Origin of the sequence: Pseudomonas benzopyrenica (assembly GCF_036884265.1) — a bacterium.
Lineage (GTDB): Bacteria > Pseudomonadota > Gammaproteobacteria > Pseudomonadales > Pseudomonadaceae > Chryseomonas > Chryseomonas benzopyrenica.
Window position 1 is genome coordinate 1,366,305 of the sequence record NZ_CP145723.1, and the last position, 56,077, is coordinate 1,422,381.

Annotated in this window: 51 protein-coding genes (1 of these 51 running past the window's edge); 29 read left to right on the forward strand and 22 right to left on the reverse strand. The window is 66.8% G+C overall.

The window, feature by feature from the left end; translation table 11 throughout:
* Positions 1-76: 76 nt before the first annotated feature.
* The 5 genes from V6W80_RS06270 to ispD all read left to right on the forward strand — a co-directional run bounded on the left by V6W80_RS06270 (position 77) and on the right by ispD (position 5,070).
* Positions 77-1,705, forward strand: coding sequence for a CTP synthase (locus V6W80_RS06270; RefSeq protein WP_133859808.1), 1,629 nt, complete (start codon positions 77-79; stop codon positions 1,703-1,705).
* A gap of 2 nt (positions 1,706-1,707) precedes the next feature.
* The gene (gene kdsA / locus V6W80_RS06275; RefSeq protein WP_042136053.1) at positions 1,708-2,556 is read left to right on the forward strand and encodes a 3-deoxy-8-phosphooctulonate synthase; all 849 of its coding nucleotides are present in this window, start codon (positions 1,708-1,710) and stop codon (positions 2,554-2,556) included.
* A gap of 79 nt (positions 2,557-2,635) precedes the next feature.
* Entirely contained in the window at positions 2,636-3,925 is a 1,290-nt protein-coding gene (gene eno / locus V6W80_RS06280) for a phosphopyruvate hydratase (protein WP_007159474.1), read from the forward strand.
* Positions 3,926-4,090: 165 nt separating this feature from the next.
* Positions 4,091-4,369, forward strand: coding sequence for a septum formation initiator family protein (locus V6W80_RS06285; RefSeq protein WP_007159473.1), 279 nt, complete (start codon positions 4,091-4,093; stop codon positions 4,367-4,369).
* Positions 4,369-5,070 (forward strand): 2-C-methyl-D-erythritol 4-phosphate cytidylyltransferase, encoded by a 702-nt coding sequence (gene ispD / locus V6W80_RS06290; RefSeq protein WP_160923744.1) that lies wholly within the window; start codon positions 4,369-4,371, stop codon positions 5,068-5,070. The genes V6W80_RS06285 and ispD overlap by 1 nt, the downstream gene beginning before the upstream one ends.
* Before the next feature lie 48 nt (positions 5,071-5,118).
* Here the strand turns inward: ispD and V6W80_RS06295 are convergent, their stop codons facing one another.
* Positions 5,119-6,018 (reverse strand): LysR substrate-binding domain-containing protein, encoded by a 900-nt coding sequence (locus V6W80_RS06295; RefSeq protein WP_178121690.1) that lies wholly within the window; start codon positions 6,016-6,018, stop codon positions 5,119-5,121.
* A gap of 104 nt (positions 6,019-6,122) precedes the next feature.
* On the opposite strand from V6W80_RS06295, the gene V6W80_RS06300 reads away from it, so the two are divergent.
* The 8 genes from V6W80_RS06300 (at position 6,123) to rpoS (ending at position 13,256) form a co-directional block, all read left to right on the forward strand.
* Positions 6,123-7,235: an S-(hydroxymethyl)glutathione dehydrogenase/class III alcohol dehydrogenase gene (locus tag V6W80_RS06300; RefSeq protein WP_017639036.1), complete on the forward strand. Its 1,113-nt coding sequence runs from the start codon at positions 6,123-6,125 to the stop codon at positions 7,233-7,235.
* Between the two features lie 41 nt (positions 7,236-7,276).
* Entirely contained in the window at positions 7,277-8,131 is an 855-nt protein-coding gene (gene fghA / locus V6W80_RS06305) for an S-formylglutathione hydrolase (protein WP_160923745.1), read from the forward strand.
* Between the two features lie 66 nt (positions 8,132-8,197).
* Entirely contained in the window at positions 8,198-8,671 is a 474-nt protein-coding gene (ispF, locus tag V6W80_RS06310; RefSeq protein WP_160923746.1) for a 2-C-methyl-D-erythritol 2,4-cyclodiphosphate synthase, read from the forward strand.
* Positions 8,668-9,726 (forward strand): tRNA pseudouridine(13) synthase TruD, encoded by a 1,059-nt coding sequence (gene truD, locus V6W80_RS06315; protein ID WP_338546235.1) that lies wholly within the window; start codon positions 8,668-8,670, stop codon positions 9,724-9,726. The genes ispF and truD overlap by 4 nt, the downstream gene beginning before the upstream one ends.
* On the forward strand, positions 9,714-10,469 hold the full coding sequence (gene surE / locus V6W80_RS06320; protein ID WP_017639032.1) for a 5'/3'-nucleotidase SurE: 756 nt from the start codon (positions 9,714-9,716) through the stop codon (positions 10,467-10,469). Before truD ends, surE begins: the two co-directional genes overlap by 13 nt.
* A 38-nt stretch (positions 10,470-10,507) precedes the next feature.
* Positions 10,508-11,146, forward strand: coding sequence for a protein-L-isoaspartate(D-aspartate) O-methyltransferase (locus V6W80_RS06325; protein ID WP_160923793.1), 639 nt, complete (start codon positions 10,508-10,510; stop codon positions 11,144-11,146).
* 170 nt (positions 11,147-11,316) lie between these two features.
* The gene (locus V6W80_RS06330; protein WP_064306749.1) at positions 11,317-12,153 is read left to right on the forward strand and encodes a peptidoglycan DD-metalloendopeptidase family protein; all 837 of its coding nucleotides are present in this window, start codon (positions 11,317-11,319) and stop codon (positions 12,151-12,153) included.
* Between the two features lie 110 nt (positions 12,154-12,263).
* Positions 12,264-13,256, forward strand: coding sequence for an RNA polymerase sigma factor RpoS (gene rpoS, locus V6W80_RS06335; RefSeq protein WP_017639029.1), 993 nt, complete (start codon positions 12,264-12,266; stop codon positions 13,254-13,256).
* A gap of 407 nt (positions 13,257-13,663) precedes the next feature.
* On the opposite strand, the gene fdxA is transcribed toward rpoS, so the two are convergent.
* The 9 genes from fdxA to V6W80_RS06380 form a co-directional block, all read right to left on the reverse strand.
* Positions 13,664-13,987, reverse strand: a complete 324-nt coding sequence (gene fdxA, locus V6W80_RS06340; protein ID WP_007159459.1) for a ferredoxin FdxA — start codon at positions 13,985-13,987, stop codon at positions 13,664-13,666.
* A gap of 68 nt (positions 13,988-14,055) precedes the next feature.
* Positions 14,056-16,632 (reverse strand): DNA mismatch repair protein MutS, encoded by a 2,577-nt coding sequence (gene mutS / locus V6W80_RS06345; RefSeq protein WP_338546238.1) that lies wholly within the window; start codon positions 16,630-16,632, stop codon positions 14,056-14,058.
* Positions 16,633-16,724: 92 nt separating this feature from the next.
* Positions 16,725-18,674, reverse strand: coding sequence for an ATP-binding protein (locus V6W80_RS06350; RefSeq protein ID WP_184291474.1), 1,950 nt, complete (start codon positions 18,672-18,674; stop codon positions 16,725-16,727).
* 76 nt (positions 18,675-18,750) lie between these two features.
* Positions 18,751-18,957: a hypothetical protein gene (locus V6W80_RS06355; protein ID WP_184291472.1), complete on the reverse strand. Its 207-nt coding sequence runs from the start codon at positions 18,955-18,957 to the stop codon at positions 18,751-18,753.
* Between the two features lie 53 nt (positions 18,958-19,010).
* A complete protein-coding gene (locus tag V6W80_RS06360; protein WP_184291470.1) occupies positions 19,011-19,994 on the reverse strand; it encodes an NAD(P)-dependent oxidoreductase in 984 nt (327 codons plus the stop codon).
* Between the two features lie 14 nt (positions 19,995-20,008).
* Entirely contained in the window at positions 20,009-21,292 is a 1,284-nt protein-coding gene (locus V6W80_RS06365; RefSeq protein ID WP_026083602.1) for an MFS transporter, read from the reverse strand.
* Between the two features lie 37 nt (positions 21,293-21,329).
* Positions 21,330-22,259, reverse strand: a complete 930-nt coding sequence (locus tag V6W80_RS06370; protein ID WP_338546240.1) for a sugar kinase — start codon at positions 22,257-22,259, stop codon at positions 21,330-21,332.
* On the reverse strand, positions 22,252-23,034 hold the full coding sequence (locus V6W80_RS06375; RefSeq protein WP_338546242.1) for a sugar phosphate isomerase/epimerase family protein: 783 nt from the start codon (positions 23,032-23,034) through the stop codon (positions 22,252-22,254). The genes V6W80_RS06370 and V6W80_RS06375 overlap by 8 nt, the downstream gene beginning before the upstream one ends.
* A gap of 57 nt (positions 23,035-23,091) precedes the next feature.
* Positions 23,092-24,129, reverse strand: a complete 1,038-nt coding sequence (locus V6W80_RS06380) for a LacI family DNA-binding transcriptional regulator (RefSeq protein ID WP_338546244.1) — start codon at positions 24,127-24,129, stop codon at positions 23,092-23,094.
* 165 nt (positions 24,130-24,294) lie between these two features.
* On the opposite strand from V6W80_RS06380, the gene V6W80_RS06385 reads away from it, so the two are divergent.
* The 3 genes from V6W80_RS06385 to recX all read left to right on the forward strand — a co-directional run bounded on the left by V6W80_RS06385 (position 24,295) and on the right by recX (position 26,442).
* On the forward strand, positions 24,295-24,795 hold the full coding sequence (locus V6W80_RS06385; protein ID WP_017639020.1) for a CinA family protein: 501 nt from the start codon (positions 24,295-24,297) through the stop codon (positions 24,793-24,795).
* A gap of 86 nt (positions 24,796-24,881) precedes the next feature.
* Positions 24,882-25,925 carry a recombinase RecA gene (gene recA / locus V6W80_RS06390; RefSeq protein WP_017639019.1) on the forward strand — a complete coding sequence of 348 codons (1,044 nt, stop codon included), beginning with the start codon at positions 24,882-24,884 and terminating at the stop codon, positions 25,923-25,925.
* Between the two features lie 109 nt (positions 25,926-26,034).
* Positions 26,035-26,442, forward strand: coding sequence for a recombination regulator RecX (gene recX / locus V6W80_RS06395; protein WP_064306781.1), 408 nt, complete (start codon positions 26,035-26,037; stop codon positions 26,440-26,442).
* Positions 26,443-26,580: 138 nt separating this feature from the next.
* Here the strand turns inward: recX and V6W80_RS06400 are convergent, their stop codons facing one another.
* Positions 26,581-27,660, reverse strand: a complete 1,080-nt coding sequence (locus tag V6W80_RS06400; protein ID WP_338546247.1) for a TIGR00730 family Rossman fold protein — start codon at positions 27,658-27,660, stop codon at positions 26,581-26,583.
* Between the two features lie 15 nt (positions 27,661-27,675).
* A complete protein-coding gene (locus tag V6W80_RS06405) occupies positions 27,676-28,083 on the reverse strand; it encodes a quorum-sensing-regulated virulence factor family protein (RefSeq protein WP_017639016.1) in 408 nt (135 codons plus the stop codon).
* Positions 28,084-28,224: 141 nt separating this feature from the next.
* On the opposite strand from V6W80_RS06405, the gene V6W80_RS06410 reads away from it, so the two are divergent.
* A complete protein-coding gene (locus V6W80_RS06410; protein WP_338546248.1) occupies positions 28,225-28,962 on the forward strand; it encodes a tRNA-uridine aminocarboxypropyltransferase in 738 nt (245 codons plus the stop codon).
* On the opposite strand, the gene V6W80_RS06415 is transcribed toward V6W80_RS06410, so the two are convergent.
* The gene (locus V6W80_RS06415; protein ID WP_338546250.1) at positions 28,955-29,851 is read right to left on the reverse strand and encodes a DMT family transporter; all 897 of its coding nucleotides are present in this window, start codon (positions 29,849-29,851) and stop codon (positions 28,955-28,957) included. The genes V6W80_RS06410 and V6W80_RS06415 overlap by 8 nt on opposite strands.
* A gap of 171 nt (positions 29,852-30,022) precedes the next feature.
* Here V6W80_RS06415 and erdR point away from each other — a divergent pair, with 171 nt between their 5' ends.
* Together erdR and V6W80_RS06425 are read left to right on the forward strand one after the other, a co-directional pair.
* Positions 30,023-30,673 (forward strand): response regulator transcription factor ErdR, encoded by a 651-nt coding sequence (erdR, locus tag V6W80_RS06420; RefSeq protein ID WP_017639013.1) that lies wholly within the window; start codon positions 30,023-30,025, stop codon positions 30,671-30,673.
* 107 nt (positions 30,674-30,780) lie between these two features.
* Complete coding sequence (locus V6W80_RS06425) at positions 30,781-31,149, forward strand: diacylglycerol kinase (RefSeq protein ID WP_338546251.1); 369 nt, start codon at positions 30,781-30,783, stop codon at positions 31,147-31,149.
* A 12-nt stretch (positions 31,150-31,161) separates the two neighbouring features.
* Here the strand turns inward: V6W80_RS06425 and V6W80_RS06430 are convergent, their stop codons facing one another.
* Positions 31,162-32,361: a zinc-binding metallopeptidase family protein gene (locus tag V6W80_RS06430; protein WP_338546252.1), complete on the reverse strand. Its 1,200-nt coding sequence runs from the start codon at positions 32,359-32,361 to the stop codon at positions 31,162-31,164.
* A 312-nt stretch (positions 32,362-32,673) separates the two neighbouring features.
* Here V6W80_RS06430 and V6W80_RS06435 point away from each other — a divergent pair, with 312 nt between their 5' ends.
* From V6W80_RS06435 to hutC, 8 genes are all read left to right on the forward strand, one after another.
* Positions 32,674-35,154, forward strand: coding sequence for a circularly permuted type 2 ATP-grasp protein (locus V6W80_RS06435; RefSeq protein ID WP_338546253.1), 2,481 nt, complete (start codon positions 32,674-32,676; stop codon positions 35,152-35,154).
* Entirely contained in the window at positions 35,154-36,035 is an 882-nt protein-coding gene (locus tag V6W80_RS06440; RefSeq protein WP_338546254.1) for a transglutaminase family protein, read from the forward strand. The genes V6W80_RS06435 and V6W80_RS06440 overlap by 1 nt, the downstream gene beginning before the upstream one ends.
* Positions 36,036-36,366: 331 nt before the next feature.
* Positions 36,367-37,581: an imidazolonepropionase gene (gene hutI / locus V6W80_RS06445; protein ID WP_338546255.1), complete on the forward strand. Its 1,215-nt coding sequence runs from the start codon at positions 36,367-36,369 to the stop codon at positions 37,579-37,581.
* A complete protein-coding gene (gene hutG, locus V6W80_RS06450) occupies positions 37,571-38,515 on the forward strand; it encodes a formimidoylglutamase (protein WP_338546257.1) in 945 nt (314 codons plus the stop codon). The genes hutI and hutG overlap by 11 nt, the downstream gene beginning before the upstream one ends.
* A gap of 33 nt (positions 38,516-38,548) precedes the next feature.
* Positions 38,549-40,234: a urocanate hydratase gene (gene hutU, locus V6W80_RS06455; RefSeq protein ID WP_338546258.1), complete on the forward strand. Its 1,686-nt coding sequence runs from the start codon at positions 38,549-38,551 to the stop codon at positions 40,232-40,234.
* Between the two features lie 3 nt (positions 40,235-40,237).
* Positions 40,238-41,770: a histidine ammonia-lyase gene (hutH, locus tag V6W80_RS06460; protein ID WP_338546259.1), complete on the forward strand. Its 1,533-nt coding sequence runs from the start codon at positions 40,238-40,240 to the stop codon at positions 41,768-41,770.
* A gap of 79 nt (positions 41,771-41,849) precedes the next feature.
* On the forward strand, positions 41,850-43,232 hold the full coding sequence (locus V6W80_RS06465) for an amino acid permease (protein ID WP_173150531.1): 1,383 nt from the start codon (positions 41,850-41,852) through the stop codon (positions 43,230-43,232).
* Positions 43,233-43,326: 94 nt separating this feature from the next.
* Positions 43,327-44,040 carry a histidine utilization repressor gene (gene hutC, locus V6W80_RS06470; RefSeq protein ID WP_338546261.1) on the forward strand — a complete coding sequence of 238 codons (714 nt, stop codon included), beginning with the start codon at positions 43,327-43,329 and terminating at the stop codon, positions 44,038-44,040.
* Positions 44,041-44,090: 50 nt separating this feature from the next.
* Here the strand turns inward: hutC and V6W80_RS06475 are convergent, their stop codons facing one another.
* The 4 genes from V6W80_RS06475 to V6W80_RS06490 form a co-directional block, all read right to left on the reverse strand.
* On the reverse strand, positions 44,091-44,714 hold the full coding sequence (locus V6W80_RS06475; RefSeq protein ID WP_338546262.1) for a HutD/Ves family protein: 624 nt from the start codon (positions 44,712-44,714) through the stop codon (positions 44,091-44,093).
* Between the two features lie 325 nt (positions 44,715-45,039).
* Entirely contained in the window at positions 45,040-45,648 is a 609-nt protein-coding gene (locus tag V6W80_RS06480; protein WP_173150535.1) for an FMN-dependent NADH-azoreductase, read from the reverse strand.
* A 399-nt stretch (positions 45,649-46,047) separates the two neighbouring features.
* A complete protein-coding gene (locus V6W80_RS06485) occupies positions 46,048-47,427 on the reverse strand; it encodes a PepSY-associated TM helix domain-containing protein (RefSeq protein WP_338546264.1) in 1,380 nt (459 codons plus the stop codon).
* An 89-nt stretch (positions 47,428-47,516) separates the two neighbouring features.
* Complete coding sequence (locus V6W80_RS06490) at positions 47,517-47,927, reverse strand: hypothetical protein (protein WP_338546266.1); 411 nt, start codon at positions 47,925-47,927, stop codon at positions 47,517-47,519.
* Between the two features lie 103 nt (positions 47,928-48,030).
* On the opposite strand from V6W80_RS06490, the gene V6W80_RS06495 reads away from it, so the two are divergent.
* Positions 48,031-48,576 carry a GNAT family N-acetyltransferase gene (locus V6W80_RS06495; RefSeq protein ID WP_338546268.1) on the forward strand — a complete coding sequence of 182 codons (546 nt, stop codon included), beginning with the start codon at positions 48,031-48,033 and terminating at the stop codon, positions 48,574-48,576.
* Here V6W80_RS06495 and cobF read toward each other — a convergent pair.
* Positions 48,543-49,304: a precorrin-6A synthase (deacetylating) gene (gene cobF / locus V6W80_RS06500; protein WP_338546269.1), complete on the reverse strand. Its 762-nt coding sequence runs from the start codon at positions 49,302-49,304 to the stop codon at positions 48,543-48,545. The two genes, V6W80_RS06495 and cobF, sit on opposite strands and share 34 nt — an antisense overlap.
* 113 nt (positions 49,305-49,417) lie before the next feature.
* Here cobF and V6W80_RS06505 point away from each other — a divergent pair, with 113 nt between their 5' ends.
* Complete coding sequence (locus V6W80_RS06505; protein WP_430707785.1) at positions 49,418-50,641, forward strand: MFS transporter; 1,224 nt, start codon at positions 49,418-49,420, stop codon at positions 50,639-50,641.
* On the opposite strand, the gene V6W80_RS06510 is transcribed toward V6W80_RS06505, so the two are convergent.
* The 3 genes from V6W80_RS06510 to V6W80_RS06520 form a co-directional block, all read right to left on the reverse strand.
* Positions 50,638-53,250: an excinuclease ABC subunit UvrA gene (locus tag V6W80_RS06510; protein WP_338546271.1), complete on the reverse strand. Its 2,613-nt coding sequence runs from the start codon at positions 53,248-53,250 to the stop codon at positions 50,638-50,640. The genes V6W80_RS06505 and V6W80_RS06510 overlap by 4 nt on opposite strands.
* Positions 53,251-53,364: 114 nt before the next feature.
* Positions 53,365-55,761 carry a TonB-dependent siderophore receptor gene (locus tag V6W80_RS06515; RefSeq protein ID WP_338546273.1) on the reverse strand — a complete coding sequence of 799 codons (2,397 nt, stop codon included), beginning with the start codon at positions 55,759-55,761 and terminating at the stop codon, positions 53,365-53,367.
* 136 nt (positions 55,762-55,897) lie between these two features.
* Positions 55,898-56,077: the end of a FecR domain-containing protein gene (locus V6W80_RS06520; RefSeq protein ID WP_338546275.1), read on the reverse strand. The gene runs 774 nt beyond the window's last position; 180 of the gene's 954 nt are visible here — the last part of the coding sequence; its start codon lies beyond the right edge, outside the window; the stop codon is at positions 55,898-55,900.

The window sequence follows — 56,077 nt, forward strand, 5'->3', positions numbered from 1 at the left end:
ATTGGTCCGGCGCCAGGCCGACCGCTCTCGCTTTCATCGGCGGCTCTCCGCCTCAACGCAGATTCTAGGAATTTTCATGACGCGCTTTATTTTCGTCACGGGCGGTGTTGTTTCTTCTTTGGGGAAAGGCATCGCCTCGGCCTCCCTGGGCGCCATTCTGGAAGCGAGAGGGCTGAAGGTCACCATGCTCAAGCTGGATCCCTACATCAACGTGGATCCCGGCACCATGAGCCCCTTCCAGCACGGCGAGGTGTTCGTCACCCATGACGGCGCCGAGACCGACCTGGATCTGGGTCACTACGAGCGATTCATCCGCACCACGGTGACCCAGAACAACAACTTCACCACCGGGCGCATCTACATGGACGTGCTGCGCAAGGAGCGCCGCGGCGATTACCTGGGCGCCACCGTGCAGGTGATTCCGCACATCACCGACGAGATCAAGCGGCGCATCATCAAGGGCGCCGGCGATGCCGACGTGGCCCTGGTGGAGATCGGCGGTACCGTCGGCGACATCGAGTCGCAGCCCTTCCTCGAGGCCATCCGCCAGTTGCGGGTGGAGATCGGGGCGCGCCGCGCCATGCTGATGCACCTGACCCTGGTGCCCTATATCGCCACCGCCGGCGAGACCAAGACCAAGCCGACCCAGCATTCGGTCAAGGAGCTGCGCTCCATCGGCCTGCAGCCCGATGTGCTGATCTGCCGTTCCGACCACACCGTCGACAGCTCCTCGCGTCGCAAGATCGCGCTCTTCACCAACGTCGAAGAGCGCGCGGTCATCTCCCTGGAAGACGTCGACACCATCTACCGCATTCCCTCCGTGCTGCACGCCCAGGGCCTGGACGAGTTCGTCGTCGAGCGCTTCGGACTGGAGTGCAAGCCGGCCGATCTGTCCGAGTGGGATCGCGTGGTGGACGCCAAGCTCAACCCCGCGCAGGAAGTCACTATCGCCATGGTCGGCAAGTACATGGAACTGCTCGACGCCTACAAGTCGCTGATCGAGGCCATGACCCACGCCGGCATCCAGAGCCGCACCAAGGTCAACCTGCGCTATATCGATTCCGAGCACATCGAGCAGCAGGGCACCCATCTGCTCAAGGGCGTGGACGCCATCCTGGTTCCCGGCGGCTTCGGCCTGCGCGGCGTGGAAGGCAAGATCGCCACCGTGCAGTACGCTCGCGAGAACAAGATTCCCTACCTGGGCATCTGCCTGGGCATGCAAGTGGCGGTCATCGAATTCGCCCGTAACGTGCTGGGCTGGAAAGACGCCAACTCCACCGAATTCGACAAGGCCAGCGGGCACCCGGTGGTCGGTCTGATCACCGAGTGGCAGGACGCCACTGGCGCCACCGAGATCCGCACCGAAGGCTCCGACTTGGGTGGCACCATGCGCCTGGGCGCCCAGGAGTGCCAGCTGAGCGAAGGCACCCTGGTGCACGACTGCTACGGCCAGGACGTCATCGTCGAGCGTCATCGTCACCGCTACGAGGTCAACAACAACCTGCTGCCGCAGATCCAGGCCGCCGGCCTGAAGATCTCCGGTCGCTCGGGCGACGGCGCCCTGGTGGAGGTGGTGGAAGCCCCGGACCATCCCTGGTTCGTCGCCTGCCAGTTCCACCCGGAGTTCACCTCCACCCCGCGTGACGGCCATCCGCTGTTCAGCGGCTTCGTCAACGCCGCCCTGCGTTACGCCAAGAAGGATTGAGCATGACCGTGCAGAAGATCGTCCGCGTCGGCAACATCGAGATCGCCAACGACAAGCCCTTCGTGCTGTTCGGCGGCATGAACGTGCTGGAATCCCGTGATCTGGCCATGCAGGTCTGCGAGCAATACGTCAAGGTGACCGAGAAGCTGGGCATCCCCTATGTCTTCAAGGCCAGTTTCGACAAGGCCAACCGTTCCTCGGTGACCAGCTATCGCGGCCCGGGCATGGAAGCCGGCCTGCGCATCTTCGAAGAGCTCAAGGCCACCTTCGGCATGCCGGTGATCACCGACGTCCACGAGCCCTACCAGGCGGCTCCGGTGGCGGCGGTGTGCGACATCATCCAGCTGCCGGCCTTCCTCTCGCGACAGACCGACCTGGTGGTGGCCATGGCCAAGACCGACGCCGTGATCAATATCAAGAAGGCGCAGTTCCTTGCGCCCCAGGAGATGAAGCACATCCTCGCCAAGTGCGAAGAAGCCGGTAACGACCAGCTGATCCTCTGCGAGCGTGGTTCCTCCTTCGGCTACAACAACCTGGTGGTCGACATGCTCGGCTTCGGCATCATGAAGAGCTTCGGCTACCCGGTGTTCTTCGACGTGACCCACGCCCTGCAGATGCCGGGCGGGCGTGCCGATTCCGCCGGTGGCCGCCGCGCCCAGGTCACCGACCTGGCCAAGGCCGGCATGAGCCAGGGCCTGGCCGGTCTGTTCCTCGAAGCCCATCCGGATCCCGAACATGCCAAGTGCGACGGCCCCTGTGCCTTGCGCCTGGACAAGCTGGAGCCCTTCCTGGCCCAGCTCAAGGCGCTGGACGAGCTGGTGAAGTCGTTCACGCCGATCGAAACTGCCTGAGCGGCGGCTGAACCAAAAGGCTCGCGGGTAGCCGAAGGCTGATCCGTCAATGACCGGTAACATGGAGATCGATACAAAAATGGCTAACATCGTCGACATCAAGGGACGTGAAGTCCTGGATTCCCGCGGCAACCCCACCGTTGAAGCGGACGTGATCCTGGACAACGGTATCGTCGGTCGCGCCACCGCGCCGTCCGGCGCGTCCACCGGTTCGCGCGAGGCACTGGAGCTGCGCGACGGCGACAAGAGCCGCTACCTGGGCAAGGGCGTGCTGAAGGCCGTGGGTAACATCAACGGCCCGATCCGTGACCTGCTGCTGGGCAAGGATCCGAGCGACCAGAAGGCGCTGGATCGTGCCATGATCGAGCTGGATGGCACCGACAACAAGGCCAAGCTGGGCGCCAACGCCATCCTGGCCGTGTCCCTGGCCGCCGCCAAGGCCGCCGCCGAAGACCAGGACCTGCCGCTCTACGCCCACATCGCCAACTTGAACGGCACCCCCGGTCAGTACTCCATGCCGGTACCGATGATGAACATCATCAACGGCGGCGAGCATGCCGACAACAACGTCGACATCCAGGAATTCATGGTCCAGCCGGTCGGCGCCAAGAGCTTCGCCGACGCCCTGCGCGTAGGCGCTGAGATCTTCCATCACCTCAAGGCCGTGCTCAAGGCCCGTGGCCTGAGCACTTCCGTGGGTGACGAAGGCGGCTTCGCGCCCAACCTGGCCTCCAACGCCGACGCCCTGGCCGCCATCGCCGAAGCGGTGAAGAACGCCGGCTACGAGCTGGGCACCGACGTGACCCTGGCCCTGGACTGCGCCTCCAGCGAGTTCTACAAGGACGGCCAGTACGACCTGTCCGGCGAGGGCAAGGCCTTCGACGCCAACGGTTTCGCCGACTACCTGGCCGGGCTGACCGAGCAGTTCCCGATCATCTCCATAGAAGACGGCATGGACGAGTCCGACTGGGCCGGTTGGAAGGCCCTGACCGACAAGATCGGCAGCAAGGTGCAGCTGGTGGGCGACGACCTGTTCGTCACCAACACCAAGATCCTCAAGGAAGGCATTGAGAAGGGCATCGGTAACTCGATCCTGATCAAGTTCAACCAGATCGGCTCCCTGACCGAGACCCTGGAAGCCATCCAGATGGCCAAGGCCGCCGGCTACACCGCGGTGATCTCCCACCGCAGCGGCGAGACCGAAGATTCCACCATCGCTGACCTGGCCGTGGGCACCGCCGCCGGTCAGATCAAGACCGGTTCGCTGTGCCGTTCCGATCGCGTCTCCAAGTACAACCAGCTGCTGCGCATCGAAGAGCAGCTGGGTGCCAAGGCGCCTTACCGCGGTCGTGCCGAATTCCGCAGCTAAGCGCTGTGTGACCGGGAGGCGATGATCTAGGTCGTCTTCTCCCACCACGTCCGACGGACCACAGGATAGATGCCCAGTTTACAAGCGTAGAGCTGGGCTTCTATCCTGTTTTCGTCTCTGCCGCCGTCCTTGCGGCATCCGCCGTCCGCGAATCCGTTACCTCCCATGCGAAGTCCCTACTGGCTGTTCCCCTTCCTGCTCCTGCTGCTCGGCGGTCTCCAGTATCGCCTGTGGGTCGGTGATGGCAGCTTCGCCCAGGTGCGCGAACTCAAGCAGCAGATCGCCGACCAGAATGGCGAGAACAAGCGCCTGCTGGAGCGCAACGAGATCCTCGAAGCCGAGGTCGTCGAGCTCAAGAAAGGCATGGAGACCGTCGAGGAGCGTGCCCGCCACGAACTCGGCATGGTCAAACAAGGCGAAACCCTCTTCCTGCAATCCAAATAATGTCCCTTCTGCCTTCCTTCTGGGCGGTCATTCCCGCCGCGGGTGTGGGCGCGCGGATGCGTGCCGACCGCCCCAAGCAATACCTCGACCTCTGTGGCCGCAGCCTGCTGGAGCGCACCCTCGACTGTTTCCTCGGCCACCCGCGTCTGCGCGGCCTGGCGGTGAGCCTGGCCCCGGAAGATCCCTGGTGGCCGACCCTGGCGTGCGCCCGCGATGCCCGCATCCTGCGCGCACCGGGCGGCCGCGAGCGCGCCGACTCGGTACTGGGCGGCCTGCTGCTGCTAGCCGAGCAGGGCGCCACCGATGGCGACTGGGTGCTGGTGCATGACGCGGCGCGGCCCAATCTGCGACGTGATGACCTGGATCGGTTGCTGGCCGAACTGGCCCAGGACCCGGTGGGTGGCCTCCTGGGCGTGCCGGCGCGGGACACCCTCAAGCGCGTCGGGCGCGATGGTCGGGTGAGCGAAACCGTGGATCGCAGCCAGGTGTGGCTGGCCTATACGCCGCAGATGTTTCGCCTCGGTGCCCTGCGTGACGCCCTGAGCGCCGGTCTGGCGGCGGGCGCTGCCATCACCGATGAGGCCTCGGCCATGGAATGGGCGGGCCATGCGCCACGCCTGGTGGAAGGCCGGGTGGACAACATCAAGGTCACCACCCCCGAAGACCTGCAGCGGCTGCAAGTGGTCTTCGCCGAGGCCTAGGACTCACGTCAGCAGCACTCCTTTGCTGAAAAGACTCGCTCGCTGCGCTCAGCCCGCTGGGTGGCGAGCGCCTGGGCGCGGCGTGCCCAGGCCCTGCTTGAGGTGTTCCACCAGCAGGCGAATCTTCGGTGAGAGAAAGCGCCGCTGCGGATAGAGGGCCCAGACCGCGCTGTTGGGCGGTTGGCGGTTGTCCAGTAGGGCACGCAGTTCGCCCCGGGCCAAATGCGGCAGCACATAGTAGTCCGGCAGCTGGCACAAGCCGAAGCCGCGCAGCGCGGCGTCCAATACCGCCTGGCCGCTGTTGCAGCGCCAGGAGCCTTGGACCCGGTGCAGCACCTCGCGCTCGTTTTCGCGAAAGCTCCAGATGTCGCTGGTGCCGACCAGGCAGCGATGGCGAGCGAGTTCCGACAGGGTGTGAGGCGCGCCGAAGCGCTCCAGATAGCTGGGTGCGGCGCACAGATAGAGCTCCCGCGGCGCCAGCCGGGTCGCCACCAGGCGGGAATCGGCCAGACGGCCCAGGCGGATGGCCAGGTCGTAGCCTTCGTGCAAGAGGTCGACGGTGCGATTGGTCAGGTCCAGCTCCAGACTCACCTCGGGATGGCGGGCGAGGAAGTCGTTGACCAGGGGCACGACGAAACGCTCGCCATAGGTCACGGCGCAGGTCATGCGGATCAGTCCCTTGGGCTGGCTGGAGAGGTCGCTGACCTCGCGCAGGGCTTCGTCGCGCGCCTCCTGCAGACGGCGGCAGTGCTGCAGGAAGGTGTGGCCGGCTTCGGTGAGGGCCACGCTGCGGGTGCTGCGATAGAGCAGCCGCGCCTGCAGGCGTTCTTCCAGGCGGGCGACCTGACGGCTGACATGGGAAGTCGAGGTGCCGAGACGATCGGCGGCCTGGCCGAAGTGCAGGGTGCTCGCCACGGCGACGAATTCGTCGATGCCTTCCCAGCCCATGATTGTTTCCCTATGGCAAAAATGAATTCCAGTATGCCCGATTGTTCCAGGATTTCTGGCGTCTAAACTGGTCACCTCGTTTTTTCGTCCCTCTGGAGTCGACCATGATCAAGTCCCGCGCCGCCGTAGCCTTCGCGCCCAATGAGCCTCTGAAGATCGTCGAAGTGGACGTCGAGCCGCCCAAGGCCGGTGAGGTGCTGATCCGCATCGTCGCCACCGGCGTCTGCCACACCGATGCCTACACCCTGTCCGGCCAGGATTCCGAGGGCGTCTTTCCCTGCATCCTCGGTCACGAGGGCGGTGGCATCGTCGAAGCGGTGGGCGAGGGCGTGACCTCGGTCGCCGTCGGCGATCACGTCATCCCGCTGTATACCGCCGAATGCGGCCAGTGCAAATTCTGCAAATCCGGCAAGACCAACCTGTGCAGCTCGGTGCGCGCGACCCAGGGCAAGGGCCTGATGCCCGATGGCACCACCCGCTTCTCCTACAATGGCGAGCCGATCTATCACTACATGGGCTGCTCGACCTTCTCCGAGTACACGGTGCTGCCGGAAGTCTCGGTGGCCAAGATCCCCGCCGAGGCGCCCCTGGAAAAGGTCTGCCTGCTGGGCTGTGGCGTCACCACCGGCATCGGCGCCGTGCTCAACACCGCCAAGGTGGAAGAGGGCGCGACCGTGGCCGTCTTCGGCCTGGGCGGCATCGGTCTGGCGGCTATCATCGGCGCCAAGATGGCCAAGGCCAGTCGCATCATCGCCATCGACATCAATCCGTCCAAGTTCGACATCGCCCGCGAGCTGGGCGCCACCGACTTCGTCAATCCCAAGGATCACCAGAAGCCGATTCAGGAGGTCATCGTCGAGCTGACCGATGGCGGCGTCGACTACAGTTTCGAGTGCGTCGGCAACGTCAACCTGATGCGGGCGGCGCTGGAGTGCTGCCACAAGGGCTGGGGCGAGTCGGTGATCATCGGCGTGGCCGGTGCTGGCCAGGAGATCAGCACCCGGCCGTTCCAGCTGGTGACCGGCCGCGTCTGGCGCGGCAGCGCCTTCGGTGGCGTCAAGGGCCGCAGCGAGCTGCCCGGCTACGTGCGCAAGGCCCAGAGCGGCGAGATTCCGCTGGACACCTTCATCACCCACACCATGGGCCTGGAGCAGATCAACGAGGCCTTCGAGCTGATGCACGAAGGCAAGAGCATCCGCACCGTCGTCCACTACTGATCGCCGAGAGGGCGCCCACGGGCGCCTTCTTTCCGAGGGAGATGACCATGAGTCTCGAACTGCTCTCCAGCAACAAGAGTTTCGGCGGCTGGCACAAGCGCTATCGCCACCGCGCCCGCAGTCTCGACTGCGACATGACCTTTGCCGTCTATCTGCCGCCCCAGGCGGAAGCCCGCAGCGATCTGCCGGTACTCTACTGGCTGTCGGGCCTGACCTGTACCGACGAGAATTTCATGCAGAAGGCCGGTGCCCAGCGCTTGGCCGCCGAGCTGGGCCTGGTGCTGGTGGCGCCGGACACCAGTCCGCGCGGCGAGGGCGTGCCGGACGACCCCGACAAGGCCTGGGACTTCGGCCTGGGTGCCGGCTTCTACATCAACGCCACCCAGCAGCCCTGGGCCCGGCACTACCGCATGCACGACTATGTGGTCGAGGAACTGCCGGCGTTGATCGAAGCCAACTTTCCGGTCTCCGATCGCCGCGGCGTCAGCGGTCATTCCATGGGTGGCCACGGGGCCCTGATCTGCGCCCTGCGCCATCCGGGTCGCTATCGTTCGGTGTCGGCCTTCTCGCCCATCGTCAATCCGCTGGATTGCCCCTGGGGGCACAAGGCTTTCTCGAACTATCTGGGCGAAGACCGCAGTACCTGGGCGGAATGGGATGCCTGTGCGCTGCTGGCCAAGGCCGAGGAGCGGCTGCCGCTGCTGGTCGACCAGGGCGAACAGGACAGCTTCCTCACCGAACAGCTCAAGCCCCAGGCGCTGCAGCGGGCGGCGGAAGCCGCGGGTCATCCGCTGGAACTGCGGCTGCAACCCGGCTATGACCACAGCTATTTCTTCGTCGCCAGCTTCATCGACGACCATCTGCGGCATCACGCGGCGGCCCTGTCGACCCCCTGAGGGCGACGGCAGCTGTCCACAGCCGGTAGAATCGACGCCCTGTCATTTTCCAGGGCGTCTCTCTTCATGCGCATAGGTCACGGTTTCGACGTTCACGCCTTCGGCGAGGGCGATTTCATCACCCTCGGTGGCATTCGCATTCCCCACCACAATGGCCTGGTCGCGCACTCCGACGGCGACGTGCTGTTGCACGCCCTGGCCGACGCCCTGTTGGGCGCGGCCGCCCTGGGCGACATCGGCAAGCATTTCCCCGATACCGATCCGCGCTTCAAGGGCGCCGACAGCCGGGTGCTTCTGCGTCATGTGGTCGGCCTGGTGCGCGAGCAGGGCTGGCAGGTCGGCAACGTCGACGGCACCATCGCAGCCCAGGCACCGAAGATGGCGCCGCACATCGAGGCCATGCGCCAGGCCATCGCCGAGGACCTGCAGGTCGAACTGGGCCAGGTCAACGTCAAGGCCACCACCACCGAGCGTCTGGGGTTCGTCGGGCGCGAAGAGGGCATCGCCGTGCACGCCGTGGCGCTGTTGCTGCCGCTATGACCGAAGACCAGCTGCTCGGGCCGCGCGCCCATGGCGACCCCTGTGGCCAGGCGATCCTCAAGGCCAGCGCCGAGGACTTCCAGGTGGACGAGGTACTGGACATCCCGCTGAGCGGTGATGGCGAGCACCTCTGGCTATGGGTCGAGAAGCGTGGCCTCAACACTGAGGAGGCCGTGCGCCGCCTCGCCCGTGCCGCTGGCGTGCCCCAGCGGGCGATCAGCTACGCCGGTCTCAAGGATCGCCAGGCGCTGACCCGCCAGTGGTTCAGTCTGCACCTGCCCGGCAAGGCCGATCCGGACCTCGCGGCCGCCTGCGACGAGACGCTGGTGATCCTCCAGCAGGGACGGCACCGACGCAAGCTGCAACGCGGCGCCCATGCCGCCAATGGCTTCCGTCTGCGCCTGACCGGGCTCAAGGCCGATGCCGCGGCGCTGGAGGCGCGGCTGCAGGCCATCGCCGCCGAGGGCGTACCCAACTATTTCGGTCCGCAGCGTTTCGGCCATGAGGGCGGCAATCTGGCCGACGCTCAAGCGTGCGCCCGCGACCAGCGCCTGCCCGAGCAACGCAACCGGCGTTCGCGAACCCTGTCCGCCGCGCGCAGCTGGCTGTTCAATCAGGTGCTGGCCGGTCGTGTCGCCGATGGCTCGTGGCAGCGGGCGCAGGAGGGCGATCTGCTGGCCTTCACCGACAGCCGCAGCCACTTTCCAGCGACCACCGCCGATCTAGAGGATCCGCGCCTGGCGGCGCTCGATCTGCACCCCACCGGCCCCCTGTGGGGCGCCGGCGAGTCGCCGGTGCAGGGGCCGGCCGCTGCCCTGGAACAGGCGGTGGCGAAGGCCGCCGGAGAGCTGCCCGCCTGGCTGGCCGGTGCCGGCCTCTCGCATGAACGGCGCATCCTGCGCCTCCCCATCGGCGGCCTGACGTGGCATTATCCCGCTCCTGACATTCTGCAACTCGAATTCGTCCTGCCGGCCGGCTGTTTCGCCACCGCAGTGGTTCGCGAGCTGGTAACGCTTGGCGAGGCAGGGCAGACGGAACATCCATGCGACTTCTGATCGCCAACGACGATGGGGTGCTGGCCCCCGGTATCGCCGCGCTGCATGCCGCGCTCTCCGCTCGTGCGGACTACGAGTGCCAGGTAGTCGCGCCGCTCTATGACATGAGCGGCGTGAGCAGTGCCCTGACACTGGACCGCCCCCTGCATCCGCAGCGCCTGCCCAATGGCTTCCTGGGCGTCAACGGCACGCCTACCGATTGCGTTCACCTCGGCCTCAACGGCCTGCTGGACGAGACGCCGGACATGGTGGTGGCCGGTATCAACCTGGGTGCCAACCTGGGCGACGACGTTCTCTATTCCGGCACCGTCGCCGCGGCCATGGAAGGGCGTTTCCTCGATCGTCCTGCCCTGGCCTTTTCGCTGGTCTCGCGCAGCCCCGACAACATGGCGGTGGCGGCCGAGATCGCGACCCGCATTGTCGCCCTGCACGAGCGCTTCGACCTGCCGCCGCGCACCGTGCTCAACGTCAACATCCCGGATCTGCCGCTTGAGCAGATCAAGGGCCTGCAGCTGACCCGTCTGGGGCACCGTGCCCAGGCCAAGCCGCCGGTGCGCGAGATCAATCCGCGCGGCAAGGCCGGCTACTGGATCTCGGTCTCCGGCGATGCCGTGGATGGCGGACCAGGTACCGATTTCCATGCCGTGCTGGAAGGCTATGTGTCGGTGACGCCGCTGCAGTTCGATCGCACCTTCCGCGAGGGTTTCGCCGGCCTGTCGGCCCTGACGGAGCTGCTGACATGACTCAGGGGCAAGAGCATATGCAAAGACACGGCATCGGCATGACCTCCCAGCGCACCCGGGAGCGGCTCATCCAGCGCCTCTACGAAGAGGGGCTGTCCAACGCCCAGGTGCTGGAGGTGATCCGCCGTACGCCGCGTCATCTGTTCGTCGACGAGGCCCTGGCCCATCGCGCCTACGAAGACACGGCGCTGCCCATCGGCCACAACCAGACCATCTCCCAGCCCTTCATGGTGGCGCGCATGACCGAGCTCCTGCTCGCCGGCGGGCCGCTGGACAAGGTCATGGAGATCGGTACCGGCTCCGGCTACCAGACCGCCATCCTGGCGCAGACAGTGGAGCGGGTGTTTTCCGTGGAGCGGATCCAGTCGCTGCAGGACCGGGCCAAGGAGCGGCTGCTCGAACTCAACCTGCGCAACGTGGTGTTCCGCTGGGGCGATGGCTGGGAGGGCTGGCCGGCGCTGGCGCCCTACAATGGCATCATCGTCACCGCGGCCGCGCGGGAAGTCCCCCAGGCGCTGCTCGACCAGCTGGCACCCGGCGGTCGCCTGGTGATCCCGGTGGGCGTCGACGAGGAGCAGAAGCTCCTGCTGATCGTGCGCGAAGACGACGGCTTCGTCCGCCACGAACTCAACGCCGTCCGTTTCGTGCCCCTGCTCAACGGACCTCTGGCCCAGTGAGCGATAGGGAACGTTACCCCGGTGCCACGCTCCAAGGCTGCCTGGCGGCTTTGGCCGCTTGAGGCCGGCGGGATGGCCGGACGGTAGATGATCAGACTCTGCGGGAGGAACGGGTGAAGGCCCGAGCGCAAGGATTTCCAGGACGAGGGCGATCAGGCTGGCTAGCGACAGTGCTCGTGGCCCTGCTGCTGACGGGTTGTTCGAGCAACGGTTCGCGAGCGCCGGTTGTCGACCGCGGCGATGGTCGCGGCAGCGTGCCCCAGGTCACTTCCGGGCAATATCGCGTCAAGCGCGGTGACACCCTGTTTTCCATCGCTTCCCGCAACGGCTGGGAATGGCGTGCCCTGGCGGCCCAGAATGGTCTCAGTGCGCCCTATGTCATCCATGTCGGCCAGGTCATTCGTTTCGGCAACGGTTCCAGCGCCAGTGGTTCCAGTCGCATCATCCGTCGACCGGCCACGGTAGCTTCCGCTCCGGCACCGGGCAGTCCGGTGGCCACCCCGGTACCCATCCCGCCGCCCGTCACCTCCAGTCCCACCGCCGCCACCCCGGTGGTGACCCCGAATCTGCCTACGGCGCCACCGCCGACCCCGGTGACGCCAGCCCAGACGCCGACCCGTGACGTCCCCCAATCGGCCTCCGGTTGGGCCTGGCCGACGAAAGGCACCCTGATCAGTCGCTTCTCCGCCAGCAGCAGTCTAAACAAGGGAATAGACATCGCCGGCCAGGAAGGCCAGCCCGTGATGGCCGCCGCCGATGGCACCGTGGTCTATGCCGGAAACGGTCTGCGGGGTTATGGTGAACTGGTTATCGTCAAACACAGCGAAACCTACGTCAGTGCCTACGGTCACAATCGTAGGTTGCTGGTTCGGGAAGGTGAGCGTGTCAAGATAGGGCAGACGATTGCCGAGATGGGGTCGACCGGGACCGACCGGGTCAAGCTTCATTTCGAGATTCGCCGTCAGGGCAAGCCGGTGGATCCTTTGCAGTTTTTGCCCAATCGCTGATTCGCTAGGCGCCGACTCGATCCCGCAGCTCTTTGGGGGCGAGTCATGGCGCATCGGCAACGTATCGATACGCCCTGGCTCGAAGCACAGACGAGCAAGGGTTACTCAAGATGATCCAGAACAAACAAGAAACCGAGTACGATCTCGGCGACGATGTCCTGCTTCTCGATTCCAATCCCTTCGGTGAGGAATCCACCGAATCCGCCATGACCAAGGCGCTCTCCGGGCGCGGTAACCAGGTCTTGCGCGGCGCCAAGCTGGCCGATTATGGCCGAGCACTCGACGCCACTCAGCTCTATCTCAACGAAATCGGCTTCTCGCCACTGCTGTCACCGGCGGAAGAGGTGCATTTCGCGCGTCTCGCGCAGCGCGGTGATCCCGCCGGTCGCAAGCGCATGATCGAAAGCAACCTGCGCCTGGTGGTCAAGATCGCCCGCCGCTACATCAATCGCGGCCTGTCGCTGCTCGATCTGATCGAGGAAGGCAATCTGGGCCTGATTCGCGCCGTGGAGAAATTCGACCCCGAACGGGGCTTCCGCTTCTCCACCTATGCCACCTGGTGGATCCGGCAGACCATCGAACGCGCGATCATGAATCAGACCCGCACCATTCGCCTGCCGATCCACGTGGTCAAGGAACTCAACCTGCATCTGCGCGCGGCACGCGAACTCACCCAGAAGCTCGACCACGAGCCTTCGCCCGAGGAGATCGCCGCGCTGCTGGAAAAACCGGTGGCGGACGTCAAGCGGGTGATGGGCCTGAACGAGCGGATCAGCTCGGTGGACATGGTGCTCGGTCCCGATTCCGACAAGACCCTGCTCGATACCCTGACCGACGATCGCCCCACCGACCCCTGCGAATTGCTGCAGGATTCGGATCTCAACCAGAGCATCGACCAGTGGCTGCTGGAACTGCCGGAAAAGCAGCGCGAAGTGGTGGTACGCCGCTTCGGCCTGCGGGGTCATGAAGCCTGCACCCTGGAAGAGGTAGGACAGGAAATCGGACTGACCCGCGAGCGGGTGCGGCAGATCCAGGTCGAGGCACTCAAGCGGTTGCGCGAGATCTTCGAGCGCAATGGCCTGTCCAGTGATTCGCTGTTCTGACCAGCCCTAGCTGAATATCAGCCAAACGAAGCCCGGATTCATCCGGGCTTTTTTCTGCGTGTTCTTGTAAGCCTCGGCTTACAGGCCGCGTAAGCATGAATCGCTTGAGACTGCCGGAAAGCATCGCTTGATCAGTATGGCCAATCTTCAAGTGATTGCCGCATAACGATTTTTTGTTTCGGGCGGAGCAGCGAAGCGGCCTGAGAGGGCGGCTTGTGGCAGATTGCCATTGCTCGGGAGGAGAGTACTATCGGCTCTGTGTCTGGGACGACACGGATCGGCAGGAAGCGGATCGGGATCACCTCAGGACGAGGTTCACCAGGACGGTGGCAGGATTACAGGGACAGGGACGAAGGGGGCGGAGCGATCCGCCCCCTTTTTTATTGCCTGGAGATTCCAGGCAAGGCCTAGCGTTCGAGCTGGGGGAGCTTGTTGGGCTTGCCGTCCCACTCGGCGGCGTCAGGCAGGGCATCCTTCTTCTCGGTGATGTTCGGCCAGATGTTGGCCAATTCACTGTTGAGTTCGATGAAGGCTTCCTGGCCGGCCGGCACCTCGTCTTCCGAGAAGATCGCCTGGGCCGGGCATTCGGGTTCGCACAGGGCGCAGTCGATGCACTCGTCCGGGTGGATCACCAGGAAGTTGGGGCCTTCGTAGAAGCAGTCCACCGGGCAGACTTCCACGCAGTCGGTATATTTGCATTTGATGCAGTTGTCAGTGACGACGAAGGTCATCTGCTCGTTCTCCTCAGGCTAAGGCGGCGGATTCTAGCAGCATTGCCGGAACCCTCGTATCCGTTAACTCAGATACGCTTTTTCCATTCGTAGATAAGCTCCAGGGCCCGTCTGGGTGTGATGTCGTCCGGCTGCAGGCGTTCCAGTTCCTCGATGAGAGGATGGACGGCGCTGGCGAACAGATCGGCCTGCAAGGGGCGGTCCTTGGAAGGGACACTTATCGGCAGTGGCGTACCCACCTCACCGTTGAAACTGGCCGCTTCCAAGCGGGCGAGATGCTCCCGCGCGCGCAGGATGACGTCTTCCGGTACCCCGGCCAGTTGCGCCACGGCCAGGCCATAGCTCTGGCTGGCCGGGCCCGGCAACACATGGTGCAGGAAGACGATGCGGTCGTTGTGCTCGGTGGCGTTGAGGTGGACGTTGGCCACGCTCGGCTGGCCTTCCGGCAACACGGTCAGCTCGAAGTAGTGGGTGGCGAACAGCGTCCAGGCGCGCAGCCGCGCCAGTTGCTCGGCGGCGGCCCAGGCCAGGGACAGGCCGTCGAAGGTGCTGGTACCGCGACCCACCTCGTCCATCAGCACCAGGCTGTGTTCGCTGGCGTTGTGCAGGATGTTGGCGGTCTCGCTCATCTCCACCATGAAGGTGGAGCGGCCGCCGGCCAGGTCGTCGCTGGAGCCGATGCGGGTGAAGATGCGGTCCACCAGGGACAGTTCGCAACTGGCCGCCGGGACGAAGCTGCCGACATGGGCCAGCAGCACGATCAGCGCGGTCTGGCGCATGTAGGTGGACTTGCCGCCCATGTTCGGACCGGTGATAACCAGCATGCGGGTGTCGTTGTCGAGGGTGACGTCGTTGGCGACGAAGGGGGTTTCCAGCACCTGCTCGACCACCGGGTGGCGACCCTGGCCGATCTTCAGGCAGGGCTCCGCGACGAAGCGCGGCTTGTTGAGGTCCAGGTTGAGGGCGCGCTCGGCGAAGTTGGCCAGGACGTCCAGCTCGGCCAGGGCGGCGGCGCTGTCCTGCAGCGGCGCCAGGTGGCCGATGAGTTCGTCCAGTAGCGCCTCGTAGAGGGCCTTTTCCCGAGCCAGGGCGCGACTCTGGGCCGACAGGGCCTTGTCTTCGAAGGCCTTGAGCTCCGGGGTGATGAAGCGCTCGGCGCCCTTGAGGGTCTGGCGACGGATGTAGTCGGCCGGCGCCGATTCGGCCTGACGGCTGGGGATCTCGATGAAATAGCCGTGGACGCGGTTGTAGCCGACCTTGAGCCCCTGCAGGCCGGTACGGGCCTTTTCCCGGGCCTCCAGGTCCATGAGGAACTGGCCGGCGTTCTCGCTCAGGGTCTGCAGCTCGTCCAGCTCACTGTCGTAGCCACGCTTGATGACGCCGCCGTCGCGGATCACCGCCGGCGGGTTGTCGATGATGGCGCGGGCCAGGGTCGCGGCCAGTTCCGGATAGGTCTGGATGCTCTTGGCCAGATCGAGCAGGTGCGGGGCGATCATCTGCGTCAGCCCGTCCTGCAGCGCCGGCAGCGCGGCCAGGGCGTCTCTCAGGCGGGCGAGGTCGCGCGGGCGGGCGTTGCGCAGGCCGATACGGGCGAGGATGCGCTCCAGGTCGCCGATGTCCTTGAGCTGCGGCTGCAGCGTCTCGAAGCGATAGCCTTCCAGCAGGCAGGTGATGGCGTCCTGACGCGCCTCGATCACCGCGCGATTGCGCAGCGGGCGATTCAGCCAGCGGGTCAGCAGGCGACTGCCCATGGCGGTCTGGCAGCGATCCACCACCGATTGCAGGGTGTTGTCGCGACCACCGGCCAGGTTGACGTCCAGTTCCAGGTTGCGGCGGCTGGCGCCGTCGAGGATGACGGTGTCGTCCAGACGCTCGTGGCGGAGGCTGCGCAGGTGGGGCAGGGCGGTGCGCTGGGTTTCCTTGGCGTAAGCCAGCAGGCAGCCGGCGGCGCCGAGGGCCAGGCCCAGCTTGTCGCAGCCGAAGCCCTTGAGGTCGCCGGTGCCGAATTGCTGGCAGAGGCTCTTGAGCGCCGAGTCGCAATCGAAATCCCAGGGCGCCCGGCGACGCACGCCACGCCGCTTCTCGGCGGGCAGGCCGACGGGCCAGTCGTCTGGGATCAGCAGTTCCGCGGGATTGAGGCGGTCCAGCTCCGCCAGCAGGGTTTCCCAGCCGGCCAGTTCCTGCACGGTGAAGCGGCCGCTGGCGATGTCCAGCACGGCCAGGCCGAACAGGCGCTCGTCGCCCAGCACCGCGGTCAGCAGGTTGTCGCGGCGCTCGTCGAGCAGCGCCTCGTCGCTGACGGTGCCGGGGGTGATGATGCGTACCACCTGGCGTTCCACCGGGCCCTTGCTGGTGGCCGGGTCGCCGATCTGCTCGCAGATCACCACGGATTCGCCGAGCTTGACCAGCTTGGCCAGGTAGCCCTCGGCGGAATGGAAGGGGATGCCGGCCATGGGGATGGACTTGCCGGCCGAGGCGCCCCGGGCGGTCAGGGTGATGTCGAGCAACTTGGCGGCACGCCGGGCATCGTCGTAGAACAGCTCGTAGAAATCGCCCATGCGATAGAACAGCAGCTGTTCGGGGTGCTGATGCTTGATCTTCAGGTACTGCTGCATCATGGGCGTGTGCGCGGAGAGATCGCTCATGCGGGTGTTTCGATCCGGTTGCCTTGGGATAGCCGCGTATTGTCCACCAACTCGTGGCGTTTGTCGGCCCCACTCGGCTCAAGGAAGCGGCATCAGGCCTGCGGCTTTTGTTCGCGGGCGGCCAGCAGCAGATCGATCTGGGTCATGAGCCTTTCCAGGGTGAAGGGCTTGGCCAGCACCTCGACGCCAGGGGCGGGCAGGGGTTCGCCGGGTAGCTCCGCCTCGGCGTAGCCGGTGATCAGCAGGGTCATCAGACCCGGGCGACGCTCCCGGGCCAGGGCGGCGAGCTGGCAGCCGCTCAACCCGCCCGGCAGGCCGACGTCGGCGATCAGCAGATCCAGCGGCGTATCCGATTCCAGCACCTGCAATGCGGTGGCGGCATCGGTCGCCTCCAGGGTGCGGATGCGGTGTTCGCGCAGGGCCTCGTCCACCAGCGTCCGCACCAGGGGTTCGTCGTCCACCACCAGCACCGTCATGCCAGCGGGATAGCGTAACGGCGAGGTACGCATCGTCTCGACCGACGGCGGTGGGATTTCCACCAGGCGTGGCAGATAGAGCGTCACGGTAGTGCCTCGGCCCGGAGCCGAGGCGATATGGGCAACGCCACCGGACTGCCTGGCGAAGCCATAGATCATCGACAGGCCCAGGCCAGTGCCCATGCCCACCGGCTTGGTGGTGAAGAAGGGATCGAAAGCGCGCGCCAGGACCTCGGGCGGCATTCCGGAACCGGTGTCGAGTACCGCCAGGGTCACGTAGTCGCCAGCCGGCAATTCCAGCGCGGTGGCCTGGGCGTCGTTGAGGCGGCGATTGGCGGTGACGATGCGCAGCGTGCCACCCTCGGGCATGGCATCCCGGGCGTTGATGCACAGATTGAGCAGGGCGTTTTCCAGCTGGTGGGGATCGCACAGGGTGAGGTCGAGCGCCTCGGCCAGTTCGATATGGATCTCGACCTGGGGGCCTACCGAGCGGCGGATGAGCTCTTCCATGCCCTGCACCAGGGCGTTGGTCTGAGTGGCCGAGGGATCCAGCGCCTGGCGACGGGAAAAGGCCAGCAGGCGGTGGGTGAGGGCCGCGGCGCGTTCGGCGGCGCCCTTGGCACCCGTGGCATAGCGTTCGAGGTCGGTGAAGCGACCCTGCGCCAGGCGCAGACTGAGCATGTCGAGGCTGCCGATCACCCCGGTCAGCAGATTGTTGAAATCGTGAGCGATCCCGCCGGTGAGCTGGCCGACGGCTTCCATCTTCTGGCTCTGGCGCAGTTGCTCTTCGGTCTGGCGTAGGGCTTCCTGTTGTTCGCGGATGGCGGTGACCTCGCGCACCGCGGAATAGATGAGGCCCTCCTGCAGCACCGAATTCCACGACAGCCAGCGATAGCCGCCTTCGCGATGCCGATAGCGATTCTCGAAGCCGAACACCGGTTCGCCAAGCGCCAGGCGCTCCAGGGCCGCCTCGGTGCGGGCGCGATCCTCTACGTGCACGAAAGCCATGAAGGGCTCGTGGCGCAACTGCTCTTCGCTCCAGCCCAGGGTATGGGTCCAGGCTGGATTGAGATCCAGTAGCTGGCCTTCCAGGGTCGCCGTACAGAGCAGATCGGGGCTGGCCTGCCAGATCAGGTCGCGCTGACGGGTGCGCAGGGTGACCTGTTCGCCGAGATTGCCGGCGAAGCGATAGAGGGATTCCAGGCTACGGCGCTGGGCCGCGCAGACCGTCGCCATGATGATGTTGACCAGCACGAACAGGGCATGGGACACCCAGCGTTCGGAGAACAGCGCGAAATAGGCCGGCGCCTTGACGAACAGGGTCTCGGCCAGCAGCACCGACAGCAGGATGGCACAGAGGCCGGGACCCAGGCCGAACCAGAAGGCCGCGGCCATGATGAAGGGGATGAACAGCAGATAGGGCAGGCTGTCGATGCCCAGACTCAACCGGATCCCGGCCGCGATGCCGATCAGCAGGGCCGCGCCCAGATAGCGCCAGGGGGCGGGAGCGTCCCGCGGGACCAGCTTGAGTAGCCGGCCGAGCAGAGTGTGGGTGGCGATGGGCACTAGAGCTAGACCTCGGGACGCTGGTCCGTCACGGTACCGAAAGGGCGCACGACCGAAAGGCGGGCAGACCGACGGTTCAGGTGCCCTCGTGCCGCTCGAACTCCTCGACGGCGCGCGCCACCTCGGCGTTGTCCGCCGCCGTGCTGTGGGCCTGGCGCTCGAAGGCGGTGGCCAGTTCGTTGACCAGTTGCAGCAGGCGGGGGATGTCGCCGCTGCGCTCGGCATCGGCGGCCTGCTCGCGCACGCGGTTGACGAAGGCTTGGGGATCGTCGAAGGCGGTCATGGGGCGTTCTCCGTTGGGCTGATAATGGTCTGACCACAAATGAGCGCCATGGCTCACTCGCGGTGCTGCCAGACCTCCGGATTGACCAGATTCGCCGGCCGGCTACCGCCCAGGGCGGCCAGCAGGTTGTCCACCGCGCAGCGGGCCATGGCCTCGCGTGTCTCCTGGGTCGCCGAGCCCAGGTGTGGCGTCGGTACCACGTTGGGCAGGCGCAGCAAGGGTGAGTCCGGCGCCACGGGTTCGCGATCGAAGACATCCAGCCCGGCGCCACGCAGGCGGCCTTGCTGCAGGGCGGCGATCAGCGCGGCTTCATCGATCACCGGGCCGCGCGAGACATTGATCAGGATCGCATGGGCTGGCAACCGCGCCAGTTCGGCAGCGCCCAACAGGTGGTGGGTCTCGTCGCTCAGGGGCACGGTGACGCAGAGGAAGTCGCAGCTCGCCAGCAACTCGGGCAGCGCCAGGAAGCGTGCGCCAAAGCGTTCGTCCACCTCCGGCTTGGCGGCGTGGGCGGTGTAGTTGACCTGCATGCCGAAGCCCAGGTGGGCGCGACGGGCGATGGCCTGGCCGATGCGGCCCATGCCCACCAGACCTAGGGTCTTGCCATGGACGTCGCAGCCGAAATGGTCCTCGCCCAGACTGGCCTGCCACTGGCCGGCACGCACCCAGTCGGCCAGCTCGACGATGCGCCGCGCGGTGGCGAGCAGCAGGGCAAAGGCGGCATCGGCGACGCTTTCGGTGAGCACATCCGGGGTGTTGCAGAGCAGGATGCCGCGCCGTTGCAGATAGGGCAGGTCGTAGCTGTCGAAACCCACCGAGACGCTGGCGATGGCTTCCAGCCGGGGCGCCAAATCCAGTAGTTCGGGCGTCAGCTTGAAGCTGGAGCCGAGCAGGCCCTGGGCCTCGGGCAGGCGTTCGCGCAACCGGGCTTCGCCGCCCGGGGCCTTGACGTCGATGTACTCCAGGTCGAAGGCCTCGCTCAATCGCGCGGTCAGCACCGGCGACAGGGCCTTGTAGTGGATCACCTTCTTTTTCATGGACGAGTTTTCCTCTAGTGACTGGTGGCGGGCTTGAGCGCCGCGGCGCGAGCGACCGGTTCCTGGCGCAGCAGCAGGGTGAGGACCACGGCCACCAGCAGGGCGCCGCCCATGAAGCCGAAGGACGCGCCGGGACCGCCGGTCACGCCGTTGAGATAGCCCACCAGATAGGAGCCGGCAAAGGAGCCCAGGGCGCCCATGCTGTTGATCAGCGCCATGGCGCCACCGGCGACGTTGACGGGCAGGATCTCCGGGACGATGGCGAAGAAGGGGCCATAGGGGGCGTACATGCAGGCCCCCGCCACCACTAGCAGCGCATAGGACCACCAGAAGTGGTGAGGGCCGAGGGCGAAGGAGCCGAGGAAGGCCAGCGCGGCGATCAGCAGCGGCGGCCAGACGAACAGCTTGCGATTCTGCATGCGATCCGAGGCCCAGGACACGCCGAGCATGGCCAGCACGGCGGCCAGATAGGGCAGGGAGGACAGCCAGCCGGCCTGGACGATGTCCAGTTGGGCGCCCTGGCGCAGGATCGACGGCAACCAGAGGACGAAGCCATAGACGCCGATGCTCCAGCAGAAATATTGCAGCGACAGCAGGATGACCTTGGGCGAACGGAAGGCTTCGGCATAGTTCTTGACCGGCTTCATGCCCTGTTGTTCGGCCTTCAGCGCCTCTTCCAGACGGGCCTTTTCCTCGGCGGCGAGCCAGGTGGCATCCTTGGGCCGCTCGGCGGCCAGGCGCCACCAGATGAAGGCCCAGATCACCGCCGGCAGGCCTTCGATGATGAACATCCAGCGCCAGTCCAGGGCATGGATCAGATAGCCCGAGACCACCGACATCCAGAGAATGGTCACCGGATTGCCGAGGATCAGGAAGGTATTGGCCCGCGAGCGCTCGCGCTTGGTGAACCAGTGGCAGAGATAGACCAGCATCGCCGGCATCACCGCCGCTTCGACGACGCCGAGCAGGAAGCGGATGGCGATGAGCAGGGTGACGTTGGGCACCATGCCGGTCAGGGTAGCCAGGCCGCCCCAGGCGATCAGACTCCAGAAGATCAGCCGCTTGACGCTGCGCTTCTCGGCATAGATGGCGCCGGGCACCTGGAAGAAGAAGTAGCCGAGAAAGAACAGCGCACCGAGCAGCGAGGACATCGCCGGGGTGATGCCCAGGTCGTCGGCCATGCCCGAGGCGGCGGCGAAGCCATAGTTGGCCCGGTCGAGGTAGGCCAGGCTGTAGGTGATGAAGACCACTGGCATCAGATACCACCAGCGGCGTGGAGCGAGAGAAGAGGCGTTCATGGGGTCACCTGCTTGATTGTTCTTGTAAAGGTGTAGATCAGGGCAGTTCGTGTCGGTAGGGCAGTCCTTCCATGTCGCCGACCACCTGCACGGCGCGGGCGCCGATCCAGTTGCCGCGGGCGACGGCGGCGGCGACATCGAGGCCATCGAGCAGGGCGCTGACGAAGCCGGTGGCGAAGCCATCACCGGCGCCGACGGTGTCCACCACCTCGGCAACGGGCACGCCGGGGACCTCACCCTCGGCCTCAGGGGTGCGCCAGTAGCCACCTTCGGGACCGAGCTTGATGGCCACGGCCTTGGCGCCGCGGTCGAGGTAGAAGGCGGCGATGTCCGCCGGGGTGTGGTAGCCGGTCAGCAGCCGGCCCTCGGCCAGGCCGGGCAGCACCCAGTCGGCGAGGGCGGCGAGGTCGTTGAGCTCGCGACGCATCTGCTCTTCGCTGTCCCACAGCGAAGGCCGCAGATTGGGATCGAAGGAGATGCTGCGACCGGCGTCGCGCATGGCCTGCAGCAGGTGGCGGCTGAAGGCGCGGGCGCTGGACGACAGTGCCGGCGGGATACCGGTGGCATGCAGGTGACGCGCCTGCAGCAGACTCGGGTCGAAATCCTCCTCGATGTTGAGGTGGCTGGCCGCCGAACCGCGGCGGAAGTACTCCACCACCGGATCGCTGCCATCGGCGGCGCGAGACTTGAGCTGGAAGCCGGTGGGGTGCTGCGGATCGACGGTGAGGCGGCTGCAGTCCAGCCCCTCGGCCTCTAGGCTGGCGCGCACGAAGCGGCCAAAGGAGTCGTCACCGACGCGCGACAGCCAGGCGACCCTGAAGCCCAGGCGGCTCAGGCCGATTGCCACATTGTTGTCGGCACCGGCGATGCGCTTGCCGAACTGGCCGACCGTGGCCAGGTCGCCCGGCGTCTCGGCGACGAACATGGCCATGGTTTCGCCAAAGGCGAGGATGTCGAAGTCAGCCATGCTGGCGCTCCTCCCGCTGCTGGCTATCGAAGGTGCGCAGGGCTGCTACCTGGCGGCGGGTCTCGGCCAGCAGATCGGCCCCCATGAGGGGAAACTCGATGGCGCGCCGCAGGCCGGTGGGGAAGTGGACCATCAGGCTCTGCCAGGCCAGCAGATCGGCCGCTTCCGGGGGCACGGCATGCAGGCCACCGGCACGTCGGCGCACCGCCTTGCAGTGCAGGTAGCGGACGTCCCCTCCGAGCAGCCGTGCGGCCTGGAGGGGATCTTCGTCCTGCCAGCGCCAGTTGCCGACATCGAAGGTCAGCCCTATTGGCAGGCCTGCTGCCCGGACCGCTTGGATGAAGGCGCGCAACGGTTCGACCCGGCCACCCTGGGCGGTCTGGTCGTTTTCCACCAGCAGCTGCGGACCACCGTCCCGTAGCAAGCTGCCAAGCGCCGAAAGATCGGCCGCCGCGCGATAGTGTCCGAGCGACACCTTGAGGGTATCGGCGCCCAGCAGGCGGGCTTCGGCGATGGCTTCGGGCAGGCGCGGCGAGAGGGCCGCGCCGGCGTCGGGCCAGAGTTCGAGGGGGACCGAATAGACACAACCCAGACCAGCCGCCTGGATGGCGGCGCCTAGGGCAGCGAAATCGGGCGTATCGGTGAAGAGTTCGGCGCGGATTTCCACCTGGGTGGCGCCCGCAGCGGCGATCAGGTCGAGCCAGGCGGCCTGGCCCTGCGTACGTACCCCGTCGGCACCAAAGGCCGAGGTGGTGATGGCGATCTCCGGTGGCATTGTTGTTCTCCTGAAACCGGTTTCATCAAAAGACGGGCAAAAAGGCGAAAGGTGCCCCTAGGTTCTAGCGCGAGTCGACTGACGGATGTGCAATTCCGCTCCGAAGGTCTGCTGTACCGGTGCACTGCGATCCCCGTCGATGCGCCGCTGCAAGCGTTCGAAGGCGGCCACGCCCAGGGCATGGGTCGGCTGGGCGAGGGCGCTGATGCCGCCACCCACCAGCGGAAACCAGTCCAGATCGTCCAGGGCCAGCAGGCCGAGGCGCTCGAACAGGGGCTCGCCCAGGGCCTGCAGCGCCAGGGTCGTGGCCAGGGTCGCCACACCGTTTGCGGTGAGCAGCGCCTTGGGACCGGGGCCGGGGCTGGCCAGGAAAGCGGCGAGGGCGGTCTGCAGCGCCAGGGCGTTGTCGGCCTGGACGCAATGCCCGCCGCGGCAGCTGGGGTGTGCGGCCAGGGCCGCGTCGAAAGCCGTCAGGCGCTGACGGCGGGAGCTGGTGCCATCCAGAGGTTCGCTGATCAGCAGCAGGTCGCGATAGCCCTGGCTTTGCAGGTGCGCCACGCCGGTGGCGATGGCCTGGTGGTTGTCGAGCCCGACCAGATCGGCCTCGACGCCCGGCAATTCGCGATCCAGCAGCACCAGCGGCAGGCGGCTGCCCAGGTGCTGCAGATCGGCGGCGTGCTGGCCGAAGGTGTTCACGATAAGGCCTTCGATGCTGTAGGACTGCAGCGCGGCCAGTTGCTGGCGCTCCTGGCGGGCGTCCTGATCGGTGTTGCAGATCAGCAGCGAATAGCCCTGCTGGCGGCAGGCGGTTTCCACGCCGTGCATCACCGCGGTGGAGTAGGGATTGAGCAGGTCGGCCACCAGCATGCCGATCAGGCGACTGCGTCCACGCTTGAGGCCACGGGCCATCTGGTTGGGCTGGAAATCGAGGGCGACCACGGCCTGCTCGATGCGCGTGGCGAGGGCGTCTGACAGCAGGCGACGATCGCCGCTGATATAGCGGGACACGCTGGCCTTGGACACGCCGGCGACGGCGGCCACTTCGGCGATGGTCGCACGGGTAGCGCGCGGACCGGGGATGAAGACATCGTTCATGGCGTACCGCTGTTAGGATTTTGTAGGTGCCTGAAACCGGTTTCAGTAAATCTTTTCTCACGCGGGCCGGCAAGCCGGTCTAAGGTGCAGGCCGACCAGTGGTCGCCGCAGGCGCTCGCTTGCCGCGGTCACCTCTTATGTTCTCTTTCGCACAGGAAGGTCTCGATGGATTCCCTCGATAGTCTCGCCCAGCGGTTGGGCGACGCCCTGCAGGCGGCTGGTGCCCAGGTGACCACCGCTGAATCCTGCACTGGCGGCGGCATCGCCGAGGCGATCACCCGCGTCGCTGGCAGCTCGGCCTGGTTCGAGGCCGGCTTCGTCACCTATTCCAACCGGCAGAAGACCCTACAGCTGGACGTGCCTGAGGCGTTGTTCGAGCAGGTCGGCGCGGTCAGCGAAGAGGTGGTGACGGCCATGGCGCTGGGTGCGCAACAGCGCGCCGGTGCTCGCTTTGCGGTCGCGGTGAGCGGTATCGCCGGGCCGGGTGGCGCGGTGCCGGGCAAGCCGGTCGGCACTGTCTGGCTAGCCTGGCGCGATGGAGAAAATTTGCGCACCGAACGGCAGGTCTTTGCCGGCGATCGCGCCGCGGTCCGCCAGCAGACCCAGGTCCGTGCCCTGCAGGTTTTATTGGCCTTGCTGGCCGAGGAAAAAGGCCCTCGGGTGTAGCAACCAGAGGGCGACTATGGTTTAATACTGTTCACTTATACAGGTATCCACGGCCGTCTGGCCCTTCTTTCTCCGAGAGGAATCTAATGGACGACAACAAAAAGCGTGCCCTGGCCGCGGCCTTGGGACAGATCGAAAAGCAATTCGGCAAGGGCACCGTGATGCGCATGGGCGATCACGAGCGCCAGGCCATTCCGGCGATTTCCACCGGCTCCCTGGGTCTGGACATCGCCCTCGGCATCGGTGGTCTGCCCAAGGGCCGGATCGTCGAGATCTACGGTCCCGAATCCTCGGGTAAGACCACCCTGACCCTGTCGGTCATCGCTCAGGCGCAGAAGCAGGGCGCCACCTGCGCCTTCGTCGACGCCGAGCACGCGCTCGATCCGGACTACGCCGGCAAGCTGGGCGTCAACGTCGACGATCTGCTGGTGTCCCAGCCGGATACCGGTGAGCAGGCCCTGGAAATCACCGACATGCTGGTGCGCTCCAACGCGGTCGACGTCATCATCGTCGACTCCGTGGCGGCTCTGGTGCCCAAGGCCGAGATCGAAGGCGAGATGGGTGACATGCACGTGGGCCTGCAGGCACGTCTGATGTCCCAGGCGCTGCGCAAGATCACCGGCAACATCAAGAACGCCAACTGCCTGGTCATCTTCATCAACCAGATCCGCATGAAGATCGGCGTGATGTTCGGCAACCCCGAGACCACCACTGGCGGTAACGCCCTGAAGTTCTACTCCTCGGTCCGTCTGGACATCCGTCGCATCGGCGCGGTGAAGGAAGGCGACGAGGTGATCGGCAGCGAAACCCGCGTCAAGGTGGTCAAGAACAAGGTGGCACCGCCGTTCCGCCAGGCCGAGTTCCAGATTCTCTATGGCAAGGGTATCTACCTGAATGGCGAGATCATCGATCTGGGCGTGCAGCTGGGGCTGATCGAGAAGTCGGGTGCCTGGTACAGCTACCAGGGCAGCAAGATCGGCCAGGGCAAGGGCAATGCCGCCAAGTTCCTGGAAGACAATCCCGAGATCAAGGGTGCCGTGGACAAGGCGATTCGCGAGAAGCTGCTGAGTCAGCCGACCAATCAGAAGGCCGAAGTGGCCGCCGAAGAAGACGCTGACATCGATCTGTGATCGGGTGCCACGTTTGACACAACCCCCGCCTCGTGCGGGGGTTTTTGCATAAGGAGGATCACCCTTGGGCAATCCACTGGATACCACCGCTGCCATTCGTTTCGCCGCCATGGATCTGCTGGCCCGTCGCGAACATGGTCGCGAGGAGCTGTCGCGCAAACTGCGGCGGCGCGGGGCCGAGGAAAGCCTGCTCGGCCCGGTGCTGGATCGCCTGGCCGAGGATGGCCTGCTCGACGAGAGTCGCTATCTGGAAAGCTACATCGCCAGCCGTGCCCGCTCCGGTTACGGGCCCATGCGCATTCGCGAAGAACTGGGTCAGCGCGGCTTGCAGCGGGATCAGGTGGAAGCCGCACTGCGTGAAGCGGACGTGGACTGGCAGGCGCACCTCGAAGACGTCTGGCGCAGGAAATTCGGTACGCCCCCAGCTGATGCCAAGGAACGCGCCAAGCAGGGTCGCTTCCTGGCCTATCGGGGCTATGCCATGGATGGGATCAACCGGGTGTTGAGTCGGCGGTAGGCAGCCTGTTTTGTTGGGCTTCGCTGTGCTCAGCGCCAACCTACGGGGCAGTTGGGTAGGTTGGGTTGAGACGGTTTTATCGTCGAAGCCCAACACGGGCTCCAGGGTCTGTTGGGCTTCGCTGTGCTCAGCGCCAACCTACGTGGATAACCAATGCTCCGGGCGATTGAGCTCGTCCACCAGTTCGCGCAAGCGGCCGTAGTGGCGGCCGTGGAAGTCGAAGGTGAGGCGCGTCAGGTGGGCGAATTCCGCTTCGTCGGCCTGGCCTTCGCCCGGGGCCAGCTGGGTGAAGCCCGGGGTGCGGCAAAGGTCGCCGAAATCCCTGGCCAATTGCTCCAGGCAGGCCGGGGTCACGGCGTGCTTGAGACGGATATGGAGCAGGCCGTCACGCCGGCGGGTGGAGTGGTAGTTGCCATAGAAGCGCTCGATCTCGGCCGCGGCGGCCTCCGGTGAGCGTACCAGCCGGACCAGCTTGAGATCGGCGGGCAGGATGTAGCCTTCCTCCAGCAGATTGCGCTCCAGATAGGCCAGGGTATCGTCCCAGAAGTGGCCGTCGGGGGTATCCAGCAACACCAGCGGTACCAGCGGGCTCTTGCCGGTCTGGATCAGGGTGAGCACCTCGAAGGTCTCGTCCAGGGTGCCGAAGCCGCCGGGGCAGAGCACCAGGGCGTCCGCCTCCTTGAGAAAGAACAGCTTGCGCACATAGAAGAAGTGGAAGGACAGCAGGTGATCCGTGCCTTCGATGGTGGGATTGGCGCGCTGTTCGAAGGGCAGGGTGATGTTGAAGCCCAGGCTGGCCTCGGGTCCGGCGCCCTCGTGGGCGGCGCCCATGATGCCGGCGCCGCCGCCGGTGATGACCATCATGTCGCGGCGGGCCAGGGCGCTGCCCAGTTCGCGGGCGAGGGTGTAGAGACCGTGGTCGATGCGGGTCCGCGCCGAGCCGAATACCGTGACCTTGCGCCGCCGGCGAAAGCGCTCCAGGGTACGGAAGGCCTGCTCCAGCTCCTTGAGGGTCTGCAGCACGATCTTGGCGTCCCAGCGCGCCGGATTGGTCTGCGCCATGCGCACCACCGTCACCAGCATCTCGCGGTAGAGGCCAAGGTTGGGGCTGCCGCCCGGCAGGGCGTGCGCCAGCAGTTCGTCGATGCGCTGACCGAGATCGGCGGCGCTGGGCTCCACATGGCGGGCCAGGTAGCTGTCGTCGTTGTCCTCGGTCATGCCGCGACCCTCCGCTTACTTGCCCAGGCCGCAGTCGGCAGCCTGGAAGCGCTCGACCATGACCGGCTTGTTGGTCTGGTATTCGGTGAAGTCATAGACCAGGGTGGCGCCACGGGCCAGCAACTGGCGATAGCCGTTGTTCTGGCAGACGCTCTCGGCGAGCTGCACCCGTACCGTGGCCGGATTCTCGCGCATGCGCGCGGCATGCGCCGGGCGCACGCTGAGGTTGTTGACCAACTGCTTGCCCTGCACGGTGTAGCCGCGGTCGAGGATGTCCTCGTTGATGGCGCGTGGCGTGCCCTGGCTGCTCTCGGTGGCGACCTTGCGCAGCATCTGGTTGAGCTCATGGTCCTTGAGCGACTCGGCCGCCTGGACGGTGAAGGGCAGGGCGAGGGTCAGGGCGAGCAAAGCAAAACGAGGCATCGTGTTCTCCAGCGTAGAGGAGCCCGTTTCGACCGTGGTCGCGGGCGGGGGTTCGCAAGGCGTCTACGCAGGGTAACCTGCCTGGCCGCCGCGGGCATCCCGATCGCTCTGGTAAACTGCGCTTTTACCCGCGAGCCCGGCATGACCCCGATCAGCGATACCCCTCTGCATGCCGTGGCCCGTCTGCGCCAGGAGCGCCTGGCGCGCAGCATCAAGCCCTTCATCGCCCGGGGCTCGCGCATGGCGCGCTGCCCGAATTGCCGCCTGGCCCCCAGTCATTGCCTCTGCGACCTGCGCCCCCTGCGCCAGACCCACGCCGGCATGTGCCTGCTGATGCACGATGTCGAGCCGCTCAAACCGAGCAACACCGGTTGGCTGATCGCCGACGTGGTGGCCGATACCCACGCCTTCGGCTGGAGTCGCACGGCGGTGGACCCGGCGCTGCCGGAGCTGCTGGCGCAGCCAGAATGGCAACCGCTGCTGGTGTTTCCTGGCGAATACGCGGCCCCCGAGCGGGTGGTCGAGACCCTGCCGCTGGCACCCGGCCAGCGACCGCTGTTCGTCTTGCTGGATGCCACCTGGACCGAAGCGCGCAAGATGTTTCGCAAGAGTCCCTACCTGGACCGCCTGCCGGTGTTGAGTTTCCAGCCCACTGCCCTGTCGCGCTACCGCCTGCGGCGCTCCACCCGCGGCGAGCACCTCTGCACCGCCGAGGTCGCCGCCCTGTGCCTGGAACTGGCTGGCGAGGCGCCGGCCGGGCGGCTGCTGGAGGCCTATCTGGACGTGTTCAGCGAGCGCTACCTGGATGCCAAGCATCATCTGCCGCTGGCGGCGGACAGCCCAGCCAGTAGGCAACTGAAGGCCCTGCGCGCTAGTTGACCGGCTTGATCTCCACCGGCGCCTGGCGCGGCCAGAGCTGGGCGGCCAGCATGCCGGCGAACATCAGCACGCAGCCCAGGTAGCCACGACCGCTGAGGGCCTCGCCCAGCAGCCAGGCGCCGAAGAAGGCGGCGAATACCGCCTCCAGGGAAAAGATCACCGCCGCATGGGAGGCGATGGCGCCGCGCTGGGCGAACACCTGCAGGGTGTAGCCGATGCCGGCAGCGATCACGCCGCCATAGAGCAACTCGGGTAGGGCGAGGACGATCCCGGTCGACTGGATCGGCTCGAAGACCAGCGCCAGCACCAGGCTGATGATGGCGCAGACCCCGAACTGCAGGATCGATAGCACCGTGGCGTCGTGACGACTGGAATAGTGTCCCACCAGCAGAACATGGACGCCCCAGGCCAGGGCGCCGGCCAGTTGCAGCAGATCGCCGGACGCCACCTGGAAGTTGTCGCCGATGCTCAGCAACCCCATGCCCACCACCGCCAGACTGGCGCCGATCCAGGTGCCCAGATGGCTGCGCTGGCCGAGCAGCAGTCCCAGCAGCGGCACCACGATGACATAGAGGCCGGTGATGAAGCCGGAGTTGGTCACACTGGTGAACAGCAGCCCGACCTGCTGCAGATTGATGCCCAGGGTCAGCACCAGGCCCATCAGCAGGCCGCCCTTGAAGGTGTCGCGGGTCAGGCGCCGCTGGCGGCCACGGCGGCGCAGATACAGCAGCAATGGCAGCAGGGTGAGGGCGCCCAGGGCGAATCTCAGGCCGGTGTAGAGAAAGGGGCCGATGTGCTCCATGCCGCCGGTCTGGGCGATGAAGGCGCTGCCCCAGATGAGGGCGGTGAGCAGCATGAGCAGATCGGCACGCAGGGCGGCGCTGGGCATGGGCGTCTCTTGGGCAAAACGGCAACTGTGCCGCAAACCGCCGGGTCTTGCCTACCGTCCGCGGTCCGCCCGGCCTTGCTCCCGTCCGCGCCGTTGGGCATGCTTGCACGCAGCCCGGGCGCCAGGTACCTGGTCGACACGGGCGCTCACGACAACAAGGAAAGCTACACCATGGCGGCTGCCTACCAGATACTGATCGCCGACGATCATCCGCTGTTTCGCAGCGCCCTGCAGCAGGCCCTGACCCTCGGCCTGGGCGCCCAGGCACGGCTCACCGAGGTGGCCGACATCGCCGAGCTCCAGGCCTGCCTGGCCGAACGCACCGACTGGGATCTGGTCCTGCTCGACCTCAACATGCCCGGGGCCTATGGCTTTTCCGGACTGGTCCTCCTGCGGGGCCAGTATCCCCAGGTGCCCGTGGTGATGATCTCGGCCCAGGAAGAACCGGCGGTGGTGCAACGCGCCCGGGAATTCGGCGCCAGTGGCTTCATTCCCAAGTCCAGCGATCTGAGTACCCTGCAGCAGGCGGTCAGTCAGGTACTGGACGGTGATACCTGGTGGCCGCCGCAGGTGGAAGGTGCCGCCGCCCTGAGCGAGGAAGCCAAGGCCGCCAGTGCCGGACTCGCCAGTCTCACCCCCCAGCAGTTCCGGGTGCTGACCATGCTCTGCGAAGGGCTGCTCAACAAGCAGATCGCCTTCGAGCTCAATGTCTCCGAGGCTACGGTCAAGGCCCATGCCACGGCCATCTTCCGCAAGCTCGGCGTCCGCACCCGCACCCAGGCGGCCCTGCTGCTGCAACAGCTGGAGAGCACCTCCAGCTGACTCAGGCGCTCTCGGCGCCCGAACCGGGCGCGACCGTCGACTTTCACTTTCTTGCAGCTGCCGTCCACCCGGATCGGCGGTTCGCCCCTGCTGGATGGAGCTTTTCGGTGATCTCTCCCTACAAAGGCAAGACCGGCTTGCGCCGGGTCATCAACGCCACCGGCTATTCCCTGGCCGGGCTGCGCACGGCCTTTCGCCAGGAAGCGGCCTTTCGTTCGCTGGTGATGCTCAATCTGGTGCTGGTACCGCTGGCGTTCTGGTTGGAGGTGAGTCGCGGCGAACGGGCACTGCTGGTGGCGGTCTGCCTGCTGTCGCTGGTGGTGGAGCTGTTCAACGCCGCCATCGAGGCCGTGGTGGACCGCATTTCCTTGGACTGGCACGAACTGTCGAAGAACGCCAAGGATCTGGGCAGCGCTGCGCAGTTCGTGGCCATGTTCATCATCGCCGCGGTCTGGGGCATCGTCCTGCTCGGTTGAGCAGGACCCCGATCAGAGGGTAGCGCCCAGGGTGGCACCCGCCGTGGTGTCGTCCGCGGCCAGACCCTGTTCCAGCACGCTGGGCTGGGCCGAGTGGATGACCTTGTGGATGAAGTGCAGCTTGGCGATCACCGGCGCGGGCAGGGCGAAGGGATAGAAGTCCGGCTGGCCCATGCTGCGGGACAGTTCGTTGAGCATGGCCGCCAGTTCGATCCAGGCATTAGCGAAGCCAAGGAATTCGTCATCGCTGCGGTCCTCGGCCTCGTACAGCGCCTCGCGGGTGAAGGGCTGGAAGTCCAGCTGCAGGCTGCCGGCGTTCATGCCCAGGCTGGCGGCGGTGGCCAGGGTGTCCATCATGTGCAGGTAGTGCGCCCAGGTCTCCGCCCAGTCTTCCCAGGGGTGCATGGTGGCGTAGGCGCTGACGTACTGGCTTTCCCAGCCAGCCGGCGCGCCCTGCTCGTAGTGGCGCTGGAGGGCCTCGCCATAGTCGGCGCGCTCGTCGCCGAACAGGGCACGGAAGGGCTCCTCCCAAGCGGTGCCGGCGACCAGACGATCGAAGTAGTAGTGACCCACTTCATGGCGGAAATGGCCGAGCAGGGTGCGATAGGGTTCGTGCATGTCGGCGCGGACCTTTTCCCGGTGGGCATCGTCCGCTTCGAGGATGTTCAGGGTGATGAGGCCATTGGCGTGCCCGGTGGTGGGGGTACCGGTGGCATCGGGGGCGAGAAAGTCGAAGGCGAGTCCGCGCTCGGCATCCTGGCTCTGGGGGATCACCTGCAGGCCCAGGCCCAACAACTGGGCGACCAGTTGCCGCTTGGCCAGCTCCAGCTTGCGCCAGCGCTCGCCGTTGCCCTCGAAGGACAGATCCGGAATGGTGTGGTTGAGCTGGCAGGCCACGCAGAAGTTTTCGCCCGATTCGGCCGGCACCAGCCAGTTGCAGGCGGCCGGGGTATCCAGGTTGGCGCAGCGACGATAGAGGCCGCTGCTGGCCTCGGGCAATTGCCAGAGGCCGCCTTCGGCGGGCTGCAGCGCCGTTGGCGTGCCCTGGTCCGGGGCGTAGCCCAGGGAATTGCCGCAGGCCAGGCATTCGCTGTTGGGAAAGAAGATGGCCTGGCCGCAGGTGCAGTTGGCGACCTTGCGCTGGACGGGCAGGGCGCGCAGGGCATTGCGTTGCTGACGATTCGAACTGTAGCTTCCGAGAAAATTGCGCATGGGGCTGATACCTGGCGAGAGCGGCCGCGTCGGACGCCGGCGGGGCGCTGGCGTCTTGCTAGCGGATTAGTAGAGCGGCCCGACCCTGGAGTTCCGGGTTGTTCGTCGCCTGGCACCGCCGGCGAGCGCTCTAGGATAGGTCCCCGGACCGGACTGCGCCCCGCTGGCCGCGGCGGCCCGTGTTTGCGGTGGCGCATCCCGAGCGACACCACTACCCTAGGTTACCGGCGAGACCGGCACGCCTGCCTTGCCGTGCCTGCCGACTCGACCTTTTCGAACCCGCTTTCGTAGCCTGTCAGCCGTCCTCCGACCATGCCCCCGAACGCTTCCCGCAATGCCAGCGACATGACCGGCAGCTACCACGAACTCTGGAGTCCGCGGGGTGGCGTGCGGCCGCCCTGGCGCCGCTTCTACGGCCATCTGGCCGGGCTGCGACCGGCGCAGCTCGACCAGCGCCAGGCATTGATCGCCCGGCAGATCCAGGAAAACGGCGTCACCTACAACGTCTACGCCGATCCCAAGGGCAGCGACCGGCCCTGGGCGCTGGACCTGCTGCCGCAGCTGATCTCGGCGGAGGAGTGGGCGCCCTTGGCCGCCGGCGTGGCGCAGCGGGCGCGCCTGCTGAACCGGGTCCTGGGCGATCTCTATGGCGAGCAGCGCCTGTTGCACGAGCGGCTGCTGCCGCCGGAGCTGGTGTTCGGCCACAACAACTTTCTCTGGGCCTGCCAGGGGTTGCGCCCGCCGGGCGATACCTGGCTGCACGTCTATGCGGTGGATCTGGCCCGCGCGCCCGATGGCCGCTGGTGGGTGCTGGCCGATCGCACCCAGGCGCCCTCCGGCGCCGGCTATGCCCTGGAGAACCGCCACATCGTGGCGCGGGCCTTTCCCGACCTGCACCGCGACCTGCAGGTCCAGCCGCTCAATGGCTATTTCCAGACCCTGCAGCGCACCCTGAGCGCCGGGCTGGACATCGGCGAGGAGGCGCCGCTGGCGGTGCTGCTGACGCCGGGGCGTTACAACGAGACCTACTTCGAGCACCTCTACCAGGCCCGCCAACTGGGCTTTCCGCTGGTGGAAGGCCAGGACCTCACGGTGCGCGATGCCTGCCTCTATCTCAAGACCCTGAGCGGGCTGAGACGGGTTCATGCGGTCTTCCGCCGGCTGGACGACGACTTCTGCGATCCGCTGGAGCTGCGCACCGATTCGGCGCTGGGCGTGCCCGGTCTGCTGGAAGCGGTACGCCAGGGCAACGTCATCATGGCCAATGCCCTGGGTAGCGGGCTGCTGGAGTCGCCCGGCTTGCTGGGCTTCCTGCCCGGCGTCTGCCAGGCCCTGCTCGGCGAGACCTTGGCGCTGCCCTCCGTGGCGACCTGGTGGTGCGGCGAGACGCCGGTACGGGAAGCGGCCCTGGCACGCCTGGCGGAGCTGGTGATCAAGCCGGCCTATCCGGCCCAGGGCTTCGAGCCGGTGTTCGGCAAGGCGCTGGATACCGAGGGACTGGCCGAATTGCGCGCGCGCATCCTGGCCACGCCCCATGCCTATGTCGCCCAGGAGCGTATCCAGCTGTCCCAGGCGCCGGTCTGGCAGGGCGGTAGCCTGCAGTCGCGGGCCATCGGCATGCGCGTCTATGCGGTGGCCAGCGAAGACGGCTACTGGGTGATGCCCGGCGGCCTGACCCGGGTCGCCCACGAGGGCGCCGCGGTGGTGTCCATGCAGCGCGGCGGGTCGAGCAAGGACACCTGGGTGCTGGGTGGCAGCCGTGCCGCCGCCGAGGTGCCCGGGGCGCGGGTGCTGGGGGTGCGCGATCTGGTGCGCAAGGATCCCTTTCTGCCCTCGCGCACCGCCGAAAACCTGTTCTGGTACGGTCGCTACAGCGAACGTTGCGAGGATGCCGCGCGCCTTCTACGGATCGTCCTGAGTCGCTACCTGGACGCCGACGACGGCGGGCCGGCGGTGCAGTCGGCCATCGATCTGGCCACGGCCCTGGAGTTGCTGCCGGCGGGTGGCCGGCTGGCCGAGCAGTTGCACGCCGCCCTGGGGCCGGGGGACTTTCCCAGCGGCCTGGGCGCCAATTTGCAACGGCTGCACTGGGCCGCGGCCCAGGTCCGCGGACGGCTGTCGCCGGAGAACTGGCGCGCCATCCGCGAGGTGGAGCGCGAGGCCCATGGCCTGGGCCAGGTGGGCAGCGAGCCGGGCGAAGCGTTGCAGAGTCTCAACCGCCTGGTGATGGCGCTGGCGGCGGTGGCCGGCTTCACCTTCGACGACATGACCCACGACGAGAGCTGGCGCTTTCTGATGATCGGCCGGCGCATCGAGCGGGTACAATTCCTCGCCGGCAGCCTGGCGCACTTTCTCGAAGGGGGCGCCACCTGGGACGCGGCGGGCCTGGAATGGCTGCTGGAGCTGGGCAACAGCATCATCACCTATCGCTCCCGCTACCAGGCGGCGCCCCAGCTGATCCCGGTGCTGGACCTGCTGATGCTGCACGAGCACAACCCCTATTCGATCCGCTTCCAGCTGCATGCGCTGATCAACGCCGTGGAGCACTTGGAACGCTACTACGGCCTGCCACGCGACCCGGCGTTGCACGATGCCTACGACCGGCTGCGCCGCTTCGACCTCGCGACTCTGGAGAACACCCTGTTCGGCGACGCCGGCCGGATCGAGGTGCAGCAGGGCCTGGCGCGCCTGCTGCGACAGATCGCCGAGGCCAGCAGCCAGCTGTCCGAGCGGGTCATCTATCGCTGCTTCGCCCATGTCGATGCCGTCAGTCAGCGCACGGTGTCCATGTGATGAACCAGATCCGCTATCGCATCCAGCACGACACCCACTATCGCTACGAGGCGCCGGTGTCGCTTTCCCAGCAGTTGCTGCACCTGCTGCCGCGCGACTGCGCCTGGCAGCGTTGCCTGTCCCGGCAACTGGCGATCCTGCCGCAACCGACCCAGCGCCAGGACGCTTGGGACGCCTTTGGCAATCCGCTGACGCGGCTGTCCTTCGAGCGCCCCCACGACGAACTCTATGTCGGCACCGAGCTGGAGGTGGAGGTGGACTCCCGCGCCGGGCTCAGGCTGGCGGATTCGCCCCCCTGGGAAGAGGTGCGCGACGGTCTGCGCTATCCCGCCGCCCGGGTCTCGTTGGACGTCCACCACTTCCGCTTCGAATCGCCGGCGGTGCCCCTGGACGGCATCTTCGCTCGCTTCGCCGAGGACTGTTTTCCACCGGGTCGGCCGCTGCTGCTGGGCTGTCGGGCGCTGATGGAAAAGATCCACCGCGAATTCCGCTTCGACGCCACCGCCACCCAGGTGGCGACGCCGCTGCGCGAGGTGCTGGAGCACCGCCATGGAGTCTGCCAGGACTTCGCCCACCTGATGCTGGCCTGCCTGCGCGCCCTGGGGCTGGTGGCGCGCTATGTCAGCGGCTATCTGCTGACCCGTCCGCCACCCGGTAAGCCCCGGCTGATCGGCGCCGACGCCTCCCATGCCTGGATCAGCGTGCATTGCCCGCTGCAGGGCTGGGTCGACTTCGATCCCACCAACGACGTCCTGCCGGACCTGGAACACATCACCCTGGCCTGGGGCCGCGACTTCACCGATGTCTCGCCACTGCGCGGGGTGATCCTCGGTGGCGGCCACCACGATCCGCTGGTGGAGGTGACGGTGACGCCGCTGTAGGTCTGTGTGGCAGACGCCAGGCCGATCGCGAAGTCGCCGGGCTATCCCCGGCCATGACGGAAGGTGTGAAGCGGCGTCGCCTACTCCAGACAAACCTTGATGCTGTCGGGTCTCATGGGCCCAGCTGCCTAGCGTCTTGATCTGGAAAGACTTTTTTAGAGCGCTGCACACTTATTGTATATACAGGAGGGGTGACTGGATTTGGATCATTACCGATAACACCTGTTTCAGGCCTTTGCAATGCGTCTGGAATAGGATCGCGGCCATTTTAAGCGCTTGACAGTCGTCTCCCTCCTGGTTAAATGTATATACATTAACAAGAGGGATCCCTATGTCCTCCGCCTTCACTTCCCGCCTGTGGCGCCACGTCACCCTGTTCGATGGCCTGCAGACCCTGCCCAAGCCCATGGCGGTCTGGATCAAGAACGACCAGATTGCCGGTGTCTGGCCGGAGTCCGAGTTTCGTACCGAGCTGGCCCCAGGGGTCGAGCGGACGGAAGTGGGTGGAGTGATGACGCCGGGCCTGGTGGATTGCCATACCCATCTGGTCTATGCCGGTCAGCGTGCCGGAGAATTCGAGCAGCGGTTGGAGGGCGCCAGCTACGCGGAAATCGCCCGCGCCGGTGGCGGCATCCTCGGCACCGTAAGGGCCACCCGGGCAGCCAGCGAGGCGGACCTCTTCGCCCTGAGCCTGCCGCGCCTGCAGGCCCTGGCCGACGAGGGCGTCACCACCGTGGAGATCAAGTCCGGCTATGGCCTGACGGTGGCCGACGAACTCAAGCTATTGCGGGTCGCCCGCCAGCTGGGCGAGGCGCTGCCGGTCCGGGTGATCACCACGCTGCTGGGCGCCCATGCCGTACCGCCGGAATTCCAGGGTGATGCCGAGGGCTACGTCGATCTGGTCTGTCGGGAGATGATTCCGGCCGCGGTGGCCGAGGGCCTGGCCGATGCGGTGGACGTCTTCTGCGAGGGCATCGCCTTTTCGCCGGCCCAGTGTGAGCGGGTATTCCTGGCGGCGCGCGAGCACGGTCTGCCGATCAAGGCTCATGCCGAGCAGCTGTCCAACCTGGGTGGCAGCGTCTTGGCCGCGCGGCTGGGCGCCTTGTCCACGGATCATGTGGAGTACCTCGACGGAGCCGGCGTGCGCGCCATGGCTGCCGCCGGTACTGTCGCCGTGCTCCTGCCCGGTGCCTTCCTGATGCTGGGCGAAACCCAGCATCCGCCGGTGGAATTGCTCCGTCGGTACGGGGTGCCCATGGCCTTGGCCAGTGACGTCAATCCGGGCACCTCGCCGCTCTATCTGCCGACCCTGATCGCGCACCTGGGCTGCACCCTGTTTCGCCTGACCCCCCGCGAGGCCCTGACCGGCATCACCGCCCATGCTGCCCAGGCCCTGGGGCGTCCGGAACTTGGACGTATCCAGGTGGGCGCCCCGGCGGATCTCTGCCTGTGGGACGTCGGTCAGCCAGCGGAGCTGGCCTATGAGGTGCGTCCGGGCCGCCTGCGTCAGCGCGTCTTCGGCGGGGAGGTGCAGCATGTTCGCTGATCGCCAGACCCTGGAGTGCTGGACCGGCCGTATCGATCCGGAAGCCGACGCCTTGCGCTGGCACCAGCGCATCCAGCCGCTGGCGGCGGACAGCACGCCGGGTATGGCGCTGCTGGGTTTCGCCTGCGACGAGGGGGTAAGGCGCAATCAGGGTCGCACCGGCGCTGCCGAGGGTCCCATCGCCCTGCGGCGGGCCCTGGCCAACGTGGCCTGGCAGCGTCAGGGCCCAGCCTATGACGCCGGTGATGTCCGCTGCGCCGATGGTGATCTGGAAAGCGCTCAGACGCGCCTGGCCGGGGCCGTGTGCGGTCTGCTGGACGGCGGTCATCTGCCGCTGGTGCTGGGCGGCGGCCACGAGGTCGCCTGGGCCAGCTGGTCGGGCCTGGCGCTGCACCTGGCCAAGACGCTGCCCAAGCCACGCATCGGCATCGTCAATTTTGATGCCCACCTGGACCTGCGCGATCTGACGCGGGGCCCCACCTCCGGTACACCCTTCGCCCAGATCGCCGCTCACTGCGCCCACCACGACTGGCCCTTTCGCTATGCCTGCCTGGGTCTGAGCCTGGCGGCCAATACCCGCACGCTGCTCAGGCGTGCCGCCGAGCTGGACGTGCTGACCCGCGAAGACCACGAGATTCGCGAGAGCAGCCTGGAGCGCATCGGCGCCGAGCTGGACGCCTTCGCCGCCGGCTGCGATGCCCTCTATCTGACCTTCGACCTTGATGTGCTGCCGGCGGGCGAGGCGCCCGGGGTCAGCGCACCTGCCGCTCATGGCGTGAGCCTCGCCTTGCTGGAGCCCCTAATCCGCCGGCTCAAGACCAGCGGCAAGTTGCGCCTGGCCGACGTGGCCGAACTCAATCCCGCACTCGACCAGGACGGCCGCACGGCCCGGGTCGCGGCGCGGCTGATCCATACCCTGGCACTGGACCTTTAAGGCCTGCCGCGAACAACAAGAGAGGAAGATCCCATGACCCGTTTTCGTGAAGGTGAGATTCGCGCCCCCCGCGGCACCCAGCTCAATGCCAAGAGCTGGCTGACCGAGGCGCCGCTGCGCATGCTGATGAACAATCTCGATCCCGAGGTCGCGGAAAACCCCCAGGAGCTGGTGGTCTACGGCGGCATCGGCCGGGCGGCGCGCAACTGGGAGTGCTACGACAAGATCGTCGAGAGCCTCAAGGCGCTGGGTGACGACGAAACCCTGCTGGTGCAATCGGGCAAGCCGGTCGGGGTGTTCAAGACCCACGCCGATGCCCCGCGGGTGCTGATCGCCAACTCCAACCTGGTACCGCACTGGGCCAGCTGGGAGCACTTCAACGAACTGGATGCCAAGGGCCTGGCCATGTACGGCCAGATGACCGCCGGCAGCTGGATCTACATCGGTAGCCAGGGCATCGTCCAGGGTACCTACGAGACCTTTGTCGAGGCCGGGCGTCAGCATTACCAGGGTGACCTGCGTGGCCGCTGGGTGCTCACCGCCGGTCTCGGCGGCATGGGCGGTGCCCAGCCGCTGGCCGCGACCCTGGCCGGCGCCTGTTCGCTGAACATCGAGTGCCAACAGACCAGCATCGACTTTCGCCTGCGCAGCCGCTATGTCGACGAGCAGGCCACTGACCTCGATGACGCCCTGGCGCGTATCGCCCGCTACACCGAAGAAGCCAAGACCCGCGACGGCAAGGCCATCTCCATCGCCCTGCTGGGCAATGCCGCCGAAATCCTGCCGGAACTGGTCCGCCGTGGTGTGCGCCCGGATATGGTCACCGACCAGACCAGCGCCCACGACCCGCTCAATGGTTATCTACCGATCGGCTGGACCTGGGCCGAATACAAGGATCGTGCAGCCACCGATCCGGCGGGCGTGGTCAAGGCCGCCAAGCAGTCCATGGCTGCCCACGTGCAGGCCATGCTCGACTTCCAGAAGATGGGCGTCCCGACCTTCGACTATGGCAACAACATCCGCCAGATGGCCCAGGAAGCCGGCGTCGCCGATGCCTTCGCCTTCCCGGGTTTCGTGCCGGCCTATATCCGCCCGCTGTTCTGCCGCGGCATCGGTCCGTTCCGCTGGGCCGCGCTGTCGGGCGATGCCGAGGACATCTATCGCACCGACGCCAAGGTCAAGGAACTGATCCCGGATGACGCCCACCTGCACCGCTGGCTGGACATGGCCCGCGAGCGCATCGCCTTCCAGGGCTTGCCGGCGCGTATCTGCTGGGTCGGCCTGGGCTTGCGCGCCAAGCTGGGCCTGGCCTTCAACGAGATGGTGCGCAGCGGCGAACTCAAGGCGCCCATCGTCATCGGGCGTGACCACCTGGACAGCGGCTCGGTATCCAGCCCCAACCGCGAGACCGAGGCCATGCAGGACGGCTCCGACGCCGTCTCCGACTGGCCGCTGCTGAACGCCCTGCTCAACACCGCCAGCGGCGCCACCTGGGTCTCGCTGCACCACGGCGGTGGGGTAGGGATGGGCTTTTCCCAGCATTCCGGGATGGTCATCGTCTGCGACGGCACCGACGCCGCCGCCGCCCGTATCGCCCGGGTACTGCACAACGACCCGGCCACCGGGGTGATGCGCCACGCCGACGCCGGCTATGACATCGCCATCGACTGCGCCCGCGAGCAGGGCCTGAATCTGCCCATGATCGGCAAAGGAGTCTGATCGATGAATACCCTTATCCTGAAACCCGGCACCCTCGACCTGGCCCGGCTGCGCCAGGCCTATCAGCAGCCGCTGCGCGTCGAGCTGGATCCGGCGGCCCATGCCGCCATCGATGCCAGCGTGGCCTGCGTGGAAAGCATCCTCGCCGAAGGCCGGACCGCCTATGGCATCAACACCGGCTTCGGCCTGCTGGCCTCGACGCGGATCGCGCCGGCGGATCTGGAAAAGCTGCAGCGCTCCCTGGTGCTGTCCCATGCCGCCGGTGTGGGCGAGGCGCTGGACGACGACCTGGTGCGGCTGATCATGCTGCTCAAGGTCAACAGTCTGGCCCGCGGTTTCTCCGCCATTCGCCGCCAGGTCATCGAGGCGCTGATCGCCTTGATCAATGCCGAGGTCTATCCACATATCCCGCTCAAGGGCTCGGTGGGCGCCTCGGGTGACCTGGCGCCGCTGGCGCACATGTCGCTGGTGCTGATCGGCGAGAGCAAGGCGCGCTACCAGGGCCAGTGGCTGCCGGCCCGCGAGGCGCTGGCGGTCGCGGGTCTCGAACCCATGACCCTGGCGGCCAAGGAGGGCCTGGCGCTGCTCAATGGCACCCAGGTGTCCACCGCCTATGCGCTGCGCGGGCTGTTCGAAGGCGAAGACCTGTTCGCTGCGGCCACGGTCTGCGGCGGCTTGAGCGTCGAGGCCATGCTCGGTTCCCGGGCGCCCTTCGATGCGCGCATCCATACCGCGCGGGGCCAGCGTGGCCAGATCGACGTGGCCGCGGCCTATCGCGAGCTGCTCACCGACAGCAGCGAGGTGTCCCGCTCCCACGCCAATTGCGACAAGGTCCAGGATCCCTATTCGCTGCGCTGCCAGCCTCAGGTGATGGGCGCCTGCCTGACTCAGTTGCGCCAGGCCGCCGAGGTGCTGGAGGTGGAGGCCAATGCCGTGTCCGACAATCCGCTGGTGTTCGCGGAAGAGGGCGACGTCATCTCCGGCGGCAACTTCCACGCCGAGCCGGTGGCCATGGCCGCCGACAACCTGGCCCTGGCCCTGGCCGAGATCGGTGCCCTGTCGGAGCGGCGCACCTCGCTGATGATGGACCGGCACATGTCCCAGCTGCCGCCCTTCCTGGTGGAGAACGGCGGGGTCAATTCCGGCTTCATGATCGCCCAGGTCACCGCCGCGGCCCTGGCCAGCGACAACAAGGCCCTGGCCCATCCGGCCAGCGTCGACAGCCTGCCCACCTCGGCCAATCAGGAAGACCACGTGTCCATGGCGCCCAATGCCGGCAAGCGACTGTGGGCCATGGCCGAGAACGTGCGCGGCATCCTCGCCATCGAGTGGCTGGGCGCCTGCCAGGGCCTGGACTTCCGTCACGGCCTGAAGAGTTCGGAACGCCTGGAAAGGGCGCGCAGCCTGTTGCGCGAACAGGTGCCCTACTACCAGGAAGACCGCTTCTTCGCCCCCGACATCGAGGCCGCCAGCGCGCTGCTGGCCAGCGGCTGCCTGAACGAGTTGATCATAGCGCGCCTGCTACCCAGTCTCTAAGGGCTATCGCCCGCCTGCAAGGCCGCCTTCTCTGCGGGCGGCCATCTCTGTACTACAACAACAATCGGAGATCTCTAGCATGACCAACCTGGTTGGCCTCACGCGGGGTTTGAATGCCCGGCACATACGTTTCATCGCCCTTGGCTCGGCCATTGGCACGGGCCTGTTCTACGGTTCGGCCTCGGCGATCCAGCTGGCCGGCCCGTCGGTACTCTTGGCCTATCTGATCGCCGGAGCGGCGGTGTACATGGTCATGCGCGCTCTGGGCGAGATGGCGGTACGCAATCCGGTTTCTGGTTCCTTCGGGGCGTATGCCTCCAGCTACCTGGGCCCGCTGGCGGGCTTTCTCACCGGCTGGACCTACTACTTCGAGATGGTCATCGTCTGCCTGGCCGACGTGACCGCCTTCGGCATCTACATGGGCTTCTGGTTTCCCGATGTACCGCGCTGGATCTGGGTGTTGTCGATCATCTTCTTCATCGGCGCTCTGAATCTCTGCTCGGTCAAGGTCTTTGGCGAGCTGGAATTCTGGCTGTCCGCTCTCAAGGTCGGTGCCATCGTGGCGATGATCCTGGGTGGCCTGGGCATCATGCTCTATGGAATGGGTCTGAGCGAAGGCGGCACCGGCATCCAGAATCTCTGGGCGCACGGGGGCTTCATGCCCAATGGCATCGGCGGCTTCATTGCCTGTTTCGCGGTGGTGGTCTTCGCCTTCGGTGGCATCGAGATCATTGGCGTCACCGCGGGAGAGGCCAAGGATCCGCAGCGGGTCATCCCCCAGGCGATCAGGGCCGTGCCCGTGCGGATCCTGCTGTTCTATGTGCTGACGCTGTTCGTGCTGATGGCCATCTTTCCCTGGCCGGAGATCGGTACCAAGGGCAGTCCCTTCGTACAGATATTCGATCACCTCGGCATCGGCTTTGCCGCCGTGCTGCTCAACATCGTGGTGATCTCCGCGGCGATTTCGGCGATCAACAGCAATGTCTTCGGCGCGGGGCGCATGCTCTATGGCATGGCCAAGCAAGGTCAGGCGCCGGCGGGGTTCGCCAAGGTGTCGCGCAATGGCGTGCCCTGGCTGACCGCGGTGGTCATGGCGCTTGCCCTGCTGCTGGGCGTGATCCTCAACTACCTGATCCCCGAAGACGTCTTCTTGCTTATCGCCTCCCTGGCGACCTTCGCGACGGTCTGGGTCTGGTTGATGATCCTGCTGTCCCAGGTCGCCATGCGGCGCGGCATGACGCCTGCCGAGACGGCCGCGCTGAAGTTTCCGGTTCCTCTGTGGCCCGTGGCGCCTGCTGCAGCGATTGGCTTCATGCTGTTCGTGTTCGGCGTGCTGGGCTGGTTCCCGGACAGTCGTCCGGCCATGGGGGTAGGCGTGGTGTGGCTTGGCTTACTGATCCTCGCCTACTACATCTGGGTCCGGCCTTCCGTTGATCGCCAGCCGGCGTTGACGGTCGAGTAACGTCGAGAGGTTTCCGTCCCCTGCCAACGGATGGCAAGGGACGGAGCGGGGCGTATCATTCGACTCTTTGCGTTGCCAACGCCATGGAGATCCGGTGACCAGCCAGACGCCCCCGCGCTACAAGATGATCGAAGATTTCCTGCTGACGCGGATCCGCAACGGGGACTATCCAGTCAATCACCAGATTCCTCCCGAAGAGCAGCTGGCGCGGGACTTCTCGGTCAGTCGGATGACGGCCAACAAGGCGATCAACAACCTGGTGCAGCAAGGCTATCTGGTGCGCCAAGCCGGGCTGGGAACCTTTGTCACCGATTCCCGTGCCGAATCCTCGCTACACGAGGTGATGAACATTGCCGCCGAGGTGCGCGCAAGGGGGCATATGTACGCCAACGATGTCTTGCGCAGCGAAGCTATCGCCGCCGATGACGAGGTGGCTCTGCGTCTTGGCCTGCGGATCGGTAGCCAGGTGTTCCACAGCATCCTGGTGCACCGTGAGGATGGCGTGCCCATCCAGCTCGAAGATCGCTATGTCAATCCGCGCTGGGTGCCGCACTACCTGGACAGCGACTTCAGCTGCCAGACGCCCAACGAGGTGCTGGTGGCCAGCTGTCCGATCAGCGATGTGGAGCACATCGTCGAGGCGGTGCTGGCCAACGCTCAGACCGCGCACTGGCTGGAGATCGCCGAGGGGGCGGCCTGCCTGTCGATGATCCGCCGGACCTGGTCGAACGAGCACCTGATTAGTTACGTGCGGCTGCTGCATCCGGGCGACAGGTACAAGCTGAGCTCGACGACGCGGCATCGCTGAACAGGGACCCCAAGCAGGGACTCTACCGCTGCGAGTCAGGCGGCCGGATGCTATGGCGGGCAGGTTTCGCAGCCGCGGGTTGCGGTCTTGGGTGTTGCCAGCGGTCGCAGCTGGATCAGGCCGAGGTGTGCCTGGCCCTGCAGGGTCAGGGTTTGACCAGAGGAAGCAAGGGCAACACGCGCCGCATCATGCCGCTCCAGCCTGATTGGCGAATGGCCGCCCAGGATGCACAAAGACCCTTGGTCGCAGAACAGCAAGGTGGTCGCCACCACGCCTAGCTGCCGAGTACCGTCGAGCCTTAGCCAGCTCAGCTCGCCCTGGTAGCGATCCGGGCGATAGATCAGATTTAAATCGCGGATGGGTCCATCGAGCAATTTGCAGCTGACCTGGGAGTCACCGGAAAAGATGAACGTCTCCCAACAGCCGAGCGCTGGGGTGCATAGGCCGTCGACATTCAGCCGCATGCCGGCGCCTTCGAGCACACTGATGATTCGCGTCATGCCGGGGAAGGGAGAGAAGTCGCCTGACTGGGAGACGTCCGCCATGGAGACCCGCCAGCCGAAGTCCGCCTTTGTGCCATCCGTGTCGCGGGCTATCTCCAGGGTGGTGCCCAGGCCGTTACGCCAGGCCATGCGGCGATGCGCAGCGGCGGGCAGATGCTCGACGAGATTCATGGGCTGACCTGCCTGGCTTGCTGGATCGCCTGGCCCTGACACAAGGTCTTGGTCCACAAGCCCGCACATCCTTCAAGCATCTGACCAGCCTCCTCGACGGCAAGGGGTGCAAGGGCATCGCTCGCGAAACGAGCGTGATCCTGCAAAAGCGAGATAGTAAGAACAACTCTGGCTATTTGTATAGACATTTGGGAGGTCAGAGCTTTACTAGGAGAATGCCTTGGCGTTCGGGTAGTACCTCCGCAGCTGATTCTGTCCGCCTGGGTCTGTCGGGTCGTCCTGGTCAGTCTGCAGATAGCCGACACCGAGGCGCCGGCTGGATAAATCAGAGCTTGGCCACCAGCGCCACGGCGTCCTGTTTGGCCTGGTCGCGCGAAGCCTGGTCGACCTCGGCACCGAACAGGGTCTTTTCCACCACCACGGTGTGCATCCGGTCGATGCCGACCATCTCGCACCAGGTGCGCAGATAGGATTCCTGGTGCTCCTGGCGATCCAGGGCCGCACCGCGGGCGGCGATCACCAGGGCCTGGCGGCCGCCGAGCAGGCCGTTGAGGCCGCGCTCGTCGAAGGTGAACAGCAGGTCCTTCTGGCTGACCACGTCGAACAGTTGCTTGAGCTTGTAGGGGATGCCGAAATTCCAGCAGGGCACGCCGAACACCAGCACATCCGCGGCCTTGAAGCGCTGCGCCAGTGCCTTGGCAACCGTCCAGGCGTGCGCCTGCTCAGCGCTCAGGGGCTCACCCTGGATGCCGGCGTACTTGGCGTCGAGGATGGGGCCGTCGAATTCCGGCAGGTCGCAGTGCCAGGCATCGAGGGTATCCACCTCGGCGTCGGGATGTTTGCCTTGCCAGGCCTGGATGAAGGCGGTGGCGACGTCCAGCGAGGCGGAGCGCTCCTGGCGGGGCGAACCTATCACGTGCAACAGGCGGGGCATGGGCAGATCCTCGAAGGATGGGGATTGCGATAACTATAATCCCGTCGACGGGGTGCGCCAGTCTGAAGCGAGGCGGGCCGATGGATGGTCTCGAAAGCGATTTTTGGCGTGACGATTGGTGTTGGGCGGGCCCTCACCCCAGCCCTCTCCCAGGGGGAGAGGGGGTGGTTGGGTGCGAGTGGGAGGCCGCGTGCGCCATAGGGTGGACAAGGACGCAGCCTCGGTCAGGGCGGGGGCGACGGGGCGACTACGTAGGTTGGGCTGAGACAGCTCCACCGTCGAAGCCCGACAACCAACGTCGTGCCAGCCCCGTTGGGCTTCGCTGGCGCTCAACCCAACCTACGCGCCCATCCTTCACTCGTAGGTTGGGCGAAGCCCGACAAATGTCCCATCCCCACCTCAGGCCGAACCGGCTTCCGTGCGCAGGGCCGAGCCGCGCAGGCCGAGTAGGGTGTCCAGCAGCAGGAACAGCAGCAGGCTGCCGCCGAGCACCGGCAGGCACAGTCCGAGCAGCACGGCCGTCGCCGGGACCAGCAGGCGCGGCAGGGGCGACAGCTGCCGCCAGAGGGCGACCAGACCCGGTTGCGCCGGATCGCGAGTAGGACGACGGCGCCACCAGAGCAGATAGCCCCAGACGGTCATGACCAGCAGGCCGAGGGCGATGGCCACCAGCACCAGCTGGTTGGCCAGACCGAACAGCACGCCCATATGGGCATCGATCCCCCAGCGGGTCAGCTTGGCCGGCAGCGAGTACTGGGCGAAGCGCACCTGGTCCACCACCTGGAGGCTGGTCGGATCGACGGCGACGGCGTCCACCTGGGTCGGCCAGCGGCGGTCGATCTCGCTGACCGTCCAGGCCTTGTCGGCGCTACGGGCCGGACGGATCTCCAGCTTGCCCGCGTCGATGCCGGCGGCGCGGGCGCTGGCCAGTACCCGATCGAAGGTGGCTGGATCCAGCGGCGGTGCCATGGTCATGTGCATGGCGCCATGGCCGTGGTGCTCAGCGTGCTCGTCGTGGGCCATGGCCGGTGCCGGCGCGCTGCCCAGGGAGGTCTTCACGCTGGGCGTGGACCAGCCATAGTGAGCGCGCAGCACGCCGATGTTGTCGCCGGCGAAGCGCGACCAGGTCAGGCCGGTGGCGGAGAGGAACAGCAGTCCGCCCAGCAGCCAGACGCCGGTGCTGGCATGCAGACCGCGCAGCCCTCGGGCCGGGCGGCGCTGGCGGCGCCGCACCAGCCACAGCGTGAGACCGCCGAGGGCCGCGACCCACAGCCAGGAGGCGGCCAGCTCGCTGTAGAGGCGACCGGGTTCGCCCAGCAGCAGGCTGCGGTGGAACTGATCGATGGCGGTGCGCAGCGGCAGGATGCCGCTGGTGCCATAGACGGTCAGGTCGCCACGGATGGCGCCGGTGACCGGATCGACGAAGAGGGCGCGATGGGCCGATTCGCCCAGGGACGGATCGTTGAACATCACCCGGGTAGTGTCGCCCGCCGCAGGGGAAGGACGTACCGCGCCCAGGGTCAGCGCAGGACCGGCCATGGCCTGGGCGGCGCGCACCTGCTCGGCCAGTGGCAGGGCTTCGCCACGGCTGGGGGTGTGCAGGGCCTCGGCATAGAGGCGCGCTTCCAGTTGCGGCGTGAGGGCATAGAGCAGCCCGCTGGCGGCGGCCATCAGCAGAAAGGGACCGACGAACAGGCCGATGAGGAAATGCAGCCGCGCCAGCAGTTGCAGCAGCGGCCCCGGCGCCTTGGCGGCTGGAGCGGAGGGGTGCGAAGTCATAGCGTTCACCACGGAGCGACGCGCGACCAGCGAGGGGCCACGCGCGGGATTACGAAAAGAGAGGACAGCCGTCTTTCGTCGCCGAGGTGTCAGGGCGCCTGGGGATGGAGCGTGGAGCGTCGTGCGCGGGGTGGGGGCGGCAGCGCGCTCTGGTAGCGTCGGCAATGGGGATCGCCGGGACGCAGCAGCCATTGCAGGGCGACGGCCAGCAGGGTGGCGAGGAACAGGGTGGCGGCGAAGACGCAATCACCCGTGGGCGAGAGGGTCGTCACGCTGCCGCCCGGGAGGCCCGCGTGCATGCCGGCCATGTCATCACCCTGGACGGCCTGAGCGTGCAGACCGTGATGGTGCTCATGCACCTGGCCGAGGGATGGCAGGACCGGCAGGGTGAGGCGTGCCAGCATCTGACCATGGCCCAGGGCGCAGACGAGTCCGTTCAACAGGATGCAGGCAAGCAGCATCCAGGCGAGCGAAGCGCGCGGGAAACGGACGGTTTTCATGGCTGGGACTGTATCATCGTCGCGAGCGGCGCACAGCCCGGCCGGCGCGGCCCTGCGCCGAAATGTCGCGCCCCGCCCTCTGCCGAAGAGACCAAACACCGCCATGAGCCAAGCGCCTTCCATCAGCCTGGAACGGATCACCGCCGCGGATGACGAGACGCTGGGCTTCCTGCAGGCGAGCTATCGCGAGCTGTTCGGTAGCCGGATCGAGGCGACGACCCTGCCCCCGGATCTACAGGGCTTCGCCGACCACTATGGGGCAGGTCGCGGCTGCCTGCTGATCGCCCGGGGTGCCGCTGGAGAGCCCCTCGGCAGCATCGCCTACCGGCCCTACGACCGGCGCTTTCCGCAGCTGGCCTATCCTGGCGAGCGGACGGTGGAGGTGGTGCGGCTGTATGTGGCGCCGCAGCAGCGTCGCCAGGGCCTGGCGCGACGGCTGTTCGGGGCGCTGCTGGCCCAGGCGCGGCAGGAGGCGGTCGACCGCCTCTATCTGCACACCCACCCCTTCCTGCCCGGGGCCGAAGCCTTCTGGCTGGACCAGGGTTTCCAGGTCGTCGCGCGGGAGACGACCCTGCCCTGGCAGACCATCCATCTGGATCGACGGCTGGACAGCCCTCAGGCGTCTGCCGGCCCGCGACAGAGCAGATAGGTATCCATGATCCAGCCGTGTTCTTCGCGTGCGGCACTGCGCACCCGGTGGATCTCTTCAGCCACCTCCTGCAGCGGTCCGGCGATGAGGATCTCGTCCGCCGTGCCGACGTAGGCGCCCCAGTAGATGTGCAGGCCAGGCTCGTCCAGGCGGCGATAGGCTTCGTGGGAATCGAGCATCACCACCAGGCTGTCCAGGTGCGCGGGAAAGCGCTCCAGGTGCCGGCCGGGGGTGATCTCCAGGGCCTGGCCGATGCGATTGAGCGGCACCCGATGGCGCGCGGCCAGGGCCTGGACGCTGGAGATGCCGGGGATCACCTCATAGTCGAAGTCCAGCCGGCCGTCGCGCCGGATCGCCGCCAGGATGCGCAGGGTGCTGTCGTACAGCGCCGGATCGCCCCAGACCAGGAAGGCGCCGCATTCGTCGTCCGCCAGCTCGTGCTCGATCATCTCTTCCATCAACGCCTGCTTGGCAGCATTGAGGTCGTCCACCGCCTGGCGATAGTCGCCTTCGCGGCGGCGCTCGGGGATGGGCGCGGTGACGAAACGATAATCCGCCTGGCGGATGTGCCGGGCGCAGATGGTCTCGCGCAGGTGGATCAGGCTGTCCTTTTCCGTGCCCTTGTCGAACAGAAAGAAGGTACTAGCGCGATTGAGGGCGGCGATGGCCTGGAGGGTGAGGTAGTCGGGATCGCCGGCGCCGATGCCGATGACCAGCAGGGTTTTCATGGGGTGGCCTCGAAGGAAGGAGCAGCGCCCAGTGTAACCAGGGATGTCTCTTCGGTAGAGCCGTCCGTGAGCGTCATGCTAGGTTCGACGGGTTTGCCTGCTGCCAGGCAGGGATGGACAGGATCGAGGAGGACAGGGGCGTGACGATGACGGCGAGCTGGCGACGGATACCCCGCGGGGTCTGGATTCTGGGTGGGGTGAGCCTGTTCATGGATATCTCCTCGGAGATGATCCACAGCCTGTTGCCGCTGTTCCTGGCCACCGGCCTGGGCCTGAGCGTGCTCTATATCGGCATCCTCGAAGGGGTGGCCGAGGCGACCGCGCTCATCACCAAAATCTTTTCCGGCGTACTCAGCGACTACCTGGGCAAGCGCAAGGGCCTGGCGGTGCTGGGCTATGGCCTGGGCGCCCTGAGCAAGCCGCTGTTCGCCCTGGCCAGCGGTGCCGGCCTGGTGTTCGGCGCGCGCTTCATGGATCGCATCGGCAAGGGCATTCGCGGCGCACCGCGCGACGCCCTGGTGGCCGACGTCACGCCGCCGGAGATCCGCGGTGCCGCCTATGGCCTGCGCCAGTCGCTGGATACCCTCGGCGCCTTTCTCGGCCCGCTGCTGGCGGTGGGGCTGATGCTGCTCTGGGCCAACGATTTCCGCGCGGTGTTCTGGGTGGCGGTGATCCCCGCCTTCATCGCCGTCGCCTTGCTGTATTTCGGCCTGGAGGAACCCAAGGCGGCCATCGTCCAGGCGCGCACCAATCCGCTCACCCGCAGCCAGCTGTGCAAATTGCCGGCGGCCTTCTGGCAAGTGACGCTGCTTGGTGGTGTCTTCACCCTGGCGCGCTTCAGCGAGGCCTTCCTGGTGCTCAAGGCCGAGCAGGTGGGCGTGCCCCTGGCGCTGGTGCCGCTGGTGATGGTGGGCATGCACCTGGTGTTCGCGCTGTCGGCCTATCCGCTGGGGGCGCTGTCCGACCGGATCAGCCATTGCGCGCTGCTGGCCTGGGGCCTGGTGCTGCTGATCCTGGCCGACCTGGCGCTGGCCTTCAGCAGCGGCTGGATCGGGCTGGCCCTGGGCATCCTGCTCTGGGGCCTGCACATGGGCATGACCCAGGGCCTGCTCGCCGCTATGGTCGCCAAGACCGCCCCGGCCGAATTGCGCGGCACCGCCTTTGGCCTGTTCAACCTGGTCAGTGGCATCGCCCTGTTGCTGGCCAGCACCATCGCCGGCGCGCTCTGGCACTTCGTCGGCTCCGCCGCCACCTTCCAGTTCGGTGCCCTGGCGGCGGCACTGACCTTGCTGGTGCTGGCCGCCTGCCGCCGTAGCGTGGCGCCAATTACGGGTTAGTCGAACAGGGGCCGCAGATAGGGTGCCGTGGGGCTGGCGGGATCGTCCGCTACCGCGCGGGGCGTGCCACTGGCGACGATGCACCCACCCGCCGTGCCGGCGCCGGGGCCGATGTCGATCAGCCAGTCGCTGCCGGCCACCACCTGCAGGTTGTGCTCCACCAGCACCACGGTATTGCCTTCGTCGACCAGGCCGTGCAGCTGGCGCATCAACCGCTCCACGTCGGCCGGATGCAGGCCGGTGGTGGGTTCGTCCAGCACATAGAGAGTGGTACCGCGACTGGTGCGCTGCAGCTCGGTGGCCAGCTTGATGCGCTGGGCTTCGCCGCCGGAGAGTTCGGTGGCCGGCTGGCCCAGGCGCAGATAGCCCAGGCCGATGTCGGCCAGCACCCGCAGCGCTCGCGCCACCGGGGCTTCCTCGGCGAAGAAGGCCAGGGCCTCGTCCACCGTCAGGCCCAGGACCTCGGCGATGGTCTTGCCCTGCCAGCGCACCTCCAGGGTCTCGGGGTTGTAGCGCGCGCCCTGGCAGGTGGGGCAGGCGGCATAGACGCTGGGCATGAACAGCAGTTCGACGCTGACGAAGCCCTCGCCCTCGCAGGTCGGGCAGCGGCCCTTGGCGACGTTGAAGGAGAAGCGTCCGGCGTCGAAGCCGCGTTCCTGCGCCTCGGGGGTGGCGGCGAACAGCTTGCGCACCCCGTCGAACAGGCCGGTGTAGGTGGCCAGGTTGGAGCGTGGGGTGCGGCCGATGGGCTTCTGGTCCACCGGTACCAGCCGGCGGATGCCGCCGAGGCCACCGACTACCTGGCCGGTGGTGGCGGGCAGGGCATCGCCGTCCAGTTCCGGGGCCTCGTCGCCATCTTCGGCGGCGCGCTGGCCCAGTTCGGCGCCCACCAGTTCCAGCAGCGCCTGGCTGACCAGGCTGGACTTGCCCGAACCGGAGACCCCGGTCACCGCCGTCAGGCAGCCCAGCGGAAAGGCGGCGTCCAGGCCCTGCAGGTTGTTGCGGGTGACCCCGGCCAGCCGCAGCCAGCCCTGGGGTTCACGGGGCGGCCGGGTCTCGCGTTGCGGCGCGGCGAACAGATAGCGCGCCGTCACCGACTCCTCGACCTCGGCCAGACCGGCGGGCGGGCCGCTGTAGAGTACCCGGCCACCGCCTTCGCCGGCCGCGGGACCGACATCCACCAGCCAGTCGGCACGCTTCATGGTGGCCAGGTCGTGCTCCACCACGAACAGCGAATTGCCCTGGGCCTTGAGGCCGTCGAGGGCTTCCAGCAGCGACTCGCCATCGGCCGGATGCAGACCGGCGGAGGGTTCGTCCAGCACATAGACCACCCCGAACAGCTGGGACACCAGCTGCGTCGCCAGGCGCAGGCGCTGCAATTCGCCGGAGGAGAGGGTGGTGGTGCTGCGCTCCAAAGCCAGATAACCAAGGCCCAGGCGGGTGAGGGTCTGCAGCCGTTCCAGCAATTCGGTGGCCATGCGTTGGGCGGCCAGGCGCTTTTCCGGGGAAAGATCGGGGGTACGGCGCACGTCCGGGGCACTGGCGTGATCGCTGCCGCCGGCGGCCTTGCGCCGGGCGCGATCCTGCTTGCCGGCCTTGGCGTCCAGCACGCGGGCATCCTTCGCCTCGTCGAAATCGCCGGCAGCGACCCGGCGCAGCAGCACGGTGAGGTCGTCCAGCGGCAGCCGCGACAATTCGCCGATGTCCAGGCCGGCGAAGGTCACCGAGAGCGCCGCCCGGGTCAGCCGCTTGCCGTGGCACAGCGGGCAGGTCTGGCCGATCATGAAGCGCGCCGCGCGCTGTTTCATCTTGGCGCTCTGAGAGTTGGCGAAGGTGTGCAGCACATGGCGCCGCGCCCCGGTGTAGGTGCCCTGGTAGCTGGGCTCGGCCTTGCGCTTGAGCGCGGCACGGGTCTGCTCGGGGGTGAGGCCGGCATAGACCGGGACGGTGGGCTGCTCCTCGGTGAAAAGGATCCAGTCGCGCTGCTTTTGTGGCAGGTCGCGCCAGGGGATGTCGACGTCATAGCCGAGGGTGACCAGGATATCGCGCAGATTTTGCCCGCCCCAGGCGGTAGGCCAGGCGGCGATGGCGCGCTGGCGGATGGTCAGCGACGCATCCGGCACCATGGAGGCTTCCGTGACCTCGTAGACCCGGCCCAGGCCGTGGCACTCGGGACAGGCGCCCTGGGGCGTGTTGGGCGAGAAATCTTCGGCATAGAGCATCGGCTGGTCGGCGGGGTAGCGACCGGCGCGGGAATAGAGCATCCGCACCAGGCTGGAAAGCCCGGTCACGCTGCCCATGGACGAACGACTGTTGGGCTGGCCGCGCTGCTGTTGCAGGGCCACCGCCGGCGGCAGGCCTTCGATGGCCTCCACCTGGGGCACCCCCACCTGGTCGATCAGCCGCCGCGCATAGGGCGCCACCGATTCGAAGTAGCGGCGCTGGGCCTCGGCATAGAGGGTGCCGAAGGCCAGCGATGATTTGCCCGAGCCGGACACCCCGGTGAACACCACCAGGGCATCGCGGGGGATATCCACGTCGACGTTCTTCAGGTTGTGCTCGCGGGCACCGCGGACGGAGACGAAACCGGGACGGGGGGAGGAGGGCATGACGGGCGGAAACCTTGACTGGGAGCGTGCAGACTCGGACCACGTCAGGGAGCAAAGGATCGCCGGGCGGTGGCGGACGACGGGACAGCGGTCTCGTCGTCCGCCTGCCTGGGCTCAGAAGGTGTAGCTGACCGACAGCGTCGCGTTGCGCGGCGCGCCGTAGTTGCCGCTGGTGGCGTTGTTGTAGAGCGACAGCAGGTATTTGCGGTCGGTGAGGTTGTTGAGATTGAGCTGGGTGCTCCAGTGTTCGTCGAAATCGTAGCTGCCCAGCACATCCACCAGGGCATAGGCGTTCTGGTGGATGCGGCTGTTGTTGTCGTTCTCGATACCGCTCTGCCATCTCAGCCGCGCGCCGACCTTGGCTTGGGGCAGGCCCGGCAGGCGATAGGTCGCCAGGCCACGCAAGCTGTGGCTGGGCACGAATTTGCGCGCCCGCTCGCCGTCCGCGTCGTCGATGCGCACATAGGTGTAGCCGGCTAGCAGGTCCAGGCCGGGCAGCGCCTCGCCGGAGACCTGCAGCTCCAGGCCATGGCTCTGGTAGTCAGTGGTGTCGTAGAGATAGCGCGAACCGGCGAACACCGAGGTCGAGGCCACGTTGCGCTGCTCGGTCTTGAACACCGCGGCGGTCAGGCTCAAGCGGTCGTCGAACAGGCCACCCTTGATCCCGGCTTCCAGACTCTTGCCTTCCAGCGGATCGAGCAGCCGGCCATCCAGGCCGAAGCTGTATTGTGGGCTGAAGATCTTGGTCCAGCTGGCATAGAGGCTCCATTGCGGACTCAGGTCGTAGACCAGGCCGGTGTAGGGGGTGACCTCGCCATGGGCACGGGTGTAGTAGTCGGCGCCATAGCTCAGGCCGCTGGCATCGGCGCTGAGCATCCGCGCACCGACGATCCAGTGCAGGTCGTCGACCAGCTCGAAGCGGGCGCCGGCGAACAGGCTTTTCTGGCGGTCGGTGAAGTCCTGGGTGTGGCCGATATCGTCGGTGTATTGCAGCGACGGCTCGGGGACCCCGGCCAGGGAGCCGGAGAGGGTGGTGGGGTAGTAGCCATCCTCGGCGAGGATCTTTTCCCGCAACTTCTGGTGGGTCCGGCCGTAGCTGGCGCCCAGGGTGAGTTCGTGGTCGCGGCCGAATAGCTGGAAGGGGCCGGACAGCCTGGCCTCGCCGATCAGCTGGTGCGCCTTGCTGGCGGAATGGTCGCCAAAGGCGGTGGCGTCGTCGCCGTTGACGCCGAAGATGTAGTACATGTCGGCGTTCTGCCGCTCGGTGACGCCGGTCGCCGTGAGGGTACCCCGCCAGCCGTTGCCGAAGTCGTGGGTGAATTCGCCGAAGACGCGCTGGGTATCCAGATTCCAGTAGGTCCAGTCCTGGCCGATGCTGGAACTGCGCCGGCCGTAGTGCAACGGATTGCCGTCCACATCGGCCAGCGGCAGGTTGCCCCAGGAGCTGCCGTTGGCGTCGCTGTTGTGCTGGGAGAAACCCAGGGTCAGGGTATCGGCCTCGCTGAGGTCGAAGGCCACCAGGCCGGCCGCGATGTTCTTTTCATGGCCATAGCGATCCAGCCAGGAATTGCCCTTGTCGTGGGCGTAGATGAAGCGTCCGCGTACCTTGCCGGTCTCGATCAGGGGGCCGGAGACATCGGCATCCACCCGGCGGTTGTCCCAGGAACCGATGCTGGCGCCGAGCCTGGCCTGGAACTCGGCGGTGGGCCGCTTGCGCACGAAGTTGACCGCCGCGGAGGGATTGCCGGTGCCACTCATCAGGCCATTGGCCCCGTGCAGGACGTCCACCTGCTCGTATTCCGCCAGGTCCTGGTCGCCCACCAGGGTGGTGCTGACGAAGGGCATGCCCATGCCGTCGTACTGGAAGCTGTTGATGTCGAAGCCGCGCGAGGTGAACTGGGTGCGGTCGGTCTCGGTTTGCTCGACGGTCACCGACGGGGCGGCACGCAGGGCTTCCTTGATGCTCTGCAGGCGGAAATCCTCGACCTGGTCGCGGGTCAGGGTGGTGATCGCCTGGGGTGTCTGCCGCTCGGTCAGGCCCAGGCGCGTGGTGCTGGTGCTGACCGGGCGCCGGTAGCCGACATCCGCGCCCCCGCCCGTGGCGCTGGCCTGGATGGTGGTTTCGGGCATGGCCAGGGCGGCCTCGGCACTGCCACCTTCCAGGGCATAGATGCCGGCGCCACGTTCGCTCCAGCGATAGCCGCTGCCGCGCAGCAGGCGCTCGAAGCCCTGGTCGAGGGTATAGCGGCCCTGCAGTCCCGGGCTGCTGCGACCGGCCAGCGGCGCCGGATCGAACACCAGCTGGACCCCGGCCGTGGCGGCGAAGCGGGCCAGTACCGCGTTCAGCGGACCCGCGGGAATCCGGTAGTCACGCCCCTCCGCGGCGGCCAGGGCCGGCAGGGGCAGCAGGGCCAGTCCGGCACCGGCCAGGGGCACGCCCTGCAGGGCGACGGCCAGGATCAGTGGGGTGAAGGCTCGGGTGGCGGGTTGCTGCCGGTGGATCTTTGCCATGTCGTGTTGCCGTCCTCTTGAGCGCACCAGGCGCGGGCTGCCACCGCTCCCCATGAGGGTGTCTGCAGCTATCCCGGACGAGCGCGGCAAAGTGCTCAGGGCAGCGCGAACTTTTTTTCGGCTGGATCGCCGGCGTTCAGGGCGCCCCCACCGCCACCCAGTAGCGGGTGCGGCGCGTGATGCGGATCGGCAGGGTGCGTTCCAGCGCCAGTAGGGCCTGGTCGGTGTCGTCCAGCGACAGGGCGCCGGACACCCGCAGCCCGGCGACGACCGGGTCGCAGCGCAGCAGGCCGGGGCGATAGCGACCCAGTTCCGC

Excerpts from the sequence above, each read along its gene's own strand:
- V6W80_RS06270 (WP_133859808.1), top strand. The coding sequence starts at position 77 with ATGACGCGCTTTATTTTCGTCACGGGCGGTGTTGTTTCTTCTTTGGGG.
- kdsA (WP_042136053.1), top strand. The coding sequence starts at position 1,708 with ATGACCGTGCAGAAGATCGTCCGCGTCGGCAACATCGAGATCGCCAAC.
- eno (WP_007159474.1), top strand. The coding sequence starts at position 2,636 with ATGGCTAACATCGTCGACATCAAGGGACGTGAAGTCCTGGATTCCCGC.
- V6W80_RS06285 (WP_007159473.1), top strand. The coding sequence starts at position 4,091 with ATGCGAAGTCCCTACTGGCTGTTCCCCTTCCTGCTCCTGCTGCTCGGC.
- ispD (WP_160923744.1), top strand. The coding sequence starts at position 4,369 with ATGTCCCTTCTGCCTTCCTTCTGGGCGGTCATTCCCGCCGCGGGTGTG.
- V6W80_RS06295 (WP_178121690.1), bottom strand. The coding sequence starts at position 6,018 with ATGGGCTGGGAAGGCATCGACGAATTCGTCGCCGTGGCGAGCACCCTG.
- V6W80_RS06300 (WP_017639036.1), top strand. The coding sequence starts at position 6,123 with ATGATCAAGTCCCGCGCCGCCGTAGCCTTCGCGCCCAATGAGCCTCTG.
- fghA (WP_160923745.1), top strand. The coding sequence starts at position 7,277 with ATGACCATGAGTCTCGAACTGCTCTCCAGCAACAAGAGTTTCGGCGGC.
- ispF (WP_160923746.1), top strand. The coding sequence starts at position 8,198 with ATGCGCATAGGTCACGGTTTCGACGTTCACGCCTTCGGCGAGGGCGAT.
- truD (WP_338546235.1), top strand. The coding sequence starts at position 8,668 with ATGACCGAAGACCAGCTGCTCGGGCCGCGCGCCCATGGCGACCCCTGT.
- surE (WP_017639032.1), top strand. The coding sequence starts at position 9,714 with ATGCGACTTCTGATCGCCAACGACGATGGGGTGCTGGCCCCCGGTATC.
- V6W80_RS06325 (WP_160923793.1), top strand. The coding sequence starts at position 10,508 with ATGACCTCCCAGCGCACCCGGGAGCGGCTCATCCAGCGCCTCTACGAA.
- rpoS (WP_017639029.1), top strand. The coding sequence starts at position 12,264 with ATGATCCAGAACAAACAAGAAACCGAGTACGATCTCGGCGACGATGTC.
- fdxA (WP_007159459.1), bottom strand. The coding sequence starts at position 13,987 with ATGACCTTCGTCGTCACTGACAACTGCATCAAATGCAAATATACCGAC.
- mutS (WP_338546238.1), bottom strand. The coding sequence starts at position 16,632 with ATGAGCGATCTCTCCGCGCACACGCCCATGATGCAGCAGTACCTGAAG.
- V6W80_RS06355 (WP_184291472.1), bottom strand. The coding sequence starts at position 18,957 with ATGACCGCCTTCGACGATCCCCAAGCCTTCGTCAACCGCGTGCGCGAG.
- V6W80_RS06360 (WP_184291470.1), bottom strand. The coding sequence starts at position 19,994 with ATGAAAAAGAAGGTGATCCACTACAAGGCCCTGTCGCCGGTGCTGACC.
- V6W80_RS06365 (WP_026083602.1), bottom strand. The coding sequence starts at position 21,292 with ATGAACGCCTCTTCTCTCGCTCCACGCCGCTGGTGGTATCTGATGCCA.
- V6W80_RS06370 (WP_338546240.1), bottom strand. The coding sequence starts at position 22,259 with ATGGCTGACTTCGACATCCTCGCCTTTGGCGAAACCATGGCCATGTTC.
- V6W80_RS06375 (WP_338546242.1), bottom strand. The coding sequence starts at position 23,034 with ATGCCACCGGAGATCGCCATCACCACCTCGGCCTTTGGTGCCGACGGG.
- V6W80_RS06380 (WP_338546244.1), bottom strand. The coding sequence starts at position 24,129 with ATGAACGATGTCTTCATCCCCGGTCCGCGCGCTACCCGTGCGACCATC.
- V6W80_RS06385 (WP_017639020.1), top strand. The coding sequence starts at position 24,295 with ATGGATTCCCTCGATAGTCTCGCCCAGCGGTTGGGCGACGCCCTGCAG.
- recA (WP_017639019.1), top strand. The coding sequence starts at position 24,882 with ATGGACGACAACAAAAAGCGTGCCCTGGCCGCGGCCTTGGGACAGATC.
- recX (WP_064306781.1), top strand. The coding sequence starts at position 26,035 with ATGGATCTGCTGGCCCGTCGCGAACATGGTCGCGAGGAGCTGTCGCGC.
- V6W80_RS06400 (WP_338546247.1), bottom strand. The coding sequence starts at position 27,660 with ATGACCGAGGACAACGACGACAGCTACCTGGCCCGCCATGTGGAGCCC.
- V6W80_RS06405 (WP_017639016.1), bottom strand. The coding sequence starts at position 28,083 with ATGCCTCGTTTTGCTTTGCTCGCCCTGACCCTCGCCCTGCCCTTCACC.
- V6W80_RS06410 (WP_338546248.1), top strand. The coding sequence starts at position 28,225 with ATGACCCCGATCAGCGATACCCCTCTGCATGCCGTGGCCCGTCTGCGC.
- V6W80_RS06415 (WP_338546250.1), bottom strand. The coding sequence starts at position 29,851 with ATGCCCAGCGCCGCCCTGCGTGCCGATCTGCTCATGCTGCTCACCGCC.
- erdR (WP_017639013.1), top strand. The coding sequence starts at position 30,023 with ATGGCGGCTGCCTACCAGATACTGATCGCCGACGATCATCCGCTGTTT.
- V6W80_RS06430 (WP_338546252.1), bottom strand. The coding sequence starts at position 32,361 with ATGCGCAATTTTCTCGGAAGCTACAGTTCGAATCGTCAGCAACGCAAT.
- V6W80_RS06435 (WP_338546253.1), top strand. The coding sequence starts at position 32,674 with ATGCCCCCGAACGCTTCCCGCAATGCCAGCGACATGACCGGCAGCTAC.
- V6W80_RS06440 (WP_338546254.1), top strand. The coding sequence starts at position 35,154 with ATGAACCAGATCCGCTATCGCATCCAGCACGACACCCACTATCGCTAC.
- hutI (WP_338546255.1), top strand. The coding sequence starts at position 36,367 with ATGTCCTCCGCCTTCACTTCCCGCCTGTGGCGCCACGTCACCCTGTTC.
- hutG (WP_338546257.1), top strand. The coding sequence starts at position 37,571 with ATGTTCGCTGATCGCCAGACCCTGGAGTGCTGGACCGGCCGTATCGAT.
- hutU (WP_338546258.1), top strand. The coding sequence starts at position 38,549 with ATGACCCGTTTTCGTGAAGGTGAGATTCGCGCCCCCCGCGGCACCCAG.
- hutH (WP_338546259.1), top strand. The coding sequence starts at position 40,238 with ATGAATACCCTTATCCTGAAACCCGGCACCCTCGACCTGGCCCGGCTG.
- V6W80_RS06465 (WP_173150531.1), top strand. The coding sequence starts at position 41,850 with ATGACCAACCTGGTTGGCCTCACGCGGGGTTTGAATGCCCGGCACATA.
- V6W80_RS06475 (WP_338546262.1), bottom strand. The coding sequence starts at position 44,714 with ATGAATCTCGTCGAGCATCTGCCCGCCGCTGCGCATCGCCGCATGGCC.
- V6W80_RS06480 (WP_173150535.1), bottom strand. The coding sequence starts at position 45,648 with ATGCCCCGCCTGTTGCACGTGATAGGTTCGCCCCGCCAGGAGCGCTCC.
- V6W80_RS06485 (WP_338546264.1), bottom strand. The coding sequence starts at position 47,427 with ATGACTTCGCACCCCTCCGCTCCAGCCGCCAAGGCGCCGGGGCCGCTG.
- V6W80_RS06490 (WP_338546266.1), bottom strand. The coding sequence starts at position 47,927 with ATGAAAACCGTCCGTTTCCCGCGCGCTTCGCTCGCCTGGATGCTGCTT.
- V6W80_RS06495 (WP_338546268.1), top strand. The coding sequence starts at position 48,031 with ATGAGCCAAGCGCCTTCCATCAGCCTGGAACGGATCACCGCCGCGGAT.
- cobF (WP_338546269.1), bottom strand. The coding sequence starts at position 49,304 with ATGAAAACCCTGCTGGTCATCGGCATCGGCGCCGGCGATCCCGACTAC.
- V6W80_RS06505 (WP_430707785.1), top strand. The coding sequence starts at position 49,418 with ATGGACAGGATCGAGGAGGACAGGGGCGTGACGATGACGGCGAGCTGG.
- V6W80_RS06510 (WP_338546271.1), bottom strand. The coding sequence starts at position 53,250 with ATGCCCTCCTCCCCCCGTCCCGGTTTCGTCTCCGTCCGCGGTGCCCGC.
- V6W80_RS06515 (WP_338546273.1), bottom strand. The coding sequence starts at position 55,761 with ATGGCAAAGATCCACCGGCAGCAACCCGCCACCCGAGCCTTCACCCCA.